Source organism: Cryobacterium arcticum (assembly GCF_001679725.1).
Taxonomy (GTDB): Bacteria; Actinomycetota; Actinomycetes; order Actinomycetales; family Microbacteriaceae; genus Cryobacterium; species Cryobacterium arcticum_A.
In genome coordinates this window covers 1-56,545 of record NZ_CP016282.1, presented here as the reverse complement: position 1 = coordinate 56,545, position 56,545 = coordinate 1, and the positions used below count along the sequence as shown (strand labels likewise).

At 67.5% G+C, this 56,545-nt stretch carries 52 protein-coding genes and 3 tRNA genes (1 of these 55 cut by a window edge); 20 read left to right on the top strand and 35 right to left on the bottom strand.

Annotated elements, in window-relative coordinates; all coding sequences use genetic code 11:
* The 8 genes from PA27867_RS00265 to PA27867_RS00230 form a co-directional block, all read right to left on the bottom strand.
* Positions 1-447: the 5' portion of an ABC transporter ATP-binding protein gene (locus tag PA27867_RS00265; RefSeq protein WP_066591584.1), read on the bottom strand. Its footprint begins 537 nt before the window's first position; 447 of the gene's 984 nt are visible here — the first part of the coding sequence; it begins with the start codon at positions 445-447; the stop codon falls past the left edge of the window.
* On the bottom strand, positions 444-1,505 hold the full coding sequence (locus PA27867_RS00260) for a LolA family protein (protein ID WP_208857279.1): 1,062 nt from the start codon (positions 1,503-1,505) through the stop codon (positions 444-446). The genes PA27867_RS00265 and PA27867_RS00260 overlap by 4 nt, the downstream gene beginning before the upstream one ends.
* A 98-nt stretch (positions 1,506-1,603) precedes the next feature.
* The gene (locus tag PA27867_RS00255; protein WP_066591582.1) at positions 1,604-2,272 is read right to left on the bottom strand and encodes a histidine phosphatase family protein; all 669 of its coding nucleotides are present in this window, start codon (positions 2,270-2,272) and stop codon (positions 1,604-1,606) included.
* Between the two features lie 57 nt (positions 2,273-2,329).
* Complete coding sequence (locus PA27867_RS00250; RefSeq protein ID WP_066591580.1) at positions 2,330-3,160, bottom strand: PRD domain-containing protein; 831 nt, start codon at positions 3,158-3,160, stop codon at positions 2,330-2,332.
* A 41-nt stretch (positions 3,161-3,201) separates the two neighbouring features.
* On the bottom strand, positions 3,202-4,653 hold the full coding sequence (locus PA27867_RS00245) for a family 1 glycosylhydrolase (protein ID WP_066591576.1): 1,452 nt from the start codon (positions 4,651-4,653) through the stop codon (positions 3,202-3,204).
* Complete coding sequence (locus tag PA27867_RS00240) at positions 4,640-6,523, bottom strand: beta-glucoside-specific PTS transporter subunit IIABC (RefSeq protein ID WP_066591572.1); 1,884 nt, start codon at positions 6,521-6,523, stop codon at positions 4,640-4,642. Before PA27867_RS00240 ends, PA27867_RS00245 begins: the two co-directional genes overlap by 14 nt.
* 468 nt (positions 6,524-6,991) lie before the next feature.
* Positions 6,992-7,822, bottom strand: a complete 831-nt coding sequence (locus PA27867_RS00235; RefSeq protein ID WP_157109066.1) for an aminoglycoside phosphotransferase family protein — start codon at positions 7,820-7,822, stop codon at positions 6,992-6,994.
* A 41-nt stretch (positions 7,823-7,863) separates the two neighbouring features.
* Positions 7,864-8,772: a LysR family transcriptional regulator gene (locus tag PA27867_RS00230; RefSeq protein WP_236900773.1), complete on the bottom strand. Its 909-nt coding sequence runs from the start codon at positions 8,770-8,772 to the stop codon at positions 7,864-7,866.
* A 150-nt stretch (positions 8,773-8,922) separates the two neighbouring features.
* Here PA27867_RS00230 and PA27867_RS00225 point away from each other — a divergent pair, with 150 nt between their 5' ends.
* The 5 genes from PA27867_RS00225 to PA27867_RS00205 are packed head-to-tail and all read left to right on the top strand — an operon-like array spanning position 8,923 to position 13,681.
* Complete coding sequence (locus PA27867_RS00225; RefSeq protein ID WP_066591563.1) at positions 8,923-10,311, top strand: MFS transporter; 1,389 nt, start codon at positions 8,923-8,925, stop codon at positions 10,309-10,311.
* On the top strand, positions 10,311-11,057 hold the full coding sequence (locus tag PA27867_RS00220; protein ID WP_066591560.1) for a 3-hydroxybutyrate dehydrogenase: 747 nt from the start codon (positions 10,311-10,313) through the stop codon (positions 11,055-11,057). The genes PA27867_RS00225 and PA27867_RS00220 overlap by 1 nt, the downstream gene beginning before the upstream one ends.
* 46 nt (positions 11,058-11,103) lie before the next feature.
* The gene (locus tag PA27867_RS00215; RefSeq protein WP_066591557.1) at positions 11,104-11,844 is read left to right on the top strand and encodes a CoA transferase subunit A; all 741 of its coding nucleotides are present in this window, start codon (positions 11,104-11,106) and stop codon (positions 11,842-11,844) included.
* Positions 11,841-12,491: a 3-oxoacid CoA-transferase subunit B gene (locus PA27867_RS00210; protein WP_066591554.1), complete on the top strand. Its 651-nt coding sequence runs from the start codon at positions 11,841-11,843 to the stop codon at positions 12,489-12,491. The genes PA27867_RS00215 and PA27867_RS00210 overlap by 4 nt, the downstream gene beginning before the upstream one ends.
* Complete coding sequence (locus PA27867_RS00205) at positions 12,488-13,681, top strand: acetyl-CoA acetyltransferase (RefSeq protein ID WP_066591551.1); 1,194 nt, start codon at positions 12,488-12,490, stop codon at positions 13,679-13,681. The genes PA27867_RS00210 and PA27867_RS00205 overlap by 4 nt, the downstream gene beginning before the upstream one ends.
* A 328-nt stretch (positions 13,682-14,009) precedes the next feature.
* On the opposite strand, the gene PA27867_RS00200 is transcribed toward PA27867_RS00205, so the two are convergent.
* The 5 genes from PA27867_RS00200 to PA27867_RS00180 all read right to left on the bottom strand — a co-directional run bounded on the left by PA27867_RS00200 (position 14,010) and on the right by PA27867_RS00180 (position 19,970).
* Positions 14,010-14,867: an HAD family hydrolase gene (locus PA27867_RS00200; RefSeq protein WP_066591549.1), complete on the bottom strand. Its 858-nt coding sequence runs from the start codon at positions 14,865-14,867 to the stop codon at positions 14,010-14,012.
* 79 nt (positions 14,868-14,946) lie between these two features.
* A complete protein-coding gene (locus PA27867_RS00195) occupies positions 14,947-16,368 on the bottom strand; it encodes a glycoside hydrolase family 1 protein (protein ID WP_066591547.1) in 1,422 nt (473 codons plus the stop codon).
* Between the two features lie 83 nt (positions 16,369-16,451).
* Positions 16,452-18,302, bottom strand: a complete 1,851-nt coding sequence (locus tag PA27867_RS00190) for a beta-glucoside-specific PTS transporter subunit IIABC (RefSeq protein WP_066591544.1) — start codon at positions 18,300-18,302, stop codon at positions 16,452-16,454.
* A 196-nt stretch (positions 18,303-18,498) separates the two neighbouring features.
* Positions 18,499-19,398: a PRD domain-containing protein gene (locus PA27867_RS00185; protein WP_066591540.1), complete on the bottom strand. Its 900-nt coding sequence runs from the start codon at positions 19,396-19,398 to the stop codon at positions 18,499-18,501.
* Between the two features lie 56 nt (positions 19,399-19,454).
* Positions 19,455-19,970 carry a DinB family protein gene (locus tag PA27867_RS00180; RefSeq protein WP_066591537.1) on the bottom strand — a complete coding sequence of 172 codons (516 nt, stop codon included), beginning with the start codon at positions 19,968-19,970 and terminating at the stop codon, positions 19,455-19,457.
* Positions 19,971-20,208: 238 nt separating this feature from the next.
* On the opposite strand from PA27867_RS00180, the gene PA27867_RS00175 reads away from it, so the two are divergent.
* The 4 genes from PA27867_RS00175 (at position 20,209) to PA27867_RS00160 (ending at position 25,912) form a co-directional block, all read left to right on the top strand.
* Positions 20,209-21,711, top strand: a complete 1,503-nt coding sequence (locus PA27867_RS00175) for an MDR family MFS transporter (RefSeq protein ID WP_066591534.1) — start codon at positions 20,209-20,211, stop codon at positions 21,709-21,711.
* 227 nt (positions 21,712-21,938) lie between these two features.
* Complete coding sequence (locus PA27867_RS00170) at positions 21,939-22,736, top strand: HAD family hydrolase (RefSeq protein WP_084020494.1); 798 nt, start codon at positions 21,939-21,941, stop codon at positions 22,734-22,736.
* A complete protein-coding gene (locus tag PA27867_RS00165; protein ID WP_066591530.1) occupies positions 22,733-25,249 on the top strand; it encodes a glycoside hydrolase family 65 protein in 2,517 nt (838 codons plus the stop codon). The genes PA27867_RS00170 and PA27867_RS00165 overlap by 4 nt, the downstream gene beginning before the upstream one ends.
* A 108-nt stretch (positions 25,250-25,357) precedes the next feature.
* Entirely contained in the window at positions 25,358-25,912 is a 555-nt protein-coding gene (locus tag PA27867_RS00160) for a DUF4287 domain-containing protein (RefSeq protein WP_066591527.1), read from the top strand.
* Positions 25,913-25,922: 10 nt separating this feature from the next.
* Here PA27867_RS00160 and PA27867_RS00155 read toward each other — a convergent pair whose 3' ends face one another.
* The 3 genes from PA27867_RS00155 to PA27867_RS00145 form a co-directional block, all read right to left on the bottom strand.
* Positions 25,923-26,357: a DUF2269 family protein gene (locus PA27867_RS00155; RefSeq protein ID WP_066591525.1), complete on the bottom strand. Its 435-nt coding sequence runs from the start codon at positions 26,355-26,357 to the stop codon at positions 25,923-25,925.
* A gap of 68 nt (positions 26,358-26,425) precedes the next feature.
* Entirely contained in the window at positions 26,426-27,172 is a 747-nt protein-coding gene (gene mtnN, locus PA27867_RS00150; protein ID WP_066591522.1) for a 5'-methylthioadenosine/S-adenosylhomocysteine nucleosidase, read from the bottom strand.
* Positions 27,169-27,621 (bottom strand): S-ribosylhomocysteine lyase, encoded by a 453-nt coding sequence (locus PA27867_RS00145; protein ID WP_066591520.1) that lies wholly within the window; start codon positions 27,619-27,621, stop codon positions 27,169-27,171. The genes mtnN and PA27867_RS00145 overlap by 4 nt, the downstream gene beginning before the upstream one ends.
* 327 nt (positions 27,622-27,948) lie before the next feature.
* On the opposite strand from PA27867_RS00145, the gene PA27867_RS00140 reads away from it, so the two are divergent.
* Together PA27867_RS00140 and PA27867_RS20465 are read left to right on the top strand one after the other, a co-directional pair.
* On the top strand, positions 27,949-29,142 hold the full coding sequence (locus tag PA27867_RS00140) for a hypothetical protein (protein WP_157109065.1): 1,194 nt from the start codon (positions 27,949-27,951) through the stop codon (positions 29,140-29,142).
* An 8-nt stretch (positions 29,143-29,150) separates the two neighbouring features.
* Complete coding sequence (locus tag PA27867_RS20465; RefSeq protein WP_157109064.1) at positions 29,151-29,309, top strand: hypothetical protein; 159 nt, start codon at positions 29,151-29,153, stop codon at positions 29,307-29,309.
* A gap of 49 nt (positions 29,310-29,358) precedes the next feature.
* Here the strand turns inward: PA27867_RS20465 and PA27867_RS00135 are convergent, their stop codons facing one another.
* Positions 29,359-30,297, bottom strand: coding sequence for an aldo/keto reductase (locus PA27867_RS00135; protein WP_066591515.1), 939 nt, complete (start codon positions 30,295-30,297; stop codon positions 29,359-29,361).
* A 212-nt stretch (positions 30,298-30,509) separates the two neighbouring features.
* Positions 30,510-30,593, bottom strand: a tRNA-Leu gene (locus PA27867_RS00130).
* 227 nt (positions 30,594-30,820) lie between these two features.
* Between PA27867_RS00130 and PA27867_RS00125 the strand changes: the two genes are divergently transcribed.
* From PA27867_RS00125 to pknB, 7 genes are all read left to right on the top strand, one after another.
* Complete coding sequence (locus tag PA27867_RS00125) at positions 30,821-31,564, top strand: FhaA domain-containing protein (RefSeq protein WP_066591511.1); 744 nt, start codon at positions 30,821-30,823, stop codon at positions 31,562-31,564.
* The gene (locus tag PA27867_RS00120; RefSeq protein ID WP_066591505.1) at positions 31,561-32,151 is read left to right on the top strand and encodes an FHA domain-containing protein FhaB/FipA; all 591 of its coding nucleotides are present in this window, start codon (positions 31,561-31,563) and stop codon (positions 32,149-32,151) included. The genes PA27867_RS00125 and PA27867_RS00120 overlap by 4 nt, the downstream gene beginning before the upstream one ends.
* A gap of 3 nt (positions 32,152-32,154) precedes the next feature.
* The gene (locus PA27867_RS00115; RefSeq protein ID WP_066591502.1) at positions 32,155-33,384 is read left to right on the top strand and encodes a PP2C family protein-serine/threonine phosphatase; all 1,230 of its coding nucleotides are present in this window, start codon (positions 32,155-32,157) and stop codon (positions 33,382-33,384) included.
* Positions 33,368-34,768 (top strand): FtsW/RodA/SpoVE family cell cycle protein, encoded by a 1,401-nt coding sequence (locus PA27867_RS00110; RefSeq protein ID WP_066591498.1) that lies wholly within the window; start codon positions 33,368-33,370, stop codon positions 34,766-34,768. Before PA27867_RS00115 ends, PA27867_RS00110 begins: the two co-directional genes overlap by 17 nt.
* Complete coding sequence (locus tag PA27867_RS00105) at positions 34,769-36,220, top strand: peptidoglycan D,D-transpeptidase FtsI family protein (protein ID WP_066591495.1); 1,452 nt, start codon at positions 34,769-34,771, stop codon at positions 36,218-36,220.
* On the top strand, positions 36,217-37,956 hold the full coding sequence (locus tag PA27867_RS00100; RefSeq protein WP_066591493.1) for a protein kinase domain-containing protein: 1,740 nt from the start codon (positions 36,217-36,219) through the stop codon (positions 37,954-37,956). The genes PA27867_RS00105 and PA27867_RS00100 overlap by 4 nt, the downstream gene beginning before the upstream one ends.
* Positions 37,957-38,017: 61 nt before the next feature.
* Positions 38,018-39,739, top strand: a complete 1,722-nt coding sequence (gene pknB / locus PA27867_RS00095) for a Stk1 family PASTA domain-containing Ser/Thr kinase (protein ID WP_420480680.1) — start codon at positions 38,018-38,020, stop codon at positions 39,737-39,739.
* Positions 39,740-39,963: 224 nt separating this feature from the next.
* On the opposite strand, the gene PA27867_RS00090 is transcribed toward pknB, so the two are convergent.
* Genes PA27867_RS00090 through PA27867_RS00085 form a run of 3 tightly spaced genes read right to left on the bottom strand, consistent with a single transcriptional unit; the run spans position 39,964 to position 41,612 of the window.
* Complete coding sequence (locus tag PA27867_RS00090; RefSeq protein ID WP_066591484.1) at positions 39,964-40,602, bottom strand: anthranilate synthase component II; 639 nt, start codon at positions 40,600-40,602, stop codon at positions 39,964-39,966.
* The gene (locus tag PA27867_RS20890; protein ID WP_167550805.1) at positions 40,599-40,760 is read right to left on the bottom strand and encodes a hypothetical protein; all 162 of its coding nucleotides are present in this window, start codon (positions 40,758-40,760) and stop codon (positions 40,599-40,601) included. Before PA27867_RS20890 ends, PA27867_RS00090 begins: the two co-directional genes overlap by 4 nt.
* A gap of 51 nt (positions 40,761-40,811) precedes the next feature.
* On the bottom strand, positions 40,812-41,612 hold the full coding sequence (locus tag PA27867_RS00085; RefSeq protein WP_236900771.1) for a class E sortase: 801 nt from the start codon (positions 41,610-41,612) through the stop codon (positions 40,812-40,814).
* 82 nt (positions 41,613-41,694) lie between these two features.
* Here PA27867_RS00085 and PA27867_RS00080 point away from each other — a divergent pair, with 82 nt between their 5' ends.
* Entirely contained in the window at positions 41,695-41,937 is a 243-nt protein-coding gene (locus tag PA27867_RS00080; RefSeq protein ID WP_066591464.1) for a cell division protein CrgA, read from the top strand.
* Between the two features lie 213 nt (positions 41,938-42,150).
* Here the strand turns inward: PA27867_RS00080 and PA27867_RS00075 are convergent, their stop codons facing one another.
* A complete protein-coding gene (locus PA27867_RS00075; RefSeq protein WP_066591461.1) occupies positions 42,151-42,999 on the bottom strand; it encodes a rhomboid family intramembrane serine protease in 849 nt (282 codons plus the stop codon).
* Positions 43,000-43,010: 11 nt separating this feature from the next.
* Entirely contained in the window at positions 43,011-43,550 is a 540-nt protein-coding gene (locus PA27867_RS00070) for a peptidylprolyl isomerase (RefSeq protein WP_066591458.1), read from the bottom strand.
* A gap of 123 nt (positions 43,551-43,673) precedes the next feature.
* On the opposite strand from PA27867_RS00070, the gene PA27867_RS00065 reads away from it, so the two are divergent.
* Positions 43,674-44,210 carry a hypothetical protein gene (locus PA27867_RS00065; RefSeq protein ID WP_066591455.1) on the top strand — a complete coding sequence of 179 codons (537 nt, stop codon included), beginning with the start codon at positions 43,674-43,676 and terminating at the stop codon, positions 44,208-44,210.
* 158 nt (positions 44,211-44,368) lie between these two features.
* Here the strand turns inward: PA27867_RS00065 and PA27867_RS00060 are convergent, their stop codons facing one another.
* The 12 genes from PA27867_RS00060 to dnaA form a co-directional block, all read right to left on the bottom strand.
* The gene (locus PA27867_RS00060) at positions 44,369-45,064 is read right to left on the bottom strand and encodes a cation diffusion facilitator family transporter (protein ID WP_167550872.1); all 696 of its coding nucleotides are present in this window, start codon (positions 45,062-45,064) and stop codon (positions 44,369-44,371) included.
* Positions 45,061-45,384: a Cd(II)/Pb(II)-sensing metalloregulatory transcriptional regulator CmtR gene (gene cmtR / locus PA27867_RS00055; RefSeq protein WP_066598689.1), complete on the bottom strand. Its 324-nt coding sequence runs from the start codon at positions 45,382-45,384 to the stop codon at positions 45,061-45,063. The genes PA27867_RS00060 and cmtR overlap by 4 nt, the downstream gene beginning before the upstream one ends.
* Before the next feature lie 140 nt (positions 45,385-45,524).
* A tRNA-Ala gene (locus tag PA27867_RS00050) sits at positions 45,525-45,597 on the bottom strand.
* Between the two features lie 58 nt (positions 45,598-45,655).
* Positions 45,656-45,729 (bottom strand) — tRNA-Ile (locus PA27867_RS00045).
* 83 nt (positions 45,730-45,812) lie between these two features.
* Positions 45,813-46,220 (bottom strand): DUF3566 domain-containing protein, encoded by a 408-nt coding sequence (locus PA27867_RS00040; RefSeq protein WP_066591452.1) that lies wholly within the window; start codon positions 46,218-46,220, stop codon positions 45,813-45,815.
* Positions 46,213-48,756, bottom strand: a complete 2,544-nt coding sequence (gyrA, locus tag PA27867_RS00035; RefSeq protein ID WP_066598688.1) for a DNA gyrase subunit A — start codon at positions 48,754-48,756, stop codon at positions 46,213-46,215. Before gyrA ends, PA27867_RS00040 begins: the two co-directional genes overlap by 8 nt.
* A gap of 40 nt (positions 48,757-48,796) precedes the next feature.
* A complete protein-coding gene (gene gyrB / locus PA27867_RS00030) occupies positions 48,797-50,776 on the bottom strand; it encodes a DNA topoisomerase (ATP-hydrolyzing) subunit B (protein WP_066591450.1) in 1,980 nt (659 codons plus the stop codon).
* A 121-nt stretch (positions 50,777-50,897) separates the two neighbouring features.
* Positions 50,898-51,386, bottom strand: a complete 489-nt coding sequence (locus tag PA27867_RS00025; RefSeq protein WP_066591447.1) for a DUF721 domain-containing protein — start codon at positions 51,384-51,386, stop codon at positions 50,898-50,900.
* Entirely contained in the window at positions 51,379-52,566 is a 1,188-nt protein-coding gene (recF, locus tag PA27867_RS00020) for a DNA replication/repair protein RecF (RefSeq protein WP_066591445.1), read from the bottom strand. Before recF ends, PA27867_RS00025 begins: the two co-directional genes overlap by 8 nt.
* Positions 52,567-52,572: 6 nt before the next feature.
* On the bottom strand, positions 52,573-53,460 hold the full coding sequence (gene gnd / locus PA27867_RS00015) for a phosphogluconate dehydrogenase (NAD(+)-dependent, decarboxylating) (RefSeq protein ID WP_066591440.1): 888 nt from the start codon (positions 53,458-53,460) through the stop codon (positions 52,573-52,575).
* A gap of 50 nt (positions 53,461-53,510) precedes the next feature.
* The gene (dnaN, locus tag PA27867_RS00010) at positions 53,511-54,659 is read right to left on the bottom strand and encodes a DNA polymerase III subunit beta (RefSeq protein ID WP_066591438.1); all 1,149 of its coding nucleotides are present in this window, start codon (positions 54,657-54,659) and stop codon (positions 53,511-53,513) included.
* 364 nt (positions 54,660-55,023) lie between these two features.
* A complete protein-coding gene (gene dnaA, locus PA27867_RS00005; protein ID WP_066591434.1) occupies positions 55,024-56,445 on the bottom strand; it encodes a chromosomal replication initiator protein DnaA in 1,422 nt (473 codons plus the stop codon).
* Positions 56,446-56,545 lie beyond the last annotated feature (100 nt).

Here is a 56,545-nt window from a genome sequence, read left to right as displayed (position 1 = left end):
CATGCCCAGCGAGTACGCCGACACCTTCTTTCCGGCCGCGTTCGACAGTCCGACCCGGTCGAGCGCGCGGTCCACCCGGGCGCGGCGGGTGCGGCCGGGGGCGGCCCGGTCGGCGGTGTCGAGGCGGCGCAGGTTTGCCGCCCCCGATAGGAACGGATAGAACGCCGGCCCCTCCACCAGCGCGCCCACCTGGGGCAGCACCCGGGCGAGCCGGCCCGGCATTGACTCGCCGAGAAGGCTGACCTCGCCGCTCGTCGCGGCGGCCAGTCCCAGCATCACCCGGATGCTCGTGGTCTTGCCCGAGCCGTTCGGGCCGAGGAACCCGAACACGGAGCCCATTGGCACAGCCAGGTCGATGGCGTCGACGGCGGTTTGCTGGCCGAAGCGTTTGGTGAGAGCCCGGGTCTCGATGGCGAGGTCGCCGGCGGCCCAGGTGGGCGGTGTCACTCCTGGGCGGCGGCGGCCTGCAGCCGCTCCACGGGCACCGAGCCGGCGAAGATCCGGCCGTCGTCGGTGATCAGCACGCTCACGAGCGTCGTGCTCAGGGCCCGCCCGCCGTCCACGGCGTCGGTCACCTGGGTGTACAGCGGTGAGGCGGTGAGGTCGGCCATCGCCTGGGCATCCGCTCCGGCCGGCACGGCCACCACGGCATCCCAGCCGGTGCCGATGACGGTGGCGCCGCTTCCGTCGCCCTCGGGGTGCTCGGCGTCGCCCTTCGCGGGCAGCGCCTGCTCGGAGACGTCGGCCCCGGCCGGCGGGCTGAAGGTGAAGAGGTCGGCCGATGGGGTGTCGAGGCTGAGCGAGGTGAAGGCCAGGCTGAGCGCCGGCTCGGTGGCGCCCGTGGCTTCGACCTGCACCCGCAGTGGCAGGCCGGTCTCGGCGTCCACCGCGATTGACACTGAGCCGACCAGGGTGGTGTCGGTGTTGGGCGTCAGCACCAGCTCGTAGGCGTCGCGGCCGGCGACCTGGGTGTTCTCGGCCAGGCTCACATCGGTGCTCGGGGTCACCTCGGCGAGGAATTTGTCGGCCACCTCCGCGGGTGTGTGCCCGGCGCCGGGCGTCTCGCCGGCGGCATCCGTGTCGGCGGGCAAGGTGGCGTGCGTTGCGGTGTTGTCGGCCGAGTCGTAGACCCAGAGGTCGGTGCCGTTGCGGATCAGGTTGCGCTCCGACATGGTGTCCTGCACCTGCACGCGGCTCTGATCGGCGCCGGACTGGTACACCCGCACGGTGTGGTCGCCGGTGAGCAGGTCGAGGGCGTCGGAGAGGTCACCGGCGGCGGCGTCCCCGCTGCTGGGCACCTCGGGCAGCCCCAGGTCGGAGGTTTGCTCGAGGGTTCCGGAGAACGTGTCGACGGTGCTGCCTGCAGCCAGTTGCAGAACCTCCTGCGGCGTCTTGTCCGGCAGGTCCACGGCCGCGCCGGCCTGCAGCGGAACGGCCAGCACCCCCACGGCGATGACGGCGGGCACCACGGCGGCGGGCATCCACTTCAGCCAGGTACGGGACATGACGAGCAACCTCCAGTGTCGCAATACGTACCCCTGACACTACGCTCCGATGCTGGAAATTCCACCGGACTTTTCCCGTGCCGCCCCGGTCGGGTGCGTCAGGCGCAGGATGCGTCGATCTCGCCGGCGATCGCCTGCCCCTCGGTCCAGGTCACGGTGACGATTCCGCAGTTGGGGAAGCCCGTGCGCGGCCGCGTCGCGGGCACCAGGGTGTGCAGGATGCTGCCGAGGACGGACCCGTGGGTCACGACGAGCACATCCCCGGTGTCCTCCCGTGCCGCCAGCTGGGCGGCGGCCACCACGGTTTCCAGCGCCGCGTCGACGCGGGTGCGCACATCCGCTGCCGAGTCGGCGCGGCCGGTCGGGTCGCTGCGGTGGATGGCGTCCAACACGGTGTCGAAGCCGTCTTCGGTGATCGACGCGAAGGTCCCCGGCGCGTAGACGCTGCCGTGTTCGGCGAACACCGGGTTCCAGAGGGACGCGTTGGGCTGGCCCTCCCAGCCGCCGAAGTGCCATTCCCGCAGCTCGCGCATCGGGGTGGGCACGAGGTGCGGATGCCCGGCGAGGGCACCCGCCATGGTGGTGCGGGTGCGGGTGAGGTCGCTCATGAACGCGGCGGCCAACGGCACGTCACGCATCCGCTCACCGAGGGCGGCGACCTGGCCTTCACCGCGTTCGGTCAATGGGGCGTCGCACCAGCCCTGCAGCATGCCGTTGACGTTGAAGAGGGTTTCGGCGTGGCGGACGAAGTGGATCCGGGCGCTCATGCGTCGGGGGTGGTGCGCTGGAGCATGACGGGTGGTGCCTCTCGGTTGGTGCACGGGTTAATCGGGGGCGGCGCGCGCGATGTGGAGGGCCAGGAAGGCGACCTCCTCGTTGGGCAGCGCCGTGCCGTGCTCGGTGAGCACGAAGGAGCGCACCCGTTCGGCCGAGGCGATGGCGCGCGGATAGCGTTCACTCAGGCTACTGAAGAGGAAGTCGTCGGCGCTCTCCAGCAGCCGGCCGGCGAAGAACCGTTCCGAGAAGTACTGCAGGTGGGCGACGAACCTGGACGAGTGCAGATCGTCCCGGTTCACCTGCACGGTGCTGGTGTGTTGGATGATCGTCGTGATCGCCCGGATCAGCTCGACGATGCGCATCGAATCGACCCCGGTCTTGCCCACCTCGGCGTTGGCGAGGTGGAACGCGACGTTCGCGGCCTCGTCGGCGGGCAGGTCGACGCCGAGCCGTTCCCGCAGGGCCACCACGGCGCGCTGCCCGACCGCGTACTGCACCGGGTACACGGTGCGCATCTCCCAGGCGAGCCGGTTGACCACCTCGAGGCCGCGCCGCTGGCGTTCGACGGCGAAGTGCAGGTGGTCGGTCAGCGCAAGGTAGATGTGCGGGTCGAGGTGCAGCCCGTTCGCCTCGGCGTCGGCCACGATCGCCCGGGTCAGCTCGACGAACTCGGCCGGGATCTGCGCGAGCAGTTCCACCAGGTTGCGCTGGTCGGCGTCGGCCAACGCGACGAACACCTGGTCGACCGCCGAGCCGGGGATCTCGGCGCCGGCCTTGGCCCCGAAGCCGATCCCGCGGCCCAGCAGCACCCGCTCGACGCCGCGCTCGTCGACAACGAGCACAACTGACGAGTTGAGTACTTTCTTGATGGTCTGCATACGTGTCTCCGTCGACGTGGTGAGCAGTTGAGCGGGCGGGCTCACCCCAGGTCGGCGCCGTTCGTGGCGATCACTTTCTGATACCAGAAGAAGGAGTCTTTCCGGAATCTGTCCATGCTGCCATGCCCGAGGTCGTCCATATCGACGTAGATGAACCCGTAGCGCTTCGAGATCTGCGAACTCGACGCGCTGATCAGGTCGATCGGTGCCCAGCTGACGTAGCCCAGGAGCTCAACGCCCTCGTCGACGGCCTGGATCATCTGCTCGAAATGCGCCCGGAAGTAGTCGATCCGGTATGGGTCGTGGACCCGGCCGTCCTCGGTGAGGTCGTCGCGCATGCCCAGGCCGTTCTCCACGATGAACAGTGGCTTGCCGTACCGGTCGTAGAGGTCGATCAGGGAGATGCGCAGGCCCACCGGGTCGATCTGCCAGCCCCACTCGCTGGAGTCCAGGAACGGGTTCTTCACTCCCAGAACCGTGTTCCCCGGGGTGCGTTCGGCATCGGCACGCACCGACTCGGTCAGCGACATGTAGTAGCTGAACGAGATGAAGTCCACCGGATGCGCCGCCAGCAGCTCGGCGTCGCCGTCGGCAAAGGGGATGGTGACACCGCGGCTCTCCAGGGCGCGGAGGGCCAGCCGGGGGTAGGCGCCGCCGGCCTGCACGTCGGTGCAGAGGTAGAGCATCCGCTCTTTCGCCTGCGTGGCCGCGACGTCGTCGGGGTGGCAGGTGTTGGGGTACGTGGTGAGCATGGTGAGCATGCAGCCCATCTGCGCGCCGGGCGAGATCTCGCGCAGCATCCGGGTGACGGATGCCGACGCGACGAACTGGTGGTGCAGCGCCGTGTAGCAGGCCTGCTCGAGGTTGCCCTCGACGGTCTCCTCGATGATGCCGCCCGACGTGAACGGGTGCCGGATGATGCCGTCGATCTCGTTGAAGGTGAGCCACATGTTCACCAGTTCGCCGAATTCGGTGAAGCAGGTGCGGGCGAACCGCTCGAACAGGCCGATGGTGCGGCGGTCGACCCAGCCGTTGTGCTTGAGCGCGAGCGCCATGGGCGGGTCGTAGTGCGAGAGGGTCACGAGCGGCTCGATGTTCAGCCGGCGCATCTCGGTGAACAGCGCCCGGTAGTAGGCGACGCCTTCTGCCAGCGGTTCGAGTTCCTCGCCGGTGGGGTACAGCCGGGTCCAGGCGATCGAGACGCGCAGGGTGGTGAAACCCATCTCGGCGAAGAGCGCCAGGTCTTCGGGGTAGCGGTGATAGAAGTCGATGCCGCGGCGCTTCGGGTAGAACTCCACATCGTCATCCGCGAGCGCGGCGGTGATGCTGGCCACGGTGTTCACGTGGTGGAGCGCGTACTCCTTCGGGTCGGCCTTGGGCTTGTAGGTGGACACGTCCGAGACCGCGGGGCCGCGGCCTCCCTCGCGCCAGGCGCCTTCGACCTGATTGGCGGCGAGGGCGCCGCCCCAGTGGAATCCCTTAGGCAGTGCCATTGGCGTTCTCCTTGATCTTTTCGTTGACGTTCATGAGCGCATCGCCGGCCGTGATGGTGCCGGAGCCGGCGATCTCGACGGTGTAGTCGGCCGAGTTGACCACGAGCACCGGGGTGACGGTGTCGAAGCCCGCCGCGGTGATCGCGGCCAGGTCGGCCTCGATCACGAGCTGCCCGGCCTCGACCCGGTCGTTGACCGCGACGTGGGTGGTGAACGGCCCGCCGGCCAGCTGCACGGTGTCGATGCCGATGTGCACGAGAACCTCGACACCGTCGTCGCCGCGGATGCCGATGGCGTGCTTCGAGTTGAGCAGGGCCGTGACGACGCCGCTGATGGGGGCCCGGACGAGCCCGTCGGTGGGGCGGATGGCGACGCCCGCGCCGAGGATTCCCGAGGAGAACACCGGGTCGTTCACCTCGCTGAGCGCGATGACCTCACCCGACAGGGGGCTGCGGAGGTTGGCGCTTGCGACCGCCGAACCCGTGACGTCGCCGAGCGCACGCACCGAGCCGGAGGCGTCGTCGCGCCAAATCAGCATCGAGACCGTGAACGACACGGCCACCGCGATGACGAGGCCTATGACGGCGTTGAGCAGGTTCCACGGGTTGGCCGCGTCGATGAACATCGAGATGCTGGCCAGGCCCGGGCTCACGGTGGCGAAGGCCGACACCTGGGTGAGGCCCACGTAGGCGCCCGCCGACATGCTGCCGGAGACGACGGCGATGAGGGCGCGGCGGTTCTGCAGTGTGACGCCGTAGAGGGCCGGTTCGGTGATGCCGAAGAGGGCGGAGATGCCTCCCGAGAGGGCGGTGGCGCGCAGGGCGGGGCTCTTCGTGCGGAGGGCGACGCCCAGGCTGGAGCCGGCCTCGCTGAGGTTGTGGGCCAGGGAGGCGACGAGGTAGAAGGAGTCCTTGCCGGTGGCGGCCATGGTGGCGATGGTCGGAGGGATGAAGGCCTTGTGCATGCCCACGGAGATGATCAGCGGCAGCACGCCGGCGAGCAGCATGATGGCCACCCAGCCCAGGGTGTCGTACAGGCCGGTCATCGCGCCGGTGAGCAGGGTGCCGAGCCAGGAGCCGAGCGGGCCGAGCAGGAAGATCGTGGCCGGAGCGACGATGATCAGGCACATCAGCGGCACGAAGAACGTGCGGATGGGGCCCCAGGTGATCTTGGTGAAGAACCGTTCGACGACCGAGAGCAGCAGCACCGCGAGGATCGCGGGGAACACCTGGGCGTTGTACGCGACAACCGGGACCGGCAGGCCGAAGAGGGCGACGCCGCCCTCCTGGCTGGAGAGCGCGGTGAAGGCCGGGAAGACAAGCACACCGACCAGACCGAGCGCGAGCGGCCGGTTGACGTTGAGTTTCTTGGCGCTGGTGTAGGCCACCAGCAGCGGCAGGAAACCGAAGACGGCGTCGGGGATGGCGGAGAGCAGCTTGAAGTTGTCGCTGGCGGCATCCATCCAGCCCATCGCGGAGGCGAGCACGAGCAGGGACTTGAAGATGCCGGCTCCGGCGATGGCCGGGATGATCGGCGTGAAGACGCTGACCACGAAGTCCATGATGGTGCCGCCGAAGCGCTTCCAGCTGAACGGCCGCTTCTCGGTGGGCGCCTCAGCTTGGTTGCCGCCGCGCAGCTTCTCGATCGCCGCGTACATCTCGGCGACGCCACTGCCGACGATCACCTGGGTCTGCGAGGCGCCCTTGACGACGCCGATCACCCCGGGGACGGCCTTGAGCGCGGCCTCGTCGGCCTGGCTGTCGTCTGCCAGAGAGAAGCGCAGGCGGGTCGAGCAGTGGTGCAGATTCGAGATGTTGCCGGCGCCGCCGACGTGCTCGAGAATCGCTTTCGCACTCTCCTGGGTGGTCATGGGTCCTCCTTTGGATACCGAGGACATGCGCACACGCTTCACCGCGTTCCCGACCGCATTCAGGCACAAAAAAAGGACCCAACGTCCCGCCTGAAGCGTTTCGTCGGATCCTGCCTGCACGACCAGTCACATGTCCGCGACAAACGTAACACGCGCTCCGTGTCTCCCGTGACACGGTTTCTGCAGGGCCTCGCCACACGCTGGTCGAGCCTGTCGAGACCTCGTGACGTGCGTGCATGTCGCGCCCCGACGCTGGTCGAGCCTGTCGAGACCTCGTGACGTGCCTCGAGATCCGCTCGCCGGGTCTCGACAAGCTCGACCAACGCAATGGGTGCGTTCCGCAGACCAGCCCGCCGAGTCTCCTGAGGAAGTGCACTTCCGCCAATCACCCGGGCGCGAAGCGTCCCCACAGCTCGACAAGCTCGACCGACGTCCGACAAGCTCGACCGGCGATCGGGGGCGACCACGTCACCGGGCCGACAGGTCCATCGCGAGCAGCCGCTCCGCGACGGCTCGGGCCGATCGCGCGTGCCATGACCCGTCCACGGCAGGCCCGGCCCAGACCACGGACAGCCCGCACCACGCGATAGTCCACTCGATCAGCACCTCGGGCGCGATGCCCGCCTGCCGGCCGATGCTGTCGACACGATCGCCGAGGTGGGCGAGCGCGTCGGCTTCGGTGGGATTGCAGAGGATGTTCGCGAAGTCGAAGGCGCGATGCCCGATCAGGCCCTTCGGGTCGATGGCCGCCCAGTGGTCGCCGAAGTCGAGCACATTTCCGTGATGGATGTCGCCGTGCAGCACCGCCACATCCGCCGTGGTCGTGGTCGTGAGCAGCCGCTCGGCGAGCGCCGCGGCACGCCGCAGCAGCGGGTCGTCGCTGTCGGTGGCCAACAGGTCGTGGAACCAGTGACGGAGGTTCACGAGCTCCACCCCGTCCTGCGCGGTCGGCGCCGGATTGGCGTGCAGCGCCATCGCGGTCTGCACGAGGATCTGGGTGGCCGCGGCGTCTCGTCCGGAGGCGGCCATGCCGGCGAGGTCCCCCGGCCCGGTGGCCCGCAGCATCAGGATGGCGCGATCCTCGCGCTCAAGCACCGGCGCAGCGCCGTGGCCGCCCCACCAGTCCAGCAGGGCGGCGCCCCTGACCTCCTCGTCGACCAGGGCGATCTTGAGCATCACCGCACGGCCCTGCCGGGAGCCCGCAACGAGCTCACTCGACGGTGTGAGCTGTGGCGGCCCGGCGGGCGTCACGCCCCAGGCGGTGAGCCGCCGGCGCATCTCGTCCGAAGGCTCCCGCATCCGCTCACGCTACCCCCGACAAGCCCGCGAGCGGGCTTGGGTTAGCCGCGGAGGGCCGCGGCCACCGTCAGCATTTGGGCGCGGAGGGCCTCCACCACGGCGGCGATCACCGGCTGCCGCCTGGCCTCCGGGCGCAGCACCATCCAATAGGGCAGCTCCTCGGCGAACTCGGCCGGCAACACCCGCACGAGGTCGTCGTGCCGGTCGGCCATGAAGCAGGGCAGCAGGCCGATGCCGCCGCCCACCCGGGTGGCCTCGATCTGCACGAACACATTCGTCGAGCTCAGCGCCCCGCGCATGGTCGGCACCAGCCGGCGCGGGGCGTCCAGGTCGTCCACCTGCAACATCGAGTCCACGAAGTAGACCAGCGGATGCTCCACCAGCTCGGCCACGCTGGTCGGCGTGCCGTTCCGGTCCAGGTACTCCCGCGACGCGTACATGCCCAGCGTGTAGCGGCCCAGCTCGAACGCCTCCGCCCGGTGCGCCTGCGGGCGGCCCACCACGACCTCGATGTCGAGGCCCGAGCGGTGCTGCAGCGCCTGCCGGGTCACCGTGACGATCTCCACCCGCAGCAGCGGATGCGCCCGCTGCAGCTGGGCCACCGCCGGCGCGGCGATGAACGCGCTGAAGCCATCCGTCGCGCTGAGCCGCACAACCCCGGAGAGCTCCCGGCCGTCGGCCTGCCCGCCGAGCAGGTCGAGGGCGGCCTCCACGTTCTCGGCCGCGCGCACCGCCCGGGTGCCCAGGTCGGTGAGCTCCCAGCCGCCCGCGGTGCGGGAGAGCACCCGGCCGCCCAACGCCGTCTCGAGGGCGCTGATGCGGCGGGAGATCGTGGTGTGGTTGAGGCCCAGGGACTCGGCCGCGGTGGTGAAGCGACCGGTCCTGGCGACGGCGAGCAGCACCAGCAGGTCGTCGGGGTTCGCCGAGCCGGTGGCGGCTGATTCGCTCATATCTGCAATTATGCACATCGGGAGTGGTGAAGTGGTCATTGTCGCAGCATCGGCGAGCGGGAATACTCAGGGGAGCCGTTCACCGCCCCCTGCGCAGAACGACAAGCCTTTCCCCCACCCAGTGTCAATGCCGATACTCAAGGAGACCCCATGAGCGCGAACCCGCGTGTCACCACCGCCACGAGCGGTCCCTCCCCCACCAGCGAAACCTCGGGACTCAAGAAGATCGTCGCCGCCTCCATGGTCGGCACCGTCGTCGAGTGGTACGAATTCTTCCTCTACGCCACGGCCGCGAGCCTGGTCTTCGCCACGGTCTTCTTCCCCAACGCGGGCAGCCAGCTCGACGGCATCATCGCCGCGTTCCTCACCTATGCCGTGGGCTTCATCGCCCGGCCGCTGGGCGGCATCGTCTTCGGCCAGATCGGCGACCGGCTCGGCCGCAAGCACACCCTGCAACTCACCATCGTGCTGGTCGGCATCGCGACGTTCCTGATGGGATGCCTGCCCGGCTTCGACACCATCGGCTACTGGGCGCCCGCCCTCCTGGTGGCGTTGCGCTTCATCCAGGGCTTCGCCGTCGGCGGCGAGTGGGGCGGCGCCGTGCTGCTGGTGGCCGAGCACAGCCCGAACCAGTCCCGCGGGTTCTGGTCCAGCTGGCCGCAGTCGGCCGTGCCGGTGGGCAATCTGCTCGCCACCCTGGTGCTGCTGACCATGTCCTGGACCCTGCCGGCCGACCAGTTCCTCAGCTGGGGCTGGCGCGTCGCGTTCTGGCTCTCCGCCGTGATCGTCGTGGTCGGTTACTACATCCGCACCCACGTCAGCGAGGCGCCGATCTTCCTCGAGGCCCGCGCCCAGGTAGAGGCCGACAAGGCCGCGAACTACGGCGTGCTCGAGGTCGTGCGCAAGTACCCGAAGGGCATCCTCGGCGCCATGGGCCTGCGCTTCGCCGAGAACATCCTGTACTACATCATCGTGAGCTTCTCGATCGTGTACCTGGTCACTGTGCACCAGTACAACACCAGCAGCCTGCTGCTCGCACTGCTGATCGCCCACGTGGTGCATTTCCTGGTGATCCCGCAGGTCGGCCGACTCTCCGACCGCATCGGTCGCAAGCCCGTCTACCTCGCCGGCGCCGTCCTCGGCTCCACCTGGGCGTTCTTCGCCTTCCCGATGTTCGACACCCTCAACCCGGCGCTGATCGTGCTCGCCATCACCATCGGGCTCTGCTTCCACTCGCTGATGTACGCCGGCCAGCCCGCCATCATGGCCGAGATGTTCCCCACCCGGATGCGGTACTCTGGTGTCTCCCTCGGCTACCAGGTCACCTCGATCCTGGCCGGGTCGATGGCCCCGATCATCGCCACGGCCCTGCTGCAGAAGTACGGCTCCTGGCTGCCGGTGGCCCTCTACGTGGCCGCGGCCTGCGCCGTCACGCTGGTCGCCGTGGTGACCCTCAAGGAGACCCGCGGCATCTCCCTCCGCGACGTCGACGCGGCGGATGCCCGGAAGCACGGTCTGACCCCGGTCGGCAGCCTCTGATGCTCAGCGACCTCACCGGCCAGAGCGCGCTGATCACCGGCGGCGCCGGCGGCATCGGGGCCGCCTGCGCGGCGGCCCTGGCCGCCCGGGGCGCCCATGTGATCGTCGCCGACCGGGACGCCGAGGCCGCCGAACGGGTGGCCGGCCAGGTGCGCGGCGAAGCCTGGGCCGTCGACCTGCTCGACACCGCGGCGCTCGAGACGCTCACGCTGTCCGCCGACATCCTGGTCAACAACGCCGGCTACCAGACCATCAGCCCCCTGGAGAGTTTCGACCCGGCGGAGTTCCGCCGGATGCAGACGCTCATGGTCGAGGTGCCGTTCCTGCTCATCCGGGCCGCCCTGCCGCACATGTACAAGAACGGGCACGGCCGGATCATCAACGTCTCGTCGGTGCACGGGCTGCGCGCCTCGGCGTTCAAGTCGGCGTACGTCACCGCCAAGCACGGCCTCGAAGGGCTGTCCAAGGTGACCGCGCTCGAGGGCGGCGAACACGGGGTCACCAGCAACTGCGTGAACCCCGGCTACGTGCGCACGCCTCTGCTGGAGAGCCAGATCTCGGCGCAGGCCGAGGCGCACGGCATCCCCGCCGATGAGGTGATGCACGAGGTGATCCTGGCCAAGAACGCCATCAAACGGCTCGTCGAACCCGAGGAAGTGGCGGCCCTGGTCGTGTTCCTCGCCTCCCGCGAGGCGGCCATGGTCACCGGCTCGTCGTACCTGATGGACGGCGGCTGGACCGCGTGAGCGGCCCGGCGCATCCACCCCGCATCCTGATCACGAGGAGAATCCGATGACAACACTGCACCTCAGCGCCGCCGAGGCCCTCGCCGGCACCCTCACCGACGGCTGCGTGCTCGCTGTCGGCGGCTTCGGCCTGAGCGGCATCCCCGCGGACCTGATCGAAGCCGTGCGCGACTCCGGCGTGACCGGCCTCACCGTGGTCTCGAACAACATGGGCGTCGACGGCCTGGGCCTCGGCCAGCTGCTCGAAGCCGGCCAGGTGCGGAAGGTCATCGCCTCCTACGTGGGTGAGAACAGGCTCTTCGCCGAGCAGTTCCTCGACGGACGCCTAGAGGTCGAGTTCAGCCCCCAGGGCACCCTGGCCGAGCGGCTGCGGGCCGGCGGCTCGGGCATCCCCGCGTTCTTCACCAAGACCGGGGTCGGCACCCTGGTCGCCGACGGTAAGCCGCACGCCGACTTCGACGGCGAACGCTATGTGCAGGAGCGCGCCATCGTCGCCGACGTCTCGCTCGTGCGCGCCCACCGGGCCGACACCGCCGGCAATCTCACCTACCGCTACACCGCCCGCAACTTCAACCCGGTGGTCGCCACCGCCGGGCGGGTCACCATCGCGGAGGCCGAGCACATCGTGCTGGCCGGGGAACTCGACCCCGACAACGTCGTCACCCCCGGCGTCTACGTGCAACGCCTGGTGCCGGCAACGGCCCGCGAGAAGCCGATCGAACAGCGCACGGTGCGCCGGCGCGACACCGCCCGCGCCACAGTCAGCCCCGAAGGAGCCCTCCGATGACCTGGACCCGCGACGAGATGGCCGCCATCGCGGCCGCCGAGCTGGAGGACGGTGACTATGTCAACCTCGGCATCGGCATCCCCACCCTGGTGGCCAACAACCTGCCGGCCGGGGTGAGCGTGACGCTGCAGAGCGAGAACGGGTTGCTGGGCATGGGCCCGTTCCCGTTCGAGGGCGACGAGGACGCCGACCTCATCAACGCCGGCAAGCAGACGGTCACGGTGCTGCCGGGCGGGTCGGTGTTCGACTCGGCCACCTCGTTCGGCATGATCCGCGGCGGCCACGTCAAGGTCGCCATCCTCGGCGCCATGCAGGTCTCCGGCCGCGGGGACCTGGCCAACTGGACCATCCCCGGCAAGATGGTCAAGGGCATGGGCGGCGCCATGGACCTGGTCGCCGGCACCCCGCGGGTGGTCGTGCTCACCGAGCACGTCGCCCGCGACGGCTCGCCCAAGATCGTCACCGAGTGCACCCTGCCGCTCACCGGCGTGGCCGTGGTCGACCGCATCATCTCCGACCTCGCCGTCTTCGACATCACGGATGCCGGCCTGCAGCTTGTGCGCCTCGCCCCCGGCGTCACCGTGGACCGGCTGCGTGACTGCACCGACGCCGAGTTCACGGATGCCCGGGCGGAGGTGGTCGCATGAGCCTCACGACCCGCAACGGCCTCGACATCTTGCTCACCGGCTGGGGACACAGCCGGTTCGGCAAGCTCACCGACGACACCCTCGAGTCCCTCATTGTGCAGGTCACCCGGGACGCCATCGCGGGCGCCGGCATCGACGCCGCCGAAATCGACGAGGTCTACCTGGGCCAGTTCAACTCGGCCCTGGTGCCGTTGGCCTTCCCGTCCTCGCTCGTGCTGCAGGCCGACCCGGCGCTGGCGAACGTGCCGGCCACCCGGGTGGAGAACGCCTGCGCGTCAGGGTCCGCCGCGATCCACCAGGGCGTGAAATCGCTGCTGGCCGGCACGGCGAAGACCGTGCTGGTGATCGGCGCGGAGAAGATGACCCACGCCACCGCCGACCAGGTGGGCGCGGCGCTGCTCGGCGCGGACTACGACCTCGCCGGCACCCCGTCGAGCACCGGGTTCGCCGGCCTGTTCGCCGTCGTGGCCGACGCGTACACCGAGCGCTACGGCGCGATCGGCGACGTGCTCGGTTCGATCGCCGCGAAAAACCACCGCAACGGCGTCGCCAACCCGTACGCGCAGCTGCGTAAGGACCTCGGCGAGGAGTTCTGCCGCACGGTGTCGGAGAAGAACCCGATCGTGGCCGGGCAGCTGCGCCGTACCGACTGCTCGCCGGTCTCCGACGGCGCGGCCGCGGTGATCCTCAGCACGGATGCCCGCCGCAGCACCGGCGCGGCCACCGACCCGGTACGCCTGACCGGGTTCGGCCAGGCCAACGACTTCCTGCCGGCGGCCCGGCGCGACCCCACGGCGTTCGCGGCCACCCGGGTCTCCTTCGAGCGTGCCCTGGGCATGGCCGGAGTGGGCCTGGCCGACGTGGACTTCGCCGAGGTGCACGACTGCTTCACCATCGCCGAGCTCGTGCTCTACGAGGCCATGGGCCTCACCGCGGCCGGCGAGGGGCGCCGCGCCATCGAGGAGGGCTGGGTGCAGCCGGGCGGACGCCTGCCGGTGAACCTGTCCGGCGGCCTCAAGGCCAAGGGTCACCCGGTGGGCGCCACCGGAGTGTCCCAGCATGTGGTCTCGGCCATGCAGCTCACCGGCACGGCCGGCGAGATGCAGCTGCCCGGCGCCCGGCGCGCCCTGGTGCAGAACATGGGCGGCGTCGGGGTGGCCAACTACGTGAGCGTGCTCGAGGCCCTCTGACCAGCCTCAAACCGCCCCCGATCGCCGATCGAGGCGGTCTGCGGATCGCCCCCGATCGCTGGTCGAGACGGTCTGCGGATCGCCCCGAACGCTGGTCGAGCTTGTCGACGCCGTGCTGAGCTTGTCGAAGTAGACCCCGCAAGCTTCTCTGCGCATCGCGCCCACACGCTGGTCGAGCCTGTCGAGACCCCGTGAGCTTGTCCGCGCATCGCGGCCGATCGCTGGTCGAGCTTGTCGACGCCGTGCTGAGCTTGTCGAAGTAGACCCCGCTGGTCTGCTCACCGAGTCTCGACAAGCTCGACCGACGGGGTTGAGTGGGAAACGTCCGTCAGATCAGGCCGTGGCGGCGGAACGCATTCCAGACTCCGTCGTCGAGCACGCTCGTGGTGACCTCATCGGCATGCGCCTTCACGGCATCCGTGGCGTTGCCCATGGCGATGCCCACACCGCAGACCTGCAGCATCTCGATGTCGTTGTTGCTGTCGCCCACGCCGATGGCGCGTGAAGCGTCCAGGCCGAGCTTGTCGAGCAGTTGCAGAATCGTCGAGCCCTTGTTGACCCCGCCGAGGGTGACCTCGCCGCTGCCCTTGCCCATGTGCGGGATGGTGCCGGTGATCACGTGGAAGTCGCCGCTGAGCGCCGCGGTGACCCGGTCGAACGCTGACAGGTCGCCGGCCAGGAAGACCGACTTCGCGATGCCGGTGAAGCTGAGCGGGCGCACATCGGCGAACGCCTTGAGGGCCGGGTGTTCGTGCTCGCCCGTCACCGATTCGAGGTCGGTACGGGTTTCGCCCCTGCGGGCCTGGTCGTCCTGCAGGTAGCTGGCGAAACGTCCACGCACGCCGGGGCTCGGGTACAGCTCGGCGAACGCCTGCAGGTAGAAGTCGTAGCCGGACTCGTCGTAGAAGTCGACCATCCGCGCCACCGCCTCTTCGGGCATGGTGCGGCTGATCACGAGTTCGTCGCCGATCTCGGCGAACCCGCCGCCGGCGCTGATCGCACCGTCGAAGCCGATGTCGCGGATCTTGGCGTAGATCTCCACGCTCGCCCGGCCGGTGCACAGGTACACCAGGTGCCCGTTGGCCCTGGCGGTCTGCACCGCCTCGATGGTGGAGTCTGCGATCACCTCACCCGAGTCGATGAGGGTGCCGTCGACGTCGAGGAAAGCGATGCGGGGGAAAATCATGCGGAGCTCCAAACGAGGTGGTCTCCGGGCCAACGGCATCCCGGAGACCACCCAAGGGGGTAAAACGTATCCTTCGACGCTAGCGCGTGAGGCTGGCGCCGTTCGACGAGATGACCTCGGCGTACCAGTCGAAGGACTTCTTCTTGTAGCGGTCGAGCGTGCCGGTGCCGTCGTCGTTGCGGTCCACGTAGATGAAGCCGTAGCGCTTGCTCAGCTGCGCCGTGCTGGCGCTGACGATGTCGATGCAGCCCCACGAGGTGTAACCCATGACGTCGACGCCGTCGGTGATGGCCTCACCGACCTGCACGAGGTGGTCGTTGAGGTAGTCGATCCGGTAGTCGTCGATGACGGTCTTGCGGCCGTCGACTTCCACGAGCTGGTCGCGGGCGCCCAGGCCGTTCTCCACGATGAAGAGCGGCTTCTGCCAGCGGTCCCAGAACTGGTTGAGCACGATGCGCAGGCCCACAGGGTCGATCTGCCAGCCCCACTCGGATGCCTGCAGCGTCGGGTTGGACACGCCACCCATGATGTTGCCCTCGCCGATGATCCGCTTGGAGTCGTCGGCGGTCTCGGCCACGCTCATGTAGTAGCTGAACGAGACGAAGTCGACGGTGTGCTCCTTGAGCAGCGCACGGTCCTCGTCAGTGATGACCAGCTCCACGCCCTGGTCGCGGAGGCTGCGCAGGTAGTACCCGGGGTACTCGCCTCGCACGTGGATGTCGCCGAACGCGAGGTTGGTGCGCTCGGTGGTCAGCGATGCCATGACGTCGTCGGGGTCCGGCGTCAACGGGTAGGCGGGCATCGCGAGCACCATGCAGCCGATCTGGGCCTGGGGGGCCAGTTCCCTGGCCGCCTTGGTGGCCAGGGCGCTGGCGACCAGTTCGTTGTGGATCGCCTGGTACAGGTCGGTCGTGGAGAGCTGGTCCTTCGGGGTGTTGATGCCGCCGGACATGAGCGGGGCGTGCAGCACCGAGTTGATCTCGTTGAAGGTGAGCCAGTACTTCACCCGGGTGCCGTACCGGGCGAACAGCACCCGGGCGTACCGCTCGTAGAAGCCGATGAGGTCGCGGTTGACCCAGCCGTCGTAGGTCTCGGTCAGGTGCAGCGGGGTCTCGTAGTGCGAGATGGTGACGAGCGGTTCGATGCCGTGCTTCTCGCACTCGTCGAGCACCCGGTCGTAGAAGGCGAGGCCTTCTTCGTTGGGTTCGGACTCGTCGCCGAGGGGGAAGACCCGGCTCCAGGCGATGGAGAAGCGGAAAGTCTTGAAGCCCATCTCGGCGAACAGGGCGATGTCCTCGGCGTAGCGGTGGTAGAAGTCGATGGCCACCTGCTTGAGGTTGTCATCGGTCGGGCCCTCGGTGCGCGGCGTGGCGATTCCCTGCGGCATGACGTCCTGGATCGACAGGCCCTTGCCGCCCTCGTTGTAGGCGCCTTCGATCTGGTTGGCCGCGGTGGCGCCGCCCCAGAGGAAGTCAGCGGGGAAAGGTGTGGAACTGGTCATTCGTGTACTCCTTTTATTACTCACTGCATGGGGTGGAGGGGCGCAAGCGGGCCGCCCCTCCACCGTTGTGTCCTGCGCGTCGCCTAGGCGATCGCCAGTTCTTCTTCGGCGATCGCGAGGAAGAGCGCGTCGCCGTGGGCGACCGGGCCCGTCGTCGCGGAGCCGATGGCGGGGTACCGCTTGGTGTTCGTCACGATGATGGGCGTCGTGATGTCGTATCCGGCCGCGGTGATGGCCGGGATGTCGAACTCCACCAGGAGGTCGCCGGCCGCGACCTGCTGGCCCTTCTCGACCTTGACCGTGAAGTGCTTGCCGCCGAGCTTGACCGTGTCGATACCGATGTGGATGAGCACCTCGGCGCCGTCGGCGTGCTTCAGGCCGATCGCGTGGCCGGTGGGGAAGGCGGCGGCCACGACGGCGTCGAACGGGGCGTACAGGGCACCGATTCGGGGAATCACGGCGACGCCCTTGCCTAGCGAACCGCCGGCGAAGACGGCGTCGGGAACCGCGGTGAGCGGAACGGCGGTGCCGTCCAAGGGGCTCAGCACCTGTAGGTCGCGACTCTCCACGGGGGCCGCGGTCTCGGCGACCGGGTCCTTGAAGCCGACGATGACGGTGAGCAGGAACGGCACGATGATCGCGACGGCCAGGCCGAGGAACAGCATCACGATGCTGCCCTGGCTGAGCAGGGCGGGAATGGCCAGGCCGGACGGCAGCACGAAAGCGTTGGCCGCGATGCCGCCGGCGGAGATCAGCCCACCACCGAGGACACCGCCGATGACGCCGAACACGAACGGGCGCTTCAACGGCAGGTTGACGCCGTAGATGGCCGGCTCGGTCACGCCGGCGAGGAAGCCGGACAACGCGGCCGGGGCGGCGAGGGACTTGAGGTTCTTGTCCTTGGTGCGCACCCACACGCCGGTGACGGCGGCGGCCTGTGCCAGAACCGCAGCGAACAGGGGGGCAACGAGGTAGATCAGGCCGCCGGTCTGCAGTTCAGCGGTCATCAGCGGCACGAAGCCCCAGTGCAGGCCGAAGATCACGAAGACCTGCCACAGTCCGCCCATGATGGCCCCGCCGAGCCAGGGCACGGCAGTGAAGATCCAGCCGATGCCGCCGGCGAGGCCGCCGCTGATCAGGTTGGACAGCGGGCCGATGACGAGGAAGGTGAGGGGAACGAGGATCAGCACCAGGAGCATGGGCGTGACGAAGCGTCGGATCGCCGAGGGCAGCTTGGCGTAGAGCACGCGTTCGGCGTGGCTCTGCAGCCAGACGATGACGATGATCGGGATGACGCTCGAGACGTAGCTGACCATGGTGACCGGGATGCCGAAGAAGGTGATGTCGGGCACCCCGTTCAGGGCCACGATCGACGGATACACGAAGGCGCCGGCGATAGCGAGCGAGGTGAACTGTTCCGCCTTGAAGTACTTCGCCGCGGTGATCGCGAGCGCGAGCGGCAGGAAGTTGATGAACGCATCCGAGAGGGCGTTGAGGATCGTGTACGTGGTGGTCGTGTTGTCGAGCCAGCCGAAGGTGACCGCCGCTGCGAGGAACGCCTTGAGCAGGCCGGTTCCGGCCAGGGCCCATAGCAGCGGGGTGAAGATGGCGGAGATCATCGCGATGAACCGGTTGAGCAGGTTCCCCTTGGGGCCGTCCGTCGCCTTCACGTTCGCGGCGGGACCAGCGAGCTTGGAGATCTTGGCGATCTCGGCGAAGACCTCGGGGACCTCATTGCCGATGACGACCTGGTACTGGCCGCCGGCTTCCGCCGTGGCGATGACGCCGGGGCTGGCCTTCACGGCTGCCTTGTCGATCTTGCTCTCGTCCTTCACGACGAACCGCAGCCGGGTGGCGCAGTGCACGAGGGAGGAGACATTCCCCTCTCCGCCAACGCCCTTGAGAACCGCAGCAGCGGTTGTGGAGTAATCCATCGGGTTGATTCACCTTCCGCCGCGACATCGCGGCTTCACTCTGGCAAGAAGCACCCAACCGGATTTTGGGCAAAAAAAAGACCTGAACTCGAAACGCCGTAATGGCATTGAGTTCAGGTTTTGCCCGCTGTGCGGTAACAATCCGTGAGTGCTTCGCAGGTCGTCCTCGCCCTGCGTCGATCACGCTATCACACCGTCAGGCGGTGCTGCCATCGACCACCTGATTCGCCAGCCGCTCCACGTGCACTATCACGTAGAGCAGTTCCTCGTCGGTGAGGTCGGAGCCGGTGGCGGCGCTGACGTAGGACTTCACGTCGGCGGCGATGGCATAGGAACGCGGGTAGCTGAGCTTGGCGAACTCGAAGAACGAGGTGTCCGATCCACGCAACATCGACTGGGCCACGAGCCGTTGCAGCAGAAACTGCACGTGCAGGATGAACCGGGCGTAGTCGGGGCTGTCCGGGTCCAGCTGAACCCCGAGGCCGCTCTCGACGGTCGTCACGACGTGTTGCACCCGCCGGAACAACAGCGCCGCGGTGCCGTTGGGTTCGTCCCGGGTGGCGTTCAATAGATGCATCGTGAGGAATACAGCTTCTTCCTCGGGCAATTCGTTCTGCAGAGCGGCACTGATCGACCGTGCCATGTGGGCAGCCGCCGCGAATTCCTGCGGATGCAAGACCCGTAATTCCGGCATCGCCGTGGTCGGAATCCGGATTCCCTGTTGCATGCGCTCAAGGACATATTGCACGTGGTCGATGACGGCGAGCGGCAGCCGGCGGCCGAGGCTGCGCCCCAGTGTGCGTTCCGCTTGGTCGACGGCGCCGGTCACGGCCTCGATGATCGGGTAGGGCACGGACGCCAGAAGCTGGCGGGCGTGGTCCGCGTCATGGCCCTGCTCGAGGATGAAGGTCTTCTCGACCCTGGCGGGGTCGATGGTGTCGGTGGGCTGCAGTTGGAAGCCGAGCCCGCGACCCATCAATACCCGTTCCTGCCCGGACGAGTCGATGGAGATGACGACGTTGTTGTTGAGCACCTTGTGCACCACCGCACCCGGGGCAGGGGCCGGGGTGCGCGCCACACTGCGGTCCGTCGTCATGGCCGAAGTTTACTGGGTGAGATTCTGCGAAACCATGTCCAAAGACCCGGCACAGATCAGCCGACGTCGTGGAGGTGGTGGGTCGGGTCGTGCACGAAGTACTGGGCCAGCGTGGTCACGGTGAACCGGGCGCCGTCGCTGCGCCGCCCCGTGCGTTCACGGTCGGCGGCCGGCACCGCGGCGAAGGCGTCGGCGACGGATGCCGCGGCGGCGGCCAGCTCCACCGCCACGGTGCGCGGGTCCTGCTCGTTGTAGCGCTCGGCCTCGGCCGTGGCGTCCTGGTCCCAGTTGGCGAACAGGGGGTCGTCCTCGGCGAGGATCAGGCCCAGTCGCAGGTCGAAGATGCGGAACACGTCGCGCACGTGGGCCGCGTACTCCAGCGCCGACCACGTCGTGTCGTCGGGCCGTACCGCGACATCCGGCCGCTCGAGAACCGGCGCCCAGGCGGCCGCGTTCTGCCGCACCAGAGCGGGAATGTCGTCGAAGGCGAGAGCTGCGGCGGAGAATCCGCACTCGGGGCAGGGGCGCTCGAGCACCCAGGTCCAGTCTTTGGTGTCGGGTGTGATCGGCATGCCCACAGCCTAGGGAGCCGGCCGGCCGCGCCGACCGGGACCGACTGCCAAGAGTCGAGCATCCGCTGCCAACCTGCCCGCCGGCGCGAGGCATCCGCCCAACTGTTGCCTGTGCGGACTTCTGCGCCCGGTGCGCCGGGCGCATTTGTCCGATTCGGGAACATAACCGGCGCATTCTGGTTGAAACATGGGTACCTCATACTGAGGTCGCACCAGTGCCCGTTTCGTTAGGACCCCGATGACCGACTCCAGTGTCGCCACCAGCACCGCCCCCACCAGCACATCTCCCGTCGGCACCGGCAATGCCCCGGATGCCGCGGGCACCAAGCTCGTCATCTCGCTGCTGCTGGTGTCAGCCTTCGTGGTCATCCTCAACGAGACCATCATGGGTGTGGCGCTGCCGCACCTCATGAAGGATCTCAACATCACGGCCAGCGCGGCCCAGTGGCTGACCACCGCGTTCATGCTGACGATGGCCGTCGTCATCCCCATCACGGGCTTCCTGCTGCAGCGGTTCAACACCCGTCCGGTGTTCCTCGCCGCGATGACCCTGTTCAGCACCGGCACCCTCATCGCCGCGATCGCCCCGGGCTTCGAGGTGCTCATCGTGGGCCGCGTGGTGCAGGCCATGGGCACCGCGATCATGATGCCGCTGCTGATGACCACCGTGATGACCCTGGTGGCGCCCGCCGCCCGCGGAAAGACCATGGGCAACATCTCCATCGTCATCTCGGTCGCCCCGGCCATCGGCCCCACCATCTCCGGCCTGATCCTCAGCGTGCTCGACTGGCGCTGGATGTTCATCCTCGTACTGCCCATCGCGCTCGGCTCGCTTGCCCTCGGCGCTGCCCGCATCAAGAACGTGACCACTCCCACCAAGGTGCCGCTCGACGTGGTCTCGGTGATCCTCTCCGCGTTCGGTTTCGGCGGCCTGGTCTACGGGCTGAGCAACCTCGGCGAATCCGCCACCGGCAGTGCATCGGCCGGCCTGATACCGCTGGGCATCGGCCTCGTGGCGATCGCCCTGTTCGTCTGGCGCCAGGTCGCCCTGCAGCGTACCGACCGGGCCCTGCTCGACCTGCGCACCTTCACGTCGCGCACCTTCACCTTTGCCATCGTCATGCTCGCGGTGAGCATGATGGCCCTGTTCGGCACGCTCATCCTGCTGCCCATCTACATGCAGACCGTGCTGGGCCTGGATGCGCTCACCACCGGCCTGCTGCTGCTTCCTGGCGGTCTCACCATGGGCTTGCTCGCCCCCTTCGTCGGCCGGTTCTACGACCGCTTCGGCCCCACCGTGCTCCTGGTCCCGGGATCGATCATCGTCAGCGGCGCGTTCTGGTTCCTCACCATGCTCACCGCGAGCACCCCGTTCTGGTACGTGCTCGTGGCCCACGTGGCGCTGAGCTTCGGCCTGGCGTTCCTGTTCACCCCGCTGTTCACCTCCGGGCTGGCCTCGCTCAAGCCCAAGCTGTACTCCCACGGCAGCGCCGTCGTCGGCACCGCCCAGCAGCTGGCCGGCGCGGCCGGAACGGCCCTGTTCGTCACCGTGATGTCCTCGACGGCGGCAACCCAGATCGCCAACGGGGCCGGCGAGGTCGCCGCCACCGCGGCGGGCACCCAGAGCGCGTTCCTCTACGGCGCGATCATCTCGCTCTTCGCGATTCCGCTGGCCTTCTTCATCCGCAAGCCGGCCGTATCGGTCAGCGACCCGCACGCGCCCGCCCCGATGGCGCACTGACCGGGTCGGCAAAACCGGGAGCCGTCACACCCAATGGCAACAGAACGTTAACACGGGGACGACACCTGCGACGGGTCGAAGTTCTAGGATCGATGTGCACCCACGATGGCCGCCGATCCGGCCGTTGGTGTGCCCGCGGAGAATTTCGTGATCCGCGGGGCAAGTGACAAGCTCGACTACCCGGTTTTAGCCACCTTCTTAAAGCAACTACCAAGCAGGGCACCATATTGACTTCCCCCCACTCCCCCCTTACGCCCGCTGAGACCCGCGACCGGGTTCTCAGCGCGCGCGGCGTCTTGTTCGACCTCGACGGCGTGCTCACTCCCACGGCCGAGGTGCACATGAGCGCCTGGTCGCGGTTGTTCACGCCGTTCCTCGCCGGACACGACGTGAAGCCGTACACCGACGCCGATTACTTCGCCTACATCGACGGCAAACCCCGGTACGACGGCGTCCGGTCCCTTCTCGCATCGCGCGGGCTGTCACTGCCCGACGGCCAGCCCACGGATGCGCCGGAGCAGGAGACCGTCTGCGGGCTCGGCAACCGCAAGAACAAGGCCTTCAACGAGACCCTCGCCGAAGACGGCGTGAGCCCGTACCCCGGCTCGCTGCGGTTCCTCGACGCCGTCGTCGCGGCGGGCCTCGAGGTCGCCGTGGTCACCAGTTCACTGAACGGTGAGATGGTGCTCACCGCCGCGGGACTCCGCGACCGGTTCGAGATCGTCGTCGACGGTGTGCGCGCCCGCGCCGAGAACCTCGCCGGCAAGCCAGCCCCCGACACGTATGCGTTCGCCGCCGGGCTGCTCGGCCTCACGGCGGCCGAGTGCGTCGTCGTCGAGGACGCCGAATCCGGCATCCAGTCCGGCCGGGCCGGTGACTTCGGCCTGGTCCTCGGCGTCGACCGCGGCGTCGGCCCCCAGGTGCTGCTCGAGGCCGGAGCCGACACCGTCGTCGCCGACCTGTCCGAGTTGCTGCCGTTGATCGGCAGCACGATCCCCTCGACCGGAAGCGGAGTCCACGTATGACCATCGATGCCGCCATCCAGGAACTCACCGACCCGCTCGACCGCAGCCGGTTCCCGCTCGACGAGTGGGCTCTGGTGGAGACCGACTTCTCCGGCGACGACATGGGCCGCACCGAGACCCTCTTCGCCGTGGGCAACGGCTACCTCGGTCTCCGCGGCAACGTCGACGAGGGCCGCGACGGCCACGTGCACGGCACCTTCATCAACGGGTTCCACGAGACCTGGCCCATCCGGCACGCCGAAGAGGCGTTCGGCTTCGCCCGGGTCGGCCAGACCATCGTCAACGCCCCGGATGCGAAGATCATCCGCATCTACGTCGACGACGAACCGCTCGTGCTCACCCTCGCCGAGCTGCTCAGCTACGAGCGCCGACTGGACTTCGCCGACGGCATCCTGTCGCGGTCGCTGGTCTGGCGCACCCCGTCGGGCAAGCAGGTGCTCATCCGCTCGCGCCGCCTGGTCTCGTTCACCGAACGTCACCTTGCCGTGCTCGAGTACGAGGTGACCATGCTCGACTCCGACGCGTCGGTCGTCATCTCCAGCCAGACGCTCAACCGGCAGGACGGCATCGGCGAGTACGACCGGCCCAAGTCCGGGTCGGCCAACGACTGGGACCCCCGCCGCGCCGAGACCTTCACCGACCGGGTGCTGCAGCCGCGGTTCAAGCGCGCCAACAACGGCCGCTACATCCTCGGGTTCCGCTGCACCAATTCGGGCATGACGGTCGCCACGGCCTCCGACCACTCGATCGACACCATCAACGACTTCGACGAGTCCTCGCAGCTCGGTGACGACCTCGCCAAGCACGTGTACAAGGTCAAGGCCAAGATGGGCAACCCCATCCGCATCACCAAGCTGCTCAGCTACCACACCTCCGCCGGGGTGCCAACGCACGAGCTCGCCGACCGGTGCGACCGCACGCTCGACCGTGCCAAGGAGACCGGCGTCGCCGCGATCATCCAGGAACAGCGCGACTGGCTCGACGCGTTCTGGGCTCGCACGGATGTCGAACTGCCCGGCCAGCCGGCCCTGCAGCAGGCCACCCGGTGGAACTTCTTCCAGCTGGCCCAGGCGTCCATGCGCGCCGACGGCCAGGGCGTCTCGGCGAAGGGGGTGTCCGGCTCCGGCTACGGCGGCCACTACTTCTGGGACACCGAGATCTACGTGCTGCCGTTCCTCACCTACACGTCGCCGAACGCGGCCCGGAACGCCCTGCGGTTCCGGCACGGCCTGCTCGACCACGCCCGCGCCCGCGCCACCGAGCTCAACCAGCTCGGCGCCCTGTTCCCGTGGCGCACCATCAACGGCCTCGAGTCCAGCGCGTACTACGCGGCCGGGACGGCGCAGTACCACATCGACGCCGACATCTCCTATGCGCTCAGCCAGTACGTGGCGGCCACCGGCGACGAGGACTTCCTCGCCCGCGAGGCCATCGACATCCTGGTGGAGACCGCCAGGATGTGGGCCGACCTGGGTTTCTGGCGCGGCAACGGCAACGATGTCTTCCACATCCACGGCGTCACCGGACCCGACGAGTACACCACCGTCGTCAACGACAACCTGTACACGAACATCATGGCGCGCTCCAACCTGCGCGCCGCGGTGAAGAGCGTGCGCCGGCTGTACTCGGTCGACCGGGCGGCCTTCGACTCCATGTGCGCCCGGCTGAAGCTGGACGAGGCCGAGGTGATGGAGTGGTCCTTCGCCGCTGAGGCCATGCACATCCCCTTCGACCGCAACCTCGGCATCCACCCGCAGGACGCCCAGTTCCTGGAGAAGGAGCGTTGGGACCTCGCCGCCACGCCGCCGGAGAACCGGCCGCTGCTGCTGCACTACCACCCGCTGGTGATCTACCGCTTCCAGGTGCTCAAGCAGGCCGACGTGGTGCTGGCGTTGCTCCTGCAGGGTGACCAGTTCACCCCAGAGGAGAAACGGGCCGACTTCGACTACTACGACCCGCTGACCACGGGCGACTCCACGCTGTCGGATGTCGTGCAGTCGATCATCGCCGCCGAGGTGGGCTACCACGAGCTCGCGCTCAAGTACTTCACCTCCGGGCTGTTTGTGGACCTCGCCGACCTGCACCACAACGCGGCCGACGGCGTGCACGTCGCATCCGCCGGTGGCGTGTGGAGTGCGCTGGTGATGGGTTTCGGAGGGCTCCGCGACCACAGCGGGCGCATCACCCTCGACCCGCGCCTGCCCGAGGACTGGGACGAGCTGATCTTCCGGGTCACGCTCAAGGGCACCCGCCTGCGCGTCGCGGTCTCGCAGACCAGCGTGCACCTCAGCATCGAGGAGGGCACGGAGGCACGGCTCACCGTTCGCGGCCTGCAGGTCGTCGTCACGGCCGGCACGCCCGAGACGATCCCGCTGTCGCACCAGGGCGCACGCGACCCCGGTGCACCCACTGTGGCGCTCATCGAGGGCAACCGTCGCGCCGACGGCACCGTGATCACGTCGTCGATCCCCACGATCGCGCACATCACCGAGCAGATGCCCACGCTCGACTAGCGTCGGCAGCAGCAGCAGGGCCGCCCTTCTTCACGAGAGGGGCGGCCCTGCTAGGTTAACCGCACAGTTGTCGACCGTGGCCCAGGCCACTGCACCGTGAGGAGCACCATGACCTCCCAGGCGTACCTGGACACGATCAAGGCCAAGACCGGTCTCGGCCCCGACGACTTCCGCGCCGCGGCGGCGGCCAAGGGTCTGTTGGGCCCCGACGTGAAGACCGCCCGGATCGTGGCGTGGCTCAAGGAGGACTACGGCCTCGGCACCGGCCATGCCATGGCTCTGGTGTCGGCGCTGGGCCAGGTTCCCGGCCAGCGCCTGCCCGTGGAGGAGAAGATCAACGCCCAGTTCAGCGGCGCCAAGGCGCACTGGCGTGCCACCTACGACGCCCTGCTCGCCCACGCCCGGCAGATCGGCGAGGTGAACCTCGCCCCAACCAACAGCTACATCAGCCTGCTCAGGGGAACGAAGAAGTTCGCCATCGTGCAGGTCACCGCCGGCCGGCTCGACCTGGGCCTGAAGCTGCCCGGCGTCAACGGTGCCGATGCGCTGGAGGCATCCGGCAGTTGGAACAGTATGGTCACCCACCGGGTGCGCCTGGCCGACCCGGCCGAGCTCACCGACGACGTGCTCGCCTGGCTGCGCCGCGCCTACGACGCGGCCTGACCCGCGCGGCCTACGGCTTCCAGACCATGAGCACGGTCACGGCGACCAGCAGCAGGGTCACGATGCCGGACCCGGCGGCGATGCGCGGGTAGCCGGCCACCCGGGCGGTGCCCGCCGGGTTGGCCATCACCTCCTCGGCCGAGGCGCGCAGCGCGGGAACCACCAGGAACAGGTTGATCGCCAGGGCGAGCGCGTACAGCACGATCGAGAGCCAGATCCAGGTCGAGGCGAAGGACGCCCGGTCGCTCATGCCCAGGGCGCCGAAACCGAACAGCGCCACGACCAGCGACAGCAGCGTGAAGATGTTCACCGACTTCGCCAGCAGGGTGATCTGTCCGGCCTCCCGCGCGCGCAGGGCACGCAGCCCGGTCGTCGGCAGGATGGCCATCGGTCCGATGATGAAGACGGCGGCAACGATGTGCAGAATCTCAATCACAGTGTCCATGTGCTCACCCTAGAACGGATGCGCCGCCACGGCGCCCTCCACCGCAGCCCAACTGCTCCCCGTGCGGGTCAGTCCGGGAGCCGGCGCAGGATCTCCAGCACCACCACGGCGGAGCGGTCGGCCGCGTCGTCGACGTGGGTGAGGAAGTCGGAGCCGGCCACGGGCCCGCACAGGTCGGAGATGCCCCGAACGGCCAGGAACGGCACCCCGTGCACGTGGGCGGTCTGGGCGATCGCGACGGATTCCATGTCGGTGGCCAGCACCCCGGGGAACTCGGCGCGGACACGGTCCACGATGTCGCCGCCGACGAAGGTGTCGCTGGAGACCATGGTCCCCCGGTGCACCACGATGGCCGACCCGTCGGGCATCTGCACCGGGGATTCGGCCGCGGTGAGTGCGCCCGCCGTGCCCGGGTAGCTGGCGGGCATGCCGGGCACCTGGCCGAGCAGGTAGCCGAAGGCCCGGGCATCCGCCCCGCTGTTGAGGTAGTCGCTGCCGATGACGACCTCGCCTACCCGCACATGCACGGCCACCCCGCCGGCCGAGCCCGCGCTGATCACCAGCGGCGCGGCGGCGGGCGCGGTGGCCCGCGCGGAAAGGATCGCCGCGGTCGCCGCGCCGGCCGCGTTGACCAAGCCGATGCCGCTCTGCACCAGGAGCACCTCGCGGCCGGCCAGCGTGAGGCGGTGCTGGCGGGCGTTGCCGATGGTCAGGGGGTCGTCCGCGGCGGAGGCGGCGGCGAGGAACGGGGCTGCTTCCTCCTCCATCGCCACCAGGATGATCGCGTCAATGCTCACGCTGCGCTCGATGCTCATGCGGTGACGGTGGGCCAGTCCGCGCGGGCGGCGAGGAAGACCTTCACCGCATCCTGCGCCGCGGTGAGCGAGTGGTTCGCGCCCCAACCGCACTGCACCTCGTTCGCCGCGGGCACCTCGGTGGCGCCGAGGATGTCGGTCATGGTGGCCTCGATGAGCTCGAGCACCTCGGCGTACTCCGGCTGCCCCTGCAGGATCAGGTAGAAACCGGTCTGGCAGCCCATCGGCGAGAAGTCGATGACCCGCGCCGAGTGGTTGCGGGAGTGCTCGGCGAAGAGGTGCTCGATCGAGTGCACCGCCTTCATGTCCAGGTGGGCCACGTTGGGCTGGGTGAAGCGCACGTCGTACTTCACGATGGTGTCGCCCTGCGGCAGAACCTTGGTGTCCGCCAGGCGCACGTAGGGCGCGGCGACGGTGCGGTGGTCGAGGTTGAACGACTCGACGTTCATACGAGGCTGGTTCACTGGTGCTCCCTGAAAACTGTGGTGCCGGCCCGTTCGGGTTGACCCATCGACAGTAACAGGCGAGCCGTGAACGGGCCGTGAGAGTGTCGTCACGCGACGGATGCCGTCGGCCCGGTGCGGGATACTGGCCGGATGCAGACACGGGGGTTCGTTCGAGGGTGGGCCGGCGCGGGGGTCCTGCTGCTGGCACTGGGTTTGGCGGGGTGCACCGGGTTTCCGCGCCCGCCTGCGGAGGTCACGGCGGTGGTCGACGACGCCGCAGCCATGATCCGGAGCACACCGGGAGTGGCTTCGGTCACGACGGATATCAGGGTGCGTGACTATAAAGACGGCGGGCCGTTGTCCGAGGTGGCTGTGTGGTCTGCCGTCCTCACTGTGCAAGCCGATGCGTCGGGCCTTGACACGCGTTCCCTCGCCGCATCAGTGGCCGCCGACGGTCAGGATGGCTATGTCTCACTGACCACCGTCCTGCAGATTCCCGGCGAGCCGGGCACCGCGGACGTGCAACTGCAGTTCTCGCCCCTTCCGAACGGCGTCCTCACGAGCGTCGAACCCGAGGACATGGCCGAGGCCGCCCTGTCGTTGCGCGACCTGCCCGGCATTAGCTCTGTATCGGTGCTGCAGCACGGGGACCCGGTGTCCGTCACGGTTGCATCGCCCGCGACCTGGACCGATTTGGCGCCGGCGATCCGCGCCATCCCCGGCTTCGGTAGCGGTGCCGTGTCCTCCGTCACCCTGGCCACCCAGCACGACACCGGCGAATCATCGACGCTGACGTTCGACCCCCGTTCTCCGGCCGCCGAGCTGGTCCCCGTACTCAGCGAGATCGCCGCAGCCAAGGGAGTGACATCGGTGTCGTTCAACGGTGTCGACACGCGGAAGGAGTTCTCCGCTTGGCGGCCGTCCCTCCGGGTCACTGTCGACACCCGGAGTGCCCGTGGCCTTGTCGCGGCACGACTCACGGGGCTGGACGACTCTGACTCGTCGGCGAACGGCCTGCCGCGAGCTTCTTTCACGGCCTCGACCGGCGGCATCGACGCTTCCCAGGACCTCCGCGGCTATCTCGGGCTTCCCCTCGGCTCGGCCGAGCCCGACGACCGGATGACCGGGCTCCCCGGCGCCGTTCCCCCGGCCGCCGTTGACCCGGCCGCCGCCGCAGCCCGGCTCGAGCTCGACCGGGCCCTCGTGACGGCCCTGCTGGATGCCGCCGGTGACGCCGCGGGAATCCGCGGCCCGGCATCCGTGACGACCGAAACCTGCGTGGACGGCGAAAACGAACAGGTGCAGGGCGCCGTAGTCATCCCCATTTTCGAGATCGCCGACAGCGCGGACGAGGCCTTCGACGCGATCACGACCGAGTGGGGGGTCCAGGGCTACATCCGGTCGGACCGGGCCATGGGCCGGGATTTCTGGTCGGTGCCGGATGGCAGCCTGGACACCCTGTCGATCCGCGGAACCGCCGAGGGGATCTCGATCATGGTCACGGCACCGTGCGTTCTCCTATAGTTGATGGAATGAATTCCGATCAGACGAACGACCAGAAGACCCCGGACGGCTCCACCAACATCAGCGAGGCGGAAAAGGCCAGGCTCGACGCGCTGCCCGACGGTTCGCAGACCGACGGTGATTCCGAGACCGAGGAAGACGTCGCGTCGGGCAGCCCCGAGCAGTAGTCACCCACCCCTCCGGGCCGCCTCGACTCGACGTCTCAGACCGAGTCGCTTAGGGAACGATCTTGCCGGCGGCCCGGAAGAGCTCGTACCATTCGGCCCGGCTCAGCCGCAGGTCGGAGCCCTGGGCGGCGCCGGCAACCCGCTCGGGGCTGGTGGTGCCGAGCACCACCTGCATCTGGGCGGGGTGCCGGGTGATCCACGCCGTGGCGATGGCGATCGGCGGCACTCCATAGGCGGCGGCGAGTCGGTCGATGACCGCATTGAGCTCCGGGTACTTCTCGTTGCCGAGGAAGACCCCATTGAAGAAGCCCGCCTGGAACGGCGACCAGGCCTGCACGGTGATGTCGTTCAGCCGGCAGTAGTCCAGGATCCCGCCGCCGTCGAGGGTCACCGACTGCTCCTCGTCGGCCATGTTCGCCGACACCCCCTGCGCGATGATCGGCGAGTGGGTGATCGAGAGCTGCAGCTGGTTGGCCACGATCGGCTGGCGCACGTACTTCCGCAGCAGGTCGATCTGGCGCGGGGTGTGGTTGGAGACGCCGAACGCGCGCACCTTGCCGGCGGCTTCCAGCTCGTCGAAAGCCCGGGCGACCTCCTCGGGCTCCACCAGTGCGTCGGGCCGGTGCAGCAGCAGGATGTCGATGTGGTCGGTGCCTAGTGCCGCCAGGGAGCCGTGCACCGACTCGATGATGTGCTCATAGGAGAAGTCGAAGTACGGCCCGTTCTCTCCCACGATCCCGGTCTTGGTCTGGATGGTGAGCTCGTCACGCTGGGACGGCGTCAGCTTCATCGCCTCGGCGAACCGGCGCTCACAGCCGTGCAGCTCGTTCCCGTACACGTCGGCGTGGTCGAGGAAATCGATACCGGAGTCCCGAGCTGTGCGCACGAGCTCCTGCACCTCGTCGTCGGTCTTGTCGGCGATGCGCATCAGGCCGAGCAGCACGTTGGGCGCGACGATGTCGGTTCCGGGCATGGTGAATGTCTTCACAAGTGGTCCTTTCGAGACGGTCTTTCCACCGTAAGGAGCCGCGAGACACATGTAAAACAACTAACGCCGATGCCACTGAGAGCCGTGAGCGCTGAATGGCTGGCCCGGTCGATCGGCGGGTTCTCATCGCCGGAGATGAGGAAAGGCCCCCGGTTTCCCGGGGGCCTTTCCGTTCGCGCGGATTTTCATCCTTCGTGCACTTCTTACGAGTGTGCGCGAGGGGGGACTTGAACCCCCACATCCTTTCGAATACTGGCACCTGAAGCCAGCGCGTCTGCCAATTCCGCCACTCGCGCGAACTTGGAAATCCTAGCATTCCCGGGGGCTCAAACGCCATTCGACACATTTGTGCGCCCGCAGGCCCGCGCGCAGCACGCAATCTGGTGTCGCAATACCCCCTATTAGTGGTTCAGCCCGTCTACCCCCGTAGGATGACTTCCCGTGCCCTGACCCGCCCGTTGGGCGAGTTAACACGTGAGGCAAGTAACATGCTGATAGCCAAACGGACCGGATCGGGAGACCTGTGGGCATACTGGATAGCTTTGAGAAAGGTCTTGAGCGCGCCGTAAACGGCGCCTTCGCCAAGACCTTCAAGTCGGGCGTGCAGCCGGTGGAGATCACCTCAGCGCTGCGTCGTGAGCTCGACACCAAAGCCGCCGTCGTGGCCCGCGATCGCATCCTGGCGCCCAACCGCTTCACCGTGCGGCTGGCCCAGGCCGACTTCCGCCGCATCACCGATCTGGGTCCGGCTCTGGTCGACGAACTCATCCAGTTGGTGCAGCAGCACGCCGCCTCGCAGGGTTACCAGTTCACCGGCGCCGTCACGATCGACTTCGAAAACGACCCGGGCCTGAGCGAGGGCATGGTGCAGGTGGATTCCACCAGCGTCAAGGGCACCGTCGCCTGGACCCCGGTGCTCGACATCAACGGCCACCGGCACGCCCTGGTCAAGTCCCGCACCGTGATCGGCCGCGGGTCGGATGCCGACATCACCATCGACGACACCGGCACCTCCCGCCGGCACGTCGAGATCATCTGGGACGGCGCCCGCGCCCAGGTGCGCGACCTCGGCTCCACCAACGGTTCGCAGCTGAACGGCGCCCCCGTCACGCAGGCCATCCTCGAACCGGACTCGGTGATCACCATCGGCCGCACCCGCATCGTCTTCCGGGTCGTCGCCCAGGCCGGCTCCGATCCGGCGCCCCGCCGCACCGACGATGCCACCCAGCGCCACGACATGGGCGGATTCTGGGGGCCGAACACATGAATCCCAGTGAACTGACCCTGCTTGTCCTGCGCCTGGCGTTCCTGCTCGTGCTCTGGCTGTTCATCTTCGGCATCGTCTATGCGCTGCGCAGCGACCTGTTCGGCCAACGGGTGCGCAAGCTCTCCACCGACACGCCGCCCGCGGCCGCGGTGCCCTTCGCCACCCCGCCGCCCGCCCCAGTTCCCGCCGGAGCGTTCGCGCAGGCGCCCGCCGCTTCCGCGTCGGCCCCCACCGAGCAGCTCTCCCGGCCCAAACTGGCCCAGCCCGCCGCCGGGCCGGACAAGGCGACCACCCAGACCGCGACCCGCCTGGTGATCACCTCAGGGCCCAAGGCCGGCACGGAGTTCCCGCTCGGCTCCGAGCCCATCACCATCGGCCGGTCCAGCGACTCGAGTCTCGTCATCCGTGACGACTACACCTCCACCCACCACGCGCGCCTGATGCTCTGGCACGACGACTGGATGGTGCAGGACCTCGACTCCACCAACGGCACCTTCCTCGACGGAAAACGCGTGGCGGTGCCCACGTCGGTGCCGCTGAACACCACCGTCAAGATCGGCGCGACCAGCTTCGAGCTCCGGCGGTAGTGCATGGCATCGGTTAGTCACAGCGCCGCCGTGTCCAACGTTGGCAAGATTCGGGCCAACAACCAGGACTCCGGCTACGCCGGGCACACCCTGTTCGTCGTCGCCGACGGCATGGGCGGACACGCGGGCGGCGACGTGGCCTCCGCCATCGCCACCAAGCGCATCATGGAGGCCGACACGGCCTACCACTCGGCGCAGGACGCCGAGTTCGCGCTGCAGGCCGCGCTCATCGCGGCGAACTCCCAGTTGGCCGAAACCGTCTTCGAGCACGCCGAACTCACCGGCATGGGCACCACCGTGAGCGCCCTCGTGGTGATCGACGACCAGGTCGCGATTGCGCACATCGGCGACTCCCGCATCTACCTCTTCCGTGACGGCGAACTGTCCCAGATCACCACCGACCACACCTTCGTGCAGCGCCTGGTCGACAGCGGCCGCATCACCGAGGCCGAGGCCATGGTGCACCCGCGCCGCTCGGTGCTGATGCGGGTGCTCGGCGACGTCGAGTCCTCCCCGGAGATCGACACGTCGATCCTGGCCACCCGCGCTGGCGACCGCTGGCTGATCTGCTCCGACGGGTTGAGCGGGGTGGTGTCCAACACCGGCATCTCCAACGCCCTCAAGAGCTCACTGGATGCCCAGGCCGTCGCCGACCGCCTGGTCAAGGAGAGCCTCGACGGCGGCGCCCCCGACAACGTCACGATCGTGGTCGTCGACATCGGCAACGGCGGCGAACGCCAGGGCGACCCCGTCGTGGTCGGCTCCGCCTCCGCCCCGCTCGCGTTCGGTGAGGAGCCGGTGCGCACGCGCGCCCCGCGCATCCCGTCGCTGCGGCTGCACCCGGTGCGTGAAACCCACTTCGAACCCGACTCGCAGGACTACCTCTCCGAGCTCATCGAGGAGGACGCCCGCCGGGCGCTGCGCCGGAAGATCACCTGGCTGGCCGGCATTGTGCTGCTCATCGTGGCCATCGCCGGCGCCGCCCTGCTCGGCTATCAGTGGACGCAGAGCCGCTACTACGTGGGCGTCGAGGGCAGCACGGTCGCCATCTACCAGGGCATCCAGCAGGATCTGGGCCCCCTCAAACTCTCCAGCGTCTACGAAGACACCGACCTGGAACTCAACCAGCTGCGCGTGTACGACCGCCAGCAGGTGGAGCGCACCATCAGCGCGTCGTCCCTCGAGGACGCCAAACTCATCGTGGAACGGTTGAGCAATGCCCCGGCAGAGTAATCCGACCACGGATGCCCGCGAGGCGGCACCGCAGACCGGCAAGATCCGGCGCCTGCACCTGCCGCAGAAGCTGCGCAACCTCGAACTGTTCCTGCTGATCATCGCGTGCGGCATCAACCTCGGCGCCGTGGTGCTCGTGCAGCTGGGCGCGCTCGGCCAGATCGACACCACCCTGGTTCTGCTCGGCGCGAGCCTGTCCGGCCTGGTCTTCGCACTGCACATCATGCTGCGCTTCGTGGCCCGCGAGGCCGACCCGTTCATCCTGCCGATCGCCACCCTGCTCAACGGCATCGGCATCGCCATGATCTACCGCATCGACATCGCCAACAACGAGGCCGGCTGGGAGAGCGCAGCGGTACGGCAGACCGTGTGGAGCGGCCTGGCCATCGCCTGCGCGATCACCGTGATCCTGGTGATCCGCAACCACCGGGTGCTGTTCCGGTACACCTATGTGGCGGGTTTCGTCGGTGTGGCCCTGCTGCTTCTGCCGCTCGTGCCCGGACTCGGCCGCGAGGTCAGCGGCGCCCGGGTGTGGATCGGTTTCGGCTCCTTCGCCACCTTCCAGCCCGGTGAGATCGCGAAGATCGCCCTGGCCGTGTTCTTCGCGGGTTACCTCGTGCGCAACCGCGACAGCCTGTCCATGGTGGGCAAGAAGTTCCTCGGCCTTCGGTTCCCGCGTCTGCGCGACCTCGGCCCGATCCTCGTGGTCTGGGCCCTGTCGATGTCGGTCATCATCTTCCAGCGCGACCTGGGCACCGCACTGCTCTACTTCGGCCTGTTCCTGGTGATGCTCTACCTCGCCACCGGGCGGCTCAGCTGGGTGCTGCTGGGCATGTCGCTGTTCCTCGGCGGCGCCGTCATCGCCAGCCAGACCCTCGACTACGTCAACGGCCGGTTCACCAACTGGCTGGATGCGCTCAACCCGGCCGTCTACGACGCCGACGGCGGCAGCTACCAGCTGGTGCAGGGCCTGTTCGGTCTCGCCAAGGGCGGGTTGATCGGCACGGGCCTCGGCCAGGGGCGCCCCGAACTGACCCCGGTCCCGCAGAGCGACTACATCATCGCCAGCCTCGGCGAGGAGCTCGGCCTGGCCGGCATCTTCGCCATCCTGGCCCTCTACCTGCTCCTGGTCGCCCGCGGCTTCCGCATCGGATTCGCCGGTCAGGACGACTTCGGCAAGCTCCTCGGCGTCGGTCTGTCCTTCGTCATCGCGCTGCAGTGTTTCATCGTCATCGGCGGTGTCACCCGCGTCATCCCGCTCACCGGCCTCACCACCCCCTTCCTGGCCGCCGGTGGCTCCTCCCTCGTCGCCAACTGGATCATCGTCGCCCTCCTACTGCGACTGAGTGACACAGTGCGCAACCAACCTCGGCTGGTGGTCTAAGTGAATCGTGAACTCAAGCGCGTGAGCATCGTCGTGATGCTCATGTTCGCCGCCCTGCTCACCTCCACGTCCATCGTGCAGGTCTTCCAGTCCGACAACCTCTCGGCCGACGACCGCAACACCCGCACCCTGCTGGACAGCTACTCGGTCGAGCGCGGCGCCATCCTCGCCGGCGGCGAGCCCATCGCCCAGTCACTGCCGGTCGACGACAACTACAAGTTCCAGCGCACCTACAGCAACGGTCTGCTCTACGCACCGATCACCGGCTTCATCCCGGTCAACGGCGCCCCCACCGGGCTCGAGCAGGCGCTCAACGGCGAACTCAGCGGCACCTCCAACTCGCAGTTCTTCGACCAGATCTCCAGCCTCGTCACCGGTCAGGACCCCAAGGGCGCCGCCGTGGAGACCACCGTCGACCCGGTCGCGCAGCAGGCCGCCTGGGATGCGCTCGGAGACCTCCAGGGGTCCGTGGTCGTCACCGAGCCCAAGACCGGCCGGGTGCTGGCCATGGTCTCCAAGCCCAGCTACGACCCGAACACCCTCGCCGTGCACGACAGCGCAGCGGTGAACGACACCTACGACGCCCTGGTCAACGCCCCCGGCGACCCGCTGATCAACCGAGCCATCAACTCGCTCAACCCGCCCGGGTCGGTCTTCAAGCTCGTCGTGGTGGCCGCCGCGCTCGAATCGGGCCAGTACACCCCCGACAGCACCTTCCCCAACCCGGCCACGTTCACCCTGCCGAGCTCGAGCTCGGTGGTCATCAACTCCGGCGGCGGCACGTGCGGCTCCGGCGACACGGTCACGATCGCCACCGCGCTGCGGCTCTCCTGCAACATCCCGATGGCTGAGCTGGGCCTGCAGCTGGGCGACGACGCCATCCGTGCGATGGCCGAGAAGTTCGGGTTCAACTCAGAATTCACCATCCCGCTGTCCGTCACCGCCAGCACGTACCCCGCAGATCCCGACGACGCGCAGACCGCCCTGTCGGCATTCGGCCAGACCAGCGTGCGGGCGACCCCGCTGCAGATGGCCCTGGTCTCGGCCACCATCGCCAACGGAGGGATCGAAATGAAACCCAATCTCGTCGACCAGATTCTGGCGCCAGACCTCAGCCCGCTGCAGACGTTCCAACCCGTCGCGGCCGACCGTGTGATCAGCGCCGCCACCGCGGCCACGATGACCCAGATGATGGTCAACGGGGTCCAGGACGGGGCCGCGAGCAATGCAAGAATAGACGGAGTCGACGTGGCGGGAAAAACGGGGACTGCGGAGAACGGCGCTGATGATCCATACACCCTGTGGTTCACCGGATTCGCCCCCGCGGCAGACCCGCAATACGCGATCACCGTTCTCATCGAAGATGGCGGGGGACTCGGTCAGACGGGGTACGGTAACTTGCTTGCCGCACCGATAGCGAAACAGGTACTAGAGGCGGTGCTGAATAAATGAGACCCACAGCAGGGCTCACCTTCGGGGGACGATACGAACTGCAGTCGCGCATCGCCATCGGCGGTATGGGCGAGGTTTGGCAGTCCGTCGACCTGGTGATCGGGCGCACCGTCGCGATCAAGATCCTCAAGGACGAATACCTCGGCGACCCCGGTTTCCTCGAGCGCTTCCGCGCTGAGGCCCGGCACGCCGCGCTCGTCAACCACGAAGGCATCGCCAACGTGTTCGACTACGGCGAAGAAGACGGCAGCGCCTTCCTCGTCATGGAGCTGGTGCCCGGAGAGGCGCTCTCCACCATCCTCGAACGCGAGCACACCCTGCCCGCCGACAAGGTTCTCGACATCGTGGCCCAGACCGCCGCCGCGCTGCACGCCGCGCACGCCGCAGGTCTCGTGCACCGGGACATCAAGCCGGGCAACCTGCTGATCACGCCCGAAGGCCGCGTCAAGATCACCGACTTCGGTATCGCCCGCATCGCCGACCAGGTTCCGCTCACCGCAACCGGCCAGGTGATGGGCACGGTGCAGTACCTCTCGCCCGAACAGGCCAGCGGACGCTCCGCCTCGCCGACCACCGACATCTACTCCCTGGGCATCGTCGCCTACGAGAGCCTCGCCGGACGTCGTCCGTTCACGGGCGAGTCGCAGGTGGCCATCGCCATGGCGCAGATCAACGAGCAGCCGCCGGACCTCCCCGACACCATCTCGGAGCCGGTCCGCAACCTGGTGATCTCCTGCCTGGCCAAGAACCCGGCCGACCGCCCCGCCTCCGCTGCGCACCTCGCGCGTGCCGCGATCGCGCTGCGCCGCGGCGATGTCGCGGCCGCGGCAGCATCCGTGCCCGCCGTCATGTCGGGCATCACGCCCACCGCCGCCACCATGCTCATGCCCGGTGCCGGCAACGACCAGACCACGCAGCTGATGCCGGCCTCCGGCGGACCTGTGCAACCCGGCACGCGCGCCGAAGCGGCTGCGGCCGCGGCGGCCAACGATCCCCAGAAAAAGAAGAAGAAGCGCAGCCCCTGGACCTGGCCGCTCGTCGCGCTCATCTCCATCCTGGGCCTCGTCCTCATCGGCACCCTGGTGACCCTGTTCAACACCACCGCCGCCGAAACGCCGGCCCCGGCTCCCACCGTGTCGTCGAGCGCCCCGGCGGCTCCCAAGCCGACGCCCACGGCGACGCCCACCCCGTCCGCCACCACGGTGCAGGTCACCCAGGCGGACTTCCTGGGCAAGACCAGCTCCGAGGCCCGGGACATGCTCAGCGAGATGGGCCTCAGCGCCAACGTGGTGCCCGACAAGGCCGCCACCACAGCGGAGCAGGTCGACACCGTCTACGGCATCAACCCCACCGGCAAGGTCACACTCGGCACCACCATCACGGTGAGTGTGTACGGCGATGTGGCCACCCCATCGGCTCCGTCCGGCACGCCGACCGCCACCCCCTCCACGGTGGCCCCAGGTGGCACCGTGACGGTCAGCTGGCCCGCGCAGTCCTGCCCCACGGGCCAGGAGCTGTCCGGCTATGAGCTGCTCGCCGAGGGTGCGACGTCACCGAGCCCGACCGGCGCGGACACCACCACCGCGACGGTCACGGCCGGCACGAGCAACTTCACGGTCAAGTTCCGGTATTTCTGCGGCCAGGTCGAGTCCGACTACTCCGCGGCGACCTCCGTCACCGTGACCGCACCCGCCACCACGCCACCGACCACGCCACCCACCACGCCTGTCGGCTAAGGGTGTCACCGTCGCGCGTCCCGGGGGGCCGCGCGACGGATCTTGACTAAAATGACCAACAGTGTCGCGAGCAGGGAGTTTTGCATTGACTGATGAGGGCCGTCTGCTAGCAGGTCGCTACCGCGTCGGCGCGTCGATCGGCCGAGGCGGCATGTCCGATGTCCACATCGGCACCGACTCCAGGCTGGGCCGCACCGTGGCCATCAAGCTGCTCAAGTCCTCGCTCGCCGTCGACCCGGCATTCCGCACCCGGTTCCGGCAGGAAGCCCAGGCCGCCGCCCGCATGGCGCACCCCACGATCGTGCGGGTGTTCGACGCCGGTGAAGAGACCATCACCGAAGACGACGGCACCGAAGCCCAGATCCCCTTCATCATCATGGAGTTCGTCGACGGGCGCCTGCTCAAGGACATCATCAAGGAAGGCCCGATCGACTCGGTCGAGGCCGTCCGCATCATCGACGGGGTGCTGACCGCCCTCGAGTACTCGCACCGCGCCGGCGTCGTGCACCGCGACATCAAGCCGGGCAACATCATGATCACCAAGGCCGGCCAGGTCAAGGTCATGGACTTCGGCATCGCGCGGGCCATCTCCGACTCCGCCACCACGGTCGCGCAGACCACCGCGATCCTCGGCACGGCCTCCTACTTCTCGCCCGAGCAGGCCAAGGGCGAATCGGTGGATGCCCGCACCGACCTGTACTCCAGCGGCGTCGTGCTCTTCGAAATGCTCACCGGCCGCCCGCCATTCCGGGGCGACACCCCGGTGGCCGTGGCCTACCAGCACGTCAGCGAAGCCCCGGTGAAGCCCAGCTCGGTCAACCCCAAGGTCTCCCCGGCCCTGGACATCGTCGTGCTGCACGCCCTGGCGAAGGACCGGTTCGACAGGTACCAGAGCGCCGTCGAGTTCCGCAACGACGTCGAGACCGCCGGCGCCGGGCACATCCCGGTGCACCGCCCGGTCGACGATGTCGCGGCCGGACTGTTCGGTGCGCCGCCCGAGGTGGAATCCACCTCCGAGCTCGCCCTCAAGCAGCTCGCTGAAGACCAGACCATGGCCCGCACCCAGCGACGCCCACCGGTGATCTGGATCTGGGCCGGCATCGTCAGCGTCGTCGTCATTGTGATTGCGGTGATGTTCTGGGCCCTGAGCCTGACGCCCAACAACGAACTGCCCGACTCCTCCCGCCGCGTTCCGGTCCTGGTGGGCTTCAGCTACACCGACGCCCAGGATGCGTTGCTCGAGCTGGACCTCGCCGCGACCATGGCGGAGGAGAGCAGCGACACCGTCGCCAAGGATGAGGTCATCCGCACCGATCCGCCGTCGGGCACCATCGCCCAGCCGGCCACGGTGATCAAGGTGTACGTTTCCACCGGCAAGGAACTCGTCGAGATGCCGGACACCACCAAACAGCCCTTCTCGGCTGCCGAACCGTTCCTGGTCGACCGTGGCTTCGTTTCCGGTTCGGTGACCACGGAGAACTCCGCGGATGTGCCGGAGGGCGTGGTCATCGCCACCAGCCCGGATCCGCGCGAGATGACCCCGGTGGGAACCACCGTGGACTTCACGGTCTCCACCGGACAGGTCACCGTGCCCGACGTGCTCGGGCAGGCGCTCACCGCCGCGAACTCCCTGCTGCAGGCCTCAGACCTGCAGCTGGTGCCCAAGCTGAAGCCCGACTACGCCTGCGACAGCGTCGCCGGGTCGCCGATCACCAAGCAGTCACTGCCGCCGGGCGACGCGCCCCAGAAGTCCGAGATCACGCTCACCTACTGCGCCGGCTGAGACCGCGCCGTCGGTCGGCCGCGTCGTCGGTCGAGCTTGTCGAGACCTCGTGACCTGTGCCTCGGGGTCTCGACAGGCTCGACCACCGGGTGGTGCCGCGCCTCCGGTCCAGCCCGCGTCGTCGGTCGAGCTTGTCGAGACCTCGTGACCCGTGCCTCCGGGTCTCGACAGGCTCGCCCAGCGGGTGGGGGCGACGCGGCGCCACAACGCCGGGACTACCGGCTTCAGCCGAGCTTGAGCATGGGCGTGAGGTGCTTGGCGGTCTCGCGCGCCTCCGGCAGCCCGGCCAGGGCCAGCCAGTTGCCCACCATCAGGTAGCCGCCCTCGGTCAGCACCGACTCCGGGTGGAACTGCACCCCGAGGATCGGCGCCGAGACGTGCCGCAGGCCCATGATGACGCCGCCCTGGGTGCGGGAGGTCACCACGAGGTCGCTGGGCACCGTGCCGTTGACGACGGCCAACGAGTGGTACCGGGTAGCCGTGAACGGCTGCGGCACCCCGTCGTAGAGCTCGCTGCCGTCGTGGCTGATCTGCGAGGTCTTGCCGTGCATGAGTTCCTCGGCATTGGTCACCGTGGCGCCGAACGCCTCGGCGATGGCCTGGTGTCCCAGGCAGACCCCGAACAGCGGCAGGTTGGTGGCCACAGCGGCCTCCACGGCGGCGATCGAGATGCCGGCGTCGGCGGGCTTGCCCGGTCCGGGCGAGACGAGCACCCCGTCGAACTCCGCGATGCGCTCTGCGACCTCGGTGGCGGCGAATGCGTCGTTCCGCACCACCTCGGTCTCGGCGCCGAGCTCGCGCAGGTATCCGTTGAGCGTGTAGACGAAGCTGTCGTAGTTGTCGATCACGAGAATGCGGGTCATGGGGCGCCCACCGTCACTTCCTGGTTGTCAACGAACGTGTTCACCCAGGGATATACCCAGGTGGCGAGACTGTAGAGCACGGCACCCACGAGCACCAGCACGAGCAGGATGCGCACCCACACCGGTCCGGGCAGGATCCGCCAGAAGGCTGCGTACATGGGTTGGTCCTCGATCTTCGTGTCGCTGGATGGGTGGGGGCGGCCGGCAGGTCAGGCCGCGGGGATCATGGCCGCCAGCTCGGCGGGCGGGCCGGCCGAGATCGGTTGCCAGGATTCGAATACACCGTAGGCGATGATCCGCTCGGCTGTCGAGAAGAGCGGGTTGCACGTGGTGAGGGTGATCAGCCGGTCGACCGCGGTGGCCGAGGGGTCGTGCGGCACCGGAGCGATGGCCTCGATCGCGCTCGGCGGCACGTACTCGAAGTCGCGGAACCGGTAGGTGTAGTAACCGTCGGCGGTCTGCACGTAGATCGCGTCGTTCAGCTGCAGCTCGTTGATGACGTGCATCCCGCCGCCGTTGGCGCTGCGGTGCGACGCGATGGCGAAGTTGCCCACCTCGCCGGGCATCTGGGTGCCCGGGTAGTGCCCGATGCCCAGGTCCGGGCTGTTGAGCACATCCGTTCCGGTGCCCTGCGCGATGGTGCGCTGGTAGGTCGCGCCGAAGCGCGGCACATAGAGCACCGCGAACGCGGTGGCGTTGTCGGGGGCGGCGGCCACCACAGGGTCGCCGTAGCCCTCCTCGGTCACGGGCGCCGGCTTCGGGTCCGGTCCAGCGTTCTCGATCCAGCCCTTGCTGATCGACTCAGCGGCGCGGGACTGGGACGCCGCCATGACGGCGTCGTTCCACCAGAGCTGCCAGGCGAGGAAGAGCAGCACGAGCACCCCGCCGGTGATGAGCAATTCGCCGAGCACACCGATCACGCTCACGCGTCGGCGGGTCGGCTTGGATGCGGCGCGCTGGGCTCGCCGCCCGCGCTGGGCCGGTACTGCGGACGGGGCCGGCTCGGTCATGCAGTCGATTCTAATCGGCCCTGAATGCGCATCTGCCGTACTCCGGCAGGCCCGCGCAGGCGGGGACGCTAGAATCTCAGGCATGGCACGCACAAATCCCCGCACCAAGCCCGCCCGCCCCGAGGCCCGCTCGGGCGAGGACGCCCCCAACGCCGTCTGGTTCAAGCCGGTGATGTTCGGCTTCATGCTGATCGGGCTTGCCTGGATCATCGTCTTCTACGTCAGCCAGGGCGCATTCCCGGTCGCCTCGCTGGGCTCGTGGAACATCCTGGTCGGATTCGGGATCGCCTTCATCGGCTTCCTGATGACCACCCGCTGGCGCTGACGCACCCATAATTCACGGACTGTTCCGCCTGCGCTAACCACCCGTTCGGGTAGTCAATTACAGCCGTGTAATTATCCCCAGTGTGGAAACTCCTGTGGATAACTTTCCCACCAGGTGTGGATAAGTCCTGTGGAAAGTCGCCAAACGCGCACAGACACCCGGAGTCAGCCGGTCATGGCCCGCCGCGGCCGGCCGTGCCGGGCGTGGCAGGGCTCAGACGAAGAACTTGCTGAGGCTCAGCGCCACGAGCAGGAAGCCGAAGGCACCGAGCAGCACGAACTGCAGCGTGCGCTTGCTGCGCTGGCGGGTCTGTACGAAGATCAGACCGATGACGGCGCCGCCGATGAGGCCGCCCACGTGGGCCTGCCAGGCCACGTTGAGTCCGGGCAGGAACCCGATCACCAGGTTGATGCCCACCAGGACGAGAAGTTGGGTGGCGTTGCCGCCGAGCTTCCGCTGGATGACCAGGAACGCGCCCATGAGGCCGAAGATGGCTCCGGATGCGCCGACGACGGCGACCCGCGGGTCAGCCAGGAACAGCACGCCGAGAGACCCGGCGAGCCCGCTCATCAGGTAGAGGGTGAGGAACCGGCCGCGTCCGAGCATCCGCTCGAGGATTTGGCCGAAGATCCACAGGGTGTACATGTTGAGCAGCACGTGGAAGATGAACCCGGTGGAGTGCACGAACACGCTGGTCAGCATGCGCCATGGTTCGAAGGCACCGGGGTAGGAGTACACGCCGGCGTACAGCAGCCGGTCGGTCACACCCAGTCCGGGGATGAGCTGCAGCACGAAGATCACCAGGGTCAGCGCGATGATGGAGTAGGTGACCACAGGTTCGCCGGGGGCGGTCATACGGCCCAGCCGGGTGCGGGCGGCGGACTTGGTGCGCGGCGCGCTCTGGCGCTGCTCGCGCATGCACTCGGGGCAGATGACGCCGACCGCGGCCTGGGTCTGGCATTCGGGACAGATCGTGCGCCCGCACCGCTGGCAGAGGATAAAACTCTGCCTGCCCGGATGCCGGTAACAGAAGTTGGCGGCGGTTCCGGGCAGGCTGGTCATAGCTGGAGGTCCTAGACCTGCTCGACGGTGATGCTCTCGATGACGACATCGGTGAGCGGACGGTCGCGACCGTCGGTGGGCACCACGGCGAGCTGGTCGACGATCGCACGGGACGCCTCGTCCTCGACGGCGCCGAAGATGCTGTGCTTGCCCTGCAGCCAGGTGGTCGGCACGACAGTGATGAAGAACTGCGAGCCATTGGTGCCGCGGCCGCCCTGGATGCCGGCGTTCGCCATGGCGAGGACGTACGGCTGGGTGAAGTCCAGCTCGGGGCTGATCTCATCGTCGAACTGGAAGCCCGGTCCGCCGGTGCCCTGGCCCAGCGGGTCGCCGGCCTGGATCATGAAGTCCTTGATGATGCGGTGGAAGACGGTGCCGTTGTACAGCGGGTCGTTGGAGGTCTTGCCCGTGGCCGGGTGCTTCCACTCGATTTCGCCGGTTGCGAGACCGACGAAGTTCTTGACGGTCTTCGGGGCGTGGTTACCGAAGAGGTTGACCTTGATCGGTCCGAGGGTTGTATTGAGCGTTGCGACGGCAGTGTGCTTAGACATAGGCATAATTCTTGCACAGCAGCATTGAGCGAATCCGACTCCGTGCTAGGCACCCAGAGCGCTCACAGGCTATTCAGTGGCAAGATGGTCACTAATCACCACAAGAATCGATGGAGGGTCCAGATGAGCCTGTCACGCAAGCGCCGAAAGGAACTCACGCGTCTGCGCAAGAGCGCGGACGAACTGTGGAGTCACCAGCAGGAAGTTCTCGACCGCGCAAACGAGATTGCACGCGAAGCCGGCCGCCAGGCTGGTGTGCTCACTCGTGAAGAAGTAGTCCCGCGCGTTCGCCAGGGATATGAGCACTATCTGCTCCCCGGCGTGCACGCCACCCAGGATTTGGCCGGTGGCGTACGCCACCAGGTCGTTGACAAGGTTCTGCCGGGCATCGGCACGGCCTTGGGCACCGTCATGTCGGTCGGTGACATCGCCAAGGAGGCGCGCGCCGCCACGCTGGACCGGATTCGTTTCCAGAAGCCGGTCGTCGTTCAGAAGCAGGGCCCGGGCGCCGGAACGTACATCGCCATCGGCGTGGGCATCGCTGCCGCAGCCGGTGTCGCGTACGCCATCTGGCAGACGTTCCGTGCCGACGACGAGCTGTGGGTCTCCGAAGACGAGTCGCTCCTGGACTCGCCGATTGAGAAGTCCACGGACGTCTAGTTCGTACGTTTTGCCACAAGGCCCTCGTCTGAGACGGGGGCCTTGTTGCGTGTGGGGCGCACGAGGCACTGGGTGCCGCTGTGGCGGCCCGGTGTGGCGACCGGATGCGTGGGGTCGTTCACCGCGTCATGCGGGGACAGAGCGCCGCTGAGGGCGTGTCAGCGCTCCCGGGAGTCCCGGGCGCCTGGTGCGGCGTCAGCGTCTACATCCACGTCGGCGTCCAGGAGCATCCCGACCGGGGTGGCGCAGGTGTCACCATTCCAAGCCTCGAGGCCCTCTCGCACGGCGAACCCGGCGATGACCAGCCCGGCCACGGCGTCCGCCCAGCTCCAGCCCAGCGTGCTGTTGAACAGCAGGCCGAGGAGGACGGCGCCGGAGAGGTAGCTGCAGATCAGGGTCTGCTTGGAGTCCGCCACGGCGCTGGCAGAGCCCAGCTCGATCCCGGTGCGCCGCTCGAGCCAGGACAGGGCCGGCATGACCGCGAGGCTCACGGCCGCCAGCGCGATTCCGAGGCCGGAGTGTTCGGGCGTCACCGCGCCGGTGAGGGAGAGCACCGACGACACCGTGACGTACCCGGCAAGGGCGAAGAACGCGATCGCGATCACCCGCAGGGTCGGCGCCTCGTAGCGCTGAGGGTCCGTGCGGGTGAACTGCCAGGCCACGGCAGCCGCCGAGAGCACCTCTACGACGGAGTCGAGCCCGAACGCGATCAGTGCCGTGGACGAGGCCACGGAGCCGGCGGCGATCGCGATGATCGCCTCGACCACGTTGTAGCCGATGGTTCCCGCCACGATCCAGCGGATGCGGCGCTGCAGCACGGCCCGGCGGGCCGGTGCCGGCGTGGCCAGGCTCAAGGTGCGGTCTCGCAGCAGCCGGGAACCGGGCAGTCCACGGTCAGGCACGGCGCCGACTCGTCGACGGCGAGAACCACCGCCACGAGGTCGCCGAGAGCGCGGGTGAGGTGAGCGTCGGAGATGCGGTACCTCATCTGGCGGCCCTGGGGCTCCACCACGACGATCCCGCAGTCTCGAAGGCAGCCGAGGTGGTTGGAGACGTTCTGACGCGTCAGGGTGAGGTCCTCGGCCAGGCCGGCGGGATACGCCGGGCCGTCGAGCAGGGTCATCAGGATCCTGGACCGGGTGGGATCCGCCATCGCCCGGCCGAGCCGGTTCATGACCTCGAGGCGGGTGGCGGCATTGCTGCGGGTCGTGGGCACACCTTCATTAATACAGCGTTGGCTGTATTAATCAAGCGGATGTGCCGGGCAGAGCGCAAAAAACCCCCGGCCGGTGCGGCTGGGGGTGGATTCTGCTGTGGAGCCACGGGGAATCGAACCCCGGACCTCCTGCTTGCAAAGCAGGCGCTCTACCAATTGAGCTATGGCCCCGAACCGGTTCCTCACGAGGAGGGAACTGGCGGAGATGTAAGGCTATGAGAGTACTACGTGGGGATACCGGGATTTGAACCTGGGACCTCTTCGTTATCAGCGAAGCGCTCTAACCAACTGAGCTATATCCCCCTATTGGGCAGATTTGAGACTACCGGAAACCGGCGAAAAGTCCCAATCGAGGCCGTTACCGGCCCCGATCGGGCATCCGACGGTCAGTTGTTGGTGAATCCGACGAGCAGGCCACCGGTGACCTTGACGCTCAAGTTGTACAGAACCGCGAAGATCGCGCCGAGGGCGGTGATCACGACGGTGTTGATGACGGCCACGACAACGGCAAAGCCCATGACGTTGCCGATCGACAGGATGGTCGTGAGCTCAGACGCGCTCCCGGCGATATCCGTGTACAGGGCGTCGATCTCGGTGAAGATACCCGTGCCGTTGAGCACCGTGAAGGTCAGGAACGTCGCGACGATGGTCACGACGGCCAGGCACACGGCAATCAGGAACGACAGCTTCACGCTGGACCAGAAATCGATGTAGACGAGCTTCAGACGTACCTGCTTGGACGACATTGCACCTCGACTCGACTTCTTGGCCAGTTTCTCGGCAACACTACTCATCTGCTGATTCTACTTTCCCCGGTTCACTCTCCGGTGCAGCCTCAATTTCGGCGACCAGATTGCGTTCGGTGTTCTTCGCGATGGCGATGATCCTGTCTTCGTCCGCGAATTTTGCAAAAACGACACCCATGGTGTCCCGGCCCTTGGCCGGCACTTCGGCGACGTCAGAGCGTACCACCTTGCCGCTGGCAAGGACCACGAGCACCTCGTCTTCCTCGTCGACGATGAGTGCGCCGACCAGGTCGCCGCGGTCGTCGTTGAGTTTGGCGACCTTGATGCCCAGGCCGCCGCGGTTCTGCAGACGGTACTGATCGGCCGAGGTGCGCTTGGCGTAACCACCCTCGGTGACGACGAAGACGAAGCCGTCATCGGCGACCACGGAGGCGTCGAGCAGGCTGTCCTGGCCGCGGAAGTGCATGCCGATCACACCGGAGGTGCTGCGGCCCATGGGGCGCAGGGCCTCGTCGGACGCGGTGAACCGGATCGACATGCCCTTCTTCGACACCAGCAGCAGGTCGGAGTCTTCGTCGACGAGCAGCGCGGAGACGAGTTCGTCACCTTCACGCAGCTTGATCGCGATGATGCCGCCGGTGCGGTTGGTGTCGTACTCGCTGAGCGCGGTCTTCTTGATCAGGCCTTCACGGGTGGCCAGGGTGAGGTACTGGGCCACGCCGTAGTCCCGGATGTCCAGGATCTGGGCGATCTCCTCGCCGGGCTGCAGCGCGAGCAGGTTCGCGACGTGCTGGCCCTTGGCGTCACGGCCGGCTTCGACAGCCTCGTACGCCTTCGCCCGGTAGACCCGGCCGGTGTTCGTGAAGAACAGCAGCCAGTGGTGGGTGGTGGTGACGAAGAAGTGTTCGACCACGTCGTCGGCGCGCAGCTGCGCGCCCTTGACGCCCTTGCCGCCGCGGTGCTGGTTGCGGTAGTTGTCGCTGCGGGTGCGCTTGATGTAGCCGCCGCGGGTGACGGTGACCACCATCTCCTCTTCGGGGATGAGGTCTTCGACCGACATGTCGCCGTCGAAACCGAACATGATTTCGGTGCGGCGGTCGTCTCCGAACTTCGCGGTGATCTCGGTCAGCTCGTCGCTGACGATGCTGCGCTGGCGCTCGGGGCTGGCCAGGATCGACTTGAATTCGACGATCTGCAGTTCGAGTTCGGCGGCCTGGTCGATGATCTTCTGGCGCTCGAGGGCAGCCAGGCGACGCAGCTGCATGGTGAGGATCGCGTCGGCCTGGAGCTTGTCGACCGTGAGCAGGTCCATCAGGCCCTCGCGGGCGTCGTCCACGGTGGGGGAGCGGCGGATCAGGGCGATGACCTCGTCGAGCGCGTCGAGCGCCTTGAGGTAGCCGCGCAGGATGTGGGCATCCGCCTCGGCCTTGTTCAAGCGGAACTGGGTGCGGCGGACGATGACGTCGATCTGGTGGGCGACCCACGCGCTGATGAAGCCGTCCAGCGCGAGGGTGCGCGGGATGCCGTCGACGATCGCGAGCATGTTCGCGCCGAAGTTCTCCTGCAGGGGGGTGTGCTTGTAGAGGTTGTTCAGCACGACCTTGGCTACAGCGTCGCGCTTGAGCACGATGACGAGGCGCTGGCCGGTGCGGCCGCTGGTCTCGTCGCGGATGTCGGCGATGCCGGTGATCTTGGCGTCCTTGACCAGGTCGGCGATCTTGATCGCCAGGTTGTCGGGGTTCACCTGGTACGGCAGCTCGGTGATGACCAGGCAGGTGCGGCCCTGGAGCTCTTCGATGCTCACCACGGCGCGCATCGTGATCGAGCCGCGCCCGGTGCGGTAGGCGTCCTGGATGCCCTTGATGCCCAGGATCTGCGCACCCGTCGGGAAGTCCGGGCCCTTGATGCGCTGGATCAGCGCTTCGAGCAGTTCTTCACGGGTGGCGTCGGGGTTCTCCAGGTACCAGAGGGCGCCGGCGGCCACCTCGCGCAGGTTGTGCGGCGGGATGTTGGTGGCCATACCGACCGCGATGCCGACGGAGCCGTTCACCAGCAGGTTCGGGAAGCGGCTGGGCAACACGGTGGGCTCGAGGGTGCGGCCGTCGTAGTTGTCCTGGAAGTCGACGGTGTCCTCGTCGATGTCGCGCACCATCTCGAGGGCCAGCGGGGCCATCTTCGTTTCGGTGTATCGCGGGGCGGCGGCACCGTCGTTGCCGGGGGAGCCGAAGTTGCCCTGACCGAGTGCCAGCGGGTAGCGGAGGCTCCACGGCTGCACGAGGCGCACGAGGGCGTCGTAGATCGAGGAGTCACCGTGCGGGTGGAACTGGCCCATCACGTCGCCGACGACGCGGGCGCACTTCGAGAACGCCTTGTCGGGGCGGTAGCCGCCGTCGTACATGGCGTAGATCACCCGGCGGTGCACGGGCTTCATGCCGTCGCGCACGTCCGGCAGCGCGCGTCCGACGATGACGCTCATCGCGTAGTCGAGGTAGGAGCGCTGCATTTCCAGCTGCAGGTCGACCTGGTCGATCTTGCCGTGCTGGGTGAGGTGCTTGGCTGCCGCCGCGGCGTCGGCCGCTTCCACGGTGTTGCCCGGTTCGACGGGCAGGCCGCCGGTGGTGTCGTCAGATGTCAAGGAAACGCACGTCCTTCGCGTTCTTCTGGATGAAGTTGCGTCGGGATTCGACGTCTTCGCCCATCAGGGTGGAGAAAATTTCGTCGGCGGCTGCCGCGTCGTCCAGGGTCACCTGGAGCAGGGTGCGGGACTCGGGGGCCATCGTGGTTTCCCACAGCTCCTTGTAGTCCATCTCGCCCAGACCCTTGTAGCGCTGGATGCCGTTGTCCTTCGGGATCCGCTTGCCGGCGGCGGCGCCGTCGGCGAGCAGGGCGTCCCGCTCCGCGTCGGAGTAAACGTACTCGTGGGCCGAGTTGGCCCACTTGAGCCGGTACAGCGGCGGCTGGGCGAGGTACACGTAACCGAGGTCGATCAGCGGGCGCATGTAGCGGAACAGCAGGGTGAGCAGCAGGGTCGTGATGTGCTGGCCGTCGACGTCGGCATCGGCCATCAGCACGATCTTGTGGTACCGCACCTTGTCCGGGTTGAAGTCCTCGCCGATGCCCGCGCCGAACGCGGTGATCATGGCCTGCACCTCGGCGTTGGCGAGGGCGCGGTCGAGCCGGGCCTTCTCCACGTTGAGGATCTTGCCGCGCAGCGGCAGGATCGCCTGGGTCTCGGGGTTGCGGCCCTGAACGGCGGAGCCGCCGGCCGAGTCACCCTCGACGATGAAGATCTCGGATGCAGCGGGGTCCTTGCTCTGGCAGTCCTTGAGCTTGCCGGGCATGCCGCCACCCTCGAGCAGACCCTTGCGGCGGGCGGTTTCCCGCGCCTTGCGGGCGGCCATGCGGGCCGTGGCGGCCTGCAGCGACTTGCGGATGATCTCGCGAGCCTGCACCGGGTTGCGGTTGAACCAGTCGGAGAGCTGGTCGCCGACCACGCGCTGCACGAACGCCTTGGCCTCGGTGTTACCGAGCTTGGTCTTGGTCTGACCCTCGAACTGCGGCTCAGCGAGCTTGATCGACACGACGGCGGTCAGGCCCTCGCGCACGTCGTCACCGGAAAGGTTGTCGTCCTTCTCCTTGAGGATGCCCTTCTCGCGTGCGTACTTGTTGACCAGCGTGGTCAGTGCGGCGCGGAAGCCCTCTTCGTGGGTGCCACCCTCGTGGGTGTTGATGGTGTTCGCGTAGGTGTGCACGCTCTCGGTGTACGCGGTGGTCCACTGCATGGCCACCTCGAGGGCGATCTTCTTCTCGGTGTCCTCGAACTCGAACGAGATGATCTCCTCGTTGACCAGTTCGGCCTTCTTGGCCCGGTTGAGGTAGGCCACGTAGTCCATCAGGCCCTGCTCGTAGAGGAACGAGTTGGTGATCGGCTTGTCGTCGGCGTCCCGGCTGTCCGGACGCTCGTCGGTGAGCGTGAGACGCAGGCCCTTATTAAGGAACGCCATCTGCTGGAAGCGGGCGCGCAGCGTCTCGTAGTCGAACTCGATCGTCTCGAACGTCTCGCTGCTCGGCCAGAAGGTGATCGTGGTGCCGGTCTCGTCCGAGACCTCGTCCTGGTGCAGTGATTCGTTGGGCACACCGTTGTGGAAGCTCTGCCGCCACGCGTAGCCCTGCCGGCGTACCTCGACCTCGAGGCGGCTGGAGAGGGCGTTCACGACGGAACTGCCCACACCGTGGAGACCACCGGAGACCGCGTAGCCGCCGCCGCCGAACTTTCCGCCGGCGTGCAGCACGGTGAGGACGACCTCGACCGTGGACTTGCCCTCGGCCTTGTGGATGTCGACGGGGATACCGCGGCCGTTGTCCTGCACACGCACGGCGCCGTCGGCGAGAATGCGGATGTCGATGGTGTCGCAGTATCCGGCGAGGGCCTCATCGACGGAGTTGTCGACGATCTCGTAGACCAGGTGGTGCAGACCGCGTGGACCGGTCGAACCGATGTACATTCCGGGTCGCTTGCGAACAGCTTCAAGGCCTTCGAGAACCTGGATGTCTTCCGCGCCGTAAGCGTGCTGCTCCGGCTCGGTTTTCGGTTCAATTGTCATGTGAAATTGGGCTCCTGACCGTCGCACAGGCGACCCTTCAGCCTACCAAACACCCCGCACCCCAGAGGCCAAATCGGCCGTTTGACGCGTTTATTTCGCATGGTTGACCTGTTTTGGCTACCTAGCCATAGGTATCGCGTGGACCCCGCCCTGGGATTGATCTGGGACCCTTTTTCCAGGAGGGGGCGTTGGGCCCTTGAAAACGAATTGCGGCGATGCCCGCGTCAGGGAACTTCTGCATGATCTGAGTCATGATTTCCACACGCATCATTCGCAGCTGCGTCGCCCAGGCCGTGGACTCACAATGCACGGTGAGAATGCCCTCGTCGATCCCGGCCGGGGTGGAGTGTTTGGCGGTCTCCTCACCGGCCAGTTCGATCCACGAGGCGAGCAGGTCGGACTGGGCCATCGGCGAGTTCCAGCCCAGCTGGGCGGTGAGGGAGTTGATGGTCTCGCCCAGTCCCTTGGGGTCCCGTCCGACGCCGAACGGAACACTCGACCCGATCTGGGCGCTGGGCTTGCGGCGGGCGCGCATCCGTTTGGCATTCGGGTCGCCGAAGACGTCCTTGAACCGCAGATAGACCTTGGCGGCCTCGCTCTGCTCAGCCATCGGAGGCGCCGTCCGGTCCGGTGGGCCCGTCCACGACGGCTCCGGCGTTGATGTGGATGGTGTGCGCGGCGAGAACCGCGGGCACATCCTCGTACACGGCGGCGGTGATCAGCACCTGCTCGAACCCGGTGACCGCTTCCGCCAGACGCCGGCGCCGGGACTGGTCCAGCTCGGCGAACACATCGTCGAGGATCAGCACCGGGTCGCCGCTGGAAGATTCCCGGCGCAGAAGCTCCGCGGAGGCCAGTTTGAGGGCGAGCGCGAACGACCAAGATTCGCCGTGACTGGCGTAGCCCTTGGCCGGCAGGGCGTTGAGTTCGAAGACCAGGTCATCCCGGTGCGGGCCGGCCAGGGTCATCCCGCGGTCCAGTTCCTTGCGGCGGAGCCCGGCCAGGGCGGTGCGGAAGGTGTCGGCGGTCTCCGACCCGGTGCCGGCCTGGGCAGCGGCGGGGGAGGCCGCCTCGTCGGACTCTTCGTCGGCGCCGAGGATGCTCAGCGACGCGACGAGGGTGGGGCCGTGGTCGGCGCCGGCCACCGCTTTATAGGCATCGTGCAGCGGCGGCAGCAGTTCGGCGACCAGATCGGCGCGCGCGTCGATGATCTCGGACCCGAGGGCTACGAGTCGTTCGTCCCAGATGTCGAGGGTGCCCAGCTGGGTGGTCTTCAATCCGGAGGCCCGTGCGGACTTGAGCAGGGTGTTGCGCTGCTTGAGCACCCTGTCGTAGTCGGTGAGCACCCCGGACATCCGGGGGCTCCGGAGAACCAGCAGCTGGTCGAGGAACCGGCGGCGACCGGACGGATCGCCGCGCACGAGGGCCAGGTCTTCGGGGGCGAAGAGCACGCTGGAGAAATACCGTGGCAGGTCCCGGGTCTTGATGACCGACCGGTTGATCTGCGCCCGGTTGAGCCCGGACCGGTTGATCTGCACCTCGGCGAGGATGTCCCGGCCGTTGTGTTCCAGCCGGGCCCGGATGATCGCGGCATCCTGGCCGGAGCGCACCATGGCTCCGGTCTGGGAGACCCGGTGCGAGCTCAGCGTGCTGAGGAAGCCGAGGGCTTCGACGAGGTTGGTCTTACCCTGGCCGTTGCGCCCCACGATGAGGTTGGCGCCCGCCCGGAACGGAACCTCGGCTTCTGCATAATTGCGGAAGTCGGTCAGGGAGAGGTGGGTGACCCGCACAGCGGATCAGTCTGCCTTCTTTATGGCATGGCCACCGAACTGGTTGCGCAGCGCGGCCACGGCCTTCATGGCCGGTGAATCCTCCTGGCGGGAGGTGAACCGGGCGAAGATCGACGCGCTGATCGCGGGCACCGGCACGGCGTTGTTGATGGCCTCTTCGATGGTCCAGCGGCCTTCGCCGGAGTCTTCGACGTAGCCTTCGATGTCCGCCAGCTTCGGGTCGTCCTTGAGCGCGAGCACCAGCAGTTCGAGCAGCCAGGAGCGCACGACGGTACCGCGCTGCCAGGCGGTGAAGATCCCGGGCACGTCGTGCACCAGGTCGTCGCGCTTCTCGAGCAGCTCGAAACCCTCGGCATAGGCCTGCATGAGCGCGTATTCGATGCCGTTGTGCACCATCTTGGCGTAGTGGCCCGCGCCGACCTTGCCGGCGTGCACGAAGCCCTCTTCGCGGGGGCCGGCCGGGCGCAGCGCGTCGAAGACCGGCATGGCCCGCTCGATGTCGGCCGCGTCGCCGCCGACCATCAGGCCGAAGCCGTTCTGGAGACCCCACACGCCGCCGGACACGCCGGCATCGACGTAGTGCACGCCCTGCTCGGCCAGGAGGGCCGCGTGGGTGAAGTCATCGGTGAAACGGGAGTTGCCGCCGTCGATGACCAGGTCGCCCGGGGAGAGTTTGGTGGCGAGGTCGGCGATCACGGAGGTGGTGATGGCGCCGGCCGGAACCATGACCCAGACGACGCGGGGAGTGGGCAGCGCCTCGATCAGCTCGGCCGTCGACGCCACGTCGGAGACGTCCGGGTTGCGGTCGTACCCGGTGACCGTGAGGTCCGCCGCGCGAAGCCTGTCGCGCATGTTCGCGCCCATTTTTCCGAGGCCGACGATTCCGATGTGCATGGCTGTCCTTCGTGGTTCTGGTGATTCTTGTGGTGCGGGTGGGGCGTTCGTCAGCGGAGCAGCAGGTTGGGCTGCAGCAAGTACCGGTAGCTGTCGGCTCCGGCCTGCTCCCGCGACGTCTGGCTGGTGATCAGCACCGGGCCGGGCTTGTTGGGGTTCTCGGTCTTGGTGAACGAGATACGCACGAATTCCGAGTGCACGGCGCCCAGACCGTCGAGCAGGAACTGCGGCTTGAGCGAGACCACGGTGTCGCCGCCGGAGAGGATCGCGTCGATGGTCTCGGAGGCCTGGGCCTGCTCGGAGCCGATGGCCTCGAGGGTGAGCCCGTCGGCCGTGAAGCTGAACCGGAGCGCTGCTTCGCGTTCGAGCACCAGCTGCACCCGGCGGGTGGCCTCGATGAGCTCGGCGGTGTTCATCACGGCGTAGTTGTCGACGTTGTCGGGGAAGAGCCGGCGCACGGGCGGGTAGTTGCCCTTGATCAGCAGCGATGTGACGGTCTTCTTGTCGGCCGTGAAAGCGATGAGCTCCCGGTCGTCGGTGTTGGTGATGGCCACCGAGATGGTCCCGCTGTGGCCGAAGGTCTTGCCGACCTCCTGCAGGGTGCGGGCGGGCACCAGCGCGGTGATGGGTTCCTGGGCCTGGTTTGCTCCCGGGTCCCAGTCGATCTCGCGCACGGCGACCCGGTAGCGGTCGGTGGCGACCAGGCTGATGCTGTTCTCGGTGATCTGCAGCTGTACGCCGGTGATCACCGGGGTCACGTCGTCCCGTGAGGCGGCGACGGCCACCTGGGATACGGCTGCGGCGAATTCCTCGGCCGGTACGAGCCCGGATTGGGCGCTGACCTGGGGAATACTTGGATATTCCTCTACCGGCATAGACAGCAGGGTGAAGTTCGCGCTGCCACAGCTGACGCTGATGCGGGACTCGTTGGTTGAGAAGCGCACGGGTGCGTTGGGCATCCGGCTGGCGATTTCGGCCAGGAGGCGACCGGAGACGAGAACGCGGCCGGTCTCTTCGACATCGGCGGCGATTTCGGTCTGGGCCGAGACCTCATAGTCGAACGACGACAGGATCAGGCCGGTTTCGGTCGCCTCGATCAACACACCGCTCAAGATGGGCAGGGTGGTGCGCTGGGGAAGGAGTTTTACAGCGAAAGATACGGCTTCGCTGAAGACGTCCCGGTTGGCCTGAAATCTCACGAAGTCACTCCTGTCGATGGAGACCTGGATACGGCCTCAATGCTAGTCGGGTTTCTCGACGGCCCATTTCTTGTGAGCCGTGGCGAGTAAAGGTTGTTGGACCTGGAGCTAATTAAGTTAAACCTTAATCTTCTTAACCGTTGTGGAAACTGTGGATAACTCGGTGGATAGTGCTGAACGACTGGGAACTACAAACTTGTAACTTGTGGAGCGCCTGTGAGCGTTAAGCCCAATGAATGACACGAATCACTTTCTGTAATTCACAGTTTTCACAAGCGGACGATGCGTTTCTACAGGTTGTGCCCGGTTGTCCCGGCAGTTTCCACAGGGTTATCCACAGGTACGAAACACAAAAAATTTTTCTTTACTTGTAGCGGTGATCCTGCTTGATGCGGTTGGTGAGCTCGGTGACCTGGTTGTAGATGGACCGACGCTCCTTCATGAGTTCGCTGATCTTCTTGTTCGCGTACATCACCGTGGTGTGGTCGCGGTTGCCGAACAGCTGACCGATCTTGGGAAGAGACAGGTTCGTGAGCTCCCGGCACAGGTACATCGCGATCTGGCGCGCGGTGGCCACGGCCTGCGAGCGGGAGGACCCGTACAGGTCGTCGACGGTGAGCTTGAAGTAGTCGGCGGTGTTGGTGATGATGTCCACCGGCGCGATGACGTTGTCCTCGTCGAGGGTGATGACGTCCTTGAGCACCGTCTGTACGAGGTTCATGTCGACCGGGGTGCGGTTCAGGCTCGCGAACGCCGTGACCCGGATCAGGGTGCCCTCGAGTTCACGGATGTTGGAGGACACCTTCGATGCCATGAACTCGAGGATGTCGTGCGGCACCTGGAGCTTTTCGCTCTGCGCCTTCTTACGGAGGATGGCGATGCGGGTTTCGAGGTCGGGGGCCTGCACATCGGTGATCAGGCCCCACTCGAAGCGGGAGCGCATCCGGTCTTCGAAGCCGGTCAGGGCCTTGGGCGGCAGGTCGCTGGTGATCACGACCTGCTTGTTGTGGTCGTGCAGGGTGTTGAAGGTATGGAAGAACGCTTCCTGGGTTTCCGCCTTGCCCTGCAGGAACTGGATGTCGTCGATCATCAGGATGTCGATATTGCGGTAGCGGTTCTGGAACGCCGACCCACGGTTGTTCGCGATCGAGTTGATGAAGTCGTTGGTGAACTCTTCCGAACTGACATAGCGCACCCGGATTCCGGGATACAGGCTCATCGCGTAGTGACCGATGGCATGCAGGAGGTGGGTCTTGCCCAGTCCGGAGGAACCGTAGATGAAGAGAGGGTTGTAGGCCTTGGCCGGCGCCTCGGCCACGGCGACGGCCGCGGCGTGTGCGAACCGGTTGGACTGGCCGATCACGAAGTTGTCGAAGCTGTACTTGGAGTTCAGCCGGGTGTCGTGGGGCCGTTCGGGCGAGGTGTTCTCGAAGACCGATTGCGGGGTGGCGGGAGTTTCGATGTCGGGCTGGTGCACGATCGGCTCCTGCACCGGGCGCAGGGATTCCTGCTCGAGCTCCGGGTTGACCACCACATAGAAGGTCGTGACGGCGACGGATTCGCTCAGCTGTCCCATCGCGGTGAGCAGCGGCACCCGCATGCGCTGGTTGAGCATGCTCGCGGTGAACTCGTTGGGCACCTCGAGGTAGAAGGTGCCGGCGGCGATGCCCTTGGGTTCGACCAGGTTCAGAAAGCCGTACAGCATCGGCGTGATGGAGTCATCCGACTCCAGAATGGTCAGAACCGACCGCCATGTTTCGCTGATGGGCTGTTCCCCGTCTGGCATGGTTCCCCACAATCTTGATCTTTACGCTCAGCCGCCGCGTGGCGGGCAACCATCAGTCGACACAGAATGTCTCATCGGACGATTCATCCACAACGTTATC

Coding starts and splice junctions, on each gene's coding strand:
- PA27867_RS00260 (WP_208857279.1), bottom strand. CDS start 1,505: ATGTCCCGTACCTGGCTGAAGTGGATGCCCGCCGCCGTGGTGCCCGCC.
- PA27867_RS00255 (WP_066591582.1), bottom strand. CDS start 2,272: ATGAGCGCCCGGATCCACTTCGTCCGCCACGCCGAAACCCTCTTCAAC.
- PA27867_RS00250 (WP_066591580.1), bottom strand. CDS start 3,160: ATGCAGACCATCAAGAAAGTACTCAACTCGTCAGTTGTGCTCGTTGTC.
- PA27867_RS00245 (WP_066591576.1), bottom strand. CDS start 4,653: ATGGCACTGCCTAAGGGATTCCACTGGGGCGGCGCCCTCGCCGCCAAT.
- PA27867_RS00240 (WP_066591572.1), bottom strand. CDS start 6,523: ATGACCACCCAGGAGAGTGCGAAAGCGATTCTCGAGCACGTCGGCGGC.
- PA27867_RS00235 (WP_157109066.1), bottom strand. CDS start 7,822: ATGCGGGAGCCTTCGGACGAGATGCGCCGGCGGCTCACCGCCTGGGGC.
- PA27867_RS00230 (WP_236900773.1), bottom strand. CDS start 8,772: ATGAGCGAATCAGCCGCCACCGGCTCGGCGAACCCCGACGACCTGCTG.
- PA27867_RS00225 (WP_066591563.1), top strand. CDS start 8,923: ATGAGCGCGAACCCGCGTGTCACCACCGCCACGAGCGGTCCCTCCCCC.
- PA27867_RS00220 (WP_066591560.1), top strand. CDS start 10,311: ATGCTCAGCGACCTCACCGGCCAGAGCGCGCTGATCACCGGCGGCGCC.
- PA27867_RS00215 (WP_066591557.1), top strand. CDS start 11,104: ATGACAACACTGCACCTCAGCGCCGCCGAGGCCCTCGCCGGCACCCTC.
- PA27867_RS00210 (WP_066591554.1), top strand. CDS start 11,841: ATGACCTGGACCCGCGACGAGATGGCCGCCATCGCGGCCGCCGAGCTG.
- PA27867_RS00205 (WP_066591551.1), top strand. CDS start 12,488: ATGAGCCTCACGACCCGCAACGGCCTCGACATCTTGCTCACCGGCTGG.
- PA27867_RS00200 (WP_066591549.1), bottom strand. CDS start 14,867: ATGATTTTCCCCCGCATCGCTTTCCTCGACGTCGACGGCACCCTCATC.
- PA27867_RS00195 (WP_066591547.1), bottom strand. CDS start 16,368: ATGACCAGTTCCACACCTTTCCCCGCTGACTTCCTCTGGGGCGGCGCC.
- PA27867_RS00190 (WP_066591544.1), bottom strand. CDS start 18,302: ATGGATTACTCCACAACCGCTGCTGCGGTTCTCAAGGGCGTTGGCGGA.
- PA27867_RS00185 (WP_066591540.1), bottom strand. CDS start 19,398: ATGACGACGGACCGCAGTGTGGCGCGCACCCCGGCCCCTGCCCCGGGT.
- PA27867_RS00180 (WP_066591537.1), bottom strand. CDS start 19,970: ATGCCGATCACACCCGACACCAAAGACTGGACCTGGGTGCTCGAGCGC.
- PA27867_RS00175 (WP_066591534.1), top strand. CDS start 20,209: ATGACCGACTCCAGTGTCGCCACCAGCACCGCCCCCACCAGCACATCT.
- PA27867_RS00165 (WP_066591530.1), top strand. CDS start 22,733: ATGACCATCGATGCCGCCATCCAGGAACTCACCGACCCGCTCGACCGC.
- PA27867_RS00160 (WP_066591527.1), top strand. CDS start 25,358: ATGACCTCCCAGGCGTACCTGGACACGATCAAGGCCAAGACCGGTCTC.
- PA27867_RS00155 (WP_066591525.1), bottom strand. CDS start 26,357: ATGGACACTGTGATTGAGATTCTGCACATCGTTGCCGCCGTCTTCATC.
- mtnN (WP_066591522.1), bottom strand. CDS start 27,172: ATGAGCATCGAGCGCAGCGTGAGCATTGACGCGATCATCCTGGTGGCG.
- PA27867_RS00145 (WP_066591520.1), bottom strand. CDS start 27,621: ATGAACGTCGAGTCGTTCAACCTCGACCACCGCACCGTCGCCGCGCCC.
- PA27867_RS20465 (WP_157109064.1), top strand. CDS start 29,151: ATGAATTCCGATCAGACGAACGACCAGAAGACCCCGGACGGCTCCACC.
- PA27867_RS00120 (WP_066591505.1), top strand. CDS start 31,561: ATGAATCCCAGTGAACTGACCCTGCTTGTCCTGCGCCTGGCGTTCCTG.
- PA27867_RS00115 (WP_066591502.1), top strand. CDS start 32,155: ATGGCATCGGTTAGTCACAGCGCCGCCGTGTCCAACGTTGGCAAGATT.
- PA27867_RS00110 (WP_066591498.1), top strand. CDS start 33,368: ATGCCCCGGCAGAGTAATCCGACCACGGATGCCCGCGAGGCGGCACCG.
- PA27867_RS00100 (WP_066591493.1), top strand. CDS start 36,217: ATGAGACCCACAGCAGGGCTCACCTTCGGGGGACGATACGAACTGCAG.
- PA27867_RS00090 (WP_066591484.1), bottom strand. CDS start 40,602: ATGACCCGCATTCTCGTGATCGACAACTACGACAGCTTCGTCTACACG.
- PA27867_RS20890 (WP_167550805.1), bottom strand. CDS start 40,760: ATGTACGCAGCCTTCTGGCGGATCCTGCCCGGACCGGTGTGGGTGCGC.
- PA27867_RS00085 (WP_236900771.1), bottom strand. CDS start 41,612: ATGACCGAGCCGGCCCCGTCCGCAGTACCGGCCCAGCGCGGGCGGCGA.
- PA27867_RS00080 (WP_066591464.1), top strand. CDS start 41,695: ATGGCACGCACAAATCCCCGCACCAAGCCCGCCCGCCCCGAGGCCCGC.
- PA27867_RS00075 (WP_066591461.1), bottom strand. CDS start 42,999: ATGACCAGCCTGCCCGGAACCGCCGCCAACTTCTGTTACCGGCATCCG.
- PA27867_RS00070 (WP_066591458.1), bottom strand. CDS start 43,550: ATGTCTAAGCACACTGCCGTCGCAACGCTCAATACAACCCTCGGACCG.
- PA27867_RS00065 (WP_066591455.1), top strand. CDS start 43,674: ATGAGCCTGTCACGCAAGCGCCGAAAGGAACTCACGCGTCTGCGCAAG.
- cmtR (WP_066598689.1), bottom strand. CDS start 45,384: ATGAACCGGCTCGGCCGGGCGATGGCGGATCCCACCCGGTCCAGGATC.
- PA27867_RS00040 (WP_066591452.1), bottom strand. CDS start 46,220: ATGAGTAGTGTTGCCGAGAAACTGGCCAAGAAGTCGAGTCGAGGTGCA.
- gyrB (WP_066591450.1), bottom strand. CDS start 50,776: ATGACAATTGAACCGAAAACCGAGCCGGAGCAGCACGCTTACGGCGCG.
- PA27867_RS00025 (WP_066591447.1), bottom strand. CDS start 51,386: ATGGCTGAGCAGAGCGAGGCCGCCAAGGTCTATCTGCGGTTCAAGGAC.
- gnd (WP_066591440.1), bottom strand. CDS start 53,460: ATGCACATCGGAATCGTCGGCCTCGGAAAAATGGGCGCGAACATGCGC.
- dnaA (WP_066591434.1), bottom strand. CDS start 56,445: ATGCCAGACGGGGAACAGCCCATCAGCGAAACATGGCGGTCGGTTCTG.